The organism is Moorena sp. SIO3I8 (genome assembly GCF_010692325.1).
GTDB lineage: Bacteria > Cyanobacteriota > Cyanobacteriia > Cyanobacteriales > Coleofasciculaceae > Moorena.
Map to the genome: position 1 here is coordinate 1 of NZ_JAAHHW010000015.1, position 57,671 is coordinate 57,671.

General features: G+C 44.2%; 55 protein-coding genes and 2 tRNA genes (1 of these 57 running past the window's edge). 32 read left to right on the forward strand and 25 right to left on the reverse strand.

Annotated elements, in window-relative coordinates:
* Nucleotides 1-299, forward strand: a 299-nt coding sequence (locus tag F6K51_RS07945; protein WP_293019406.1) for a transposase, incomplete at its 5' end; no start/stop codon positions are given.
* A 166-nt stretch (nucleotides 300-465) separates the two neighbouring features.
* Here F6K51_RS07945 and F6K51_RS07950 read toward each other — a convergent pair.
* From F6K51_RS07950 to F6K51_RS07970, 5 genes are all read right to left on the reverse strand, one after another.
* A complete protein-coding gene (locus F6K51_RS07950; RefSeq protein WP_293019407.1) occupies nucleotides 466-948 on the reverse strand; it encodes a Uma2 family endonuclease in 483 nt (160 codons plus the stop codon).
* A gap of 249 nt (nucleotides 949-1,197) precedes the next feature.
* Entirely contained in the window at nucleotides 1,198-2,085 is an 888-nt protein-coding gene (locus F6K51_RS07955) for an ROK family protein (protein ID WP_293019409.1), read from the reverse strand.
* 97 nt (nucleotides 2,086-2,182) lie between these two features.
* Nucleotides 2,183-3,067: an ABC transporter permease gene (locus tag F6K51_RS07960; RefSeq protein ID WP_293019411.1), complete on the reverse strand. Its 885-nt coding sequence runs from the start codon at nucleotides 3,065-3,067 to the stop codon at nucleotides 2,183-2,185.
* A gap of 94 nt (nucleotides 3,068-3,161) precedes the next feature.
* The gene (trxB, locus tag F6K51_RS07965) at nucleotides 3,162-4,553 is read right to left on the reverse strand and encodes a thioredoxin-disulfide reductase (RefSeq protein WP_293019412.1); all 1,392 of its coding nucleotides are present in this window, start codon (nucleotides 4,551-4,553) and stop codon (nucleotides 3,162-3,164) included.
* Between the two features lie 173 nt (nucleotides 4,554-4,726).
* On the reverse strand, nucleotides 4,727-5,911 hold the full coding sequence (locus tag F6K51_RS07970) for a hypothetical protein (RefSeq protein ID WP_293019414.1): 1,185 nt from the start codon (nucleotides 5,909-5,911) through the stop codon (nucleotides 4,727-4,729).
* 775 nt (nucleotides 5,912-6,686) lie between these two features.
* Here F6K51_RS07970 and F6K51_RS07975 point away from each other — a divergent pair.
* On the forward strand, nucleotides 6,687-8,027 hold the full coding sequence (locus F6K51_RS07975) for a FecR domain-containing protein (RefSeq protein WP_293019416.1): 1,341 nt from the start codon (nucleotides 6,687-6,689) through the stop codon (nucleotides 8,025-8,027).
* 67 nt (nucleotides 8,028-8,094) lie between these two features.
* Here the strand turns inward: F6K51_RS07975 and F6K51_RS07980 are convergent, their stop codons facing one another.
* Nucleotides 8,095-9,204: a metallophosphoesterase gene (locus F6K51_RS07980; RefSeq protein ID WP_075905363.1), complete on the reverse strand. Its 1,110-nt coding sequence runs from the start codon at nucleotides 9,202-9,204 to the stop codon at nucleotides 8,095-8,097.
* Between the two features lie 366 nt (nucleotides 9,205-9,570).
* Between F6K51_RS07980 and trmB the strand changes: the two genes are divergently transcribed.
* From trmB to F6K51_RS08010, 6 genes are all read left to right on the forward strand, one after another.
* Complete coding sequence (gene trmB / locus F6K51_RS07985; RefSeq protein WP_293019419.1) at nucleotides 9,571-10,212, forward strand: tRNA (guanosine(46)-N7)-methyltransferase TrmB; 642 nt, start codon at nucleotides 9,571-9,573, stop codon at nucleotides 10,210-10,212.
* Nucleotides 10,213-10,338: 126 nt separating this feature from the next.
* Nucleotides 10,339-11,631 carry a hybrid sensor histidine kinase/response regulator gene (locus F6K51_RS07990; RefSeq protein ID WP_293019421.1) on the forward strand — a complete coding sequence of 431 codons (1,293 nt, stop codon included), beginning with the start codon at nucleotides 10,339-10,341 and terminating at the stop codon, nucleotides 11,629-11,631.
* Between the two features lie 66 nt (nucleotides 11,632-11,697).
* Entirely contained in the window at nucleotides 11,698-11,895 is a 198-nt protein-coding gene (rpmI, locus tag F6K51_RS07995) for a 50S ribosomal protein L35 (protein ID WP_071107370.1), read from the forward strand.
* 65 nt (nucleotides 11,896-11,960) lie between these two features.
* Nucleotides 11,961-12,314, forward strand: a complete 354-nt coding sequence (rplT, locus tag F6K51_RS08000) for a 50S ribosomal protein L20 (protein WP_008186586.1) — start codon at nucleotides 11,961-11,963, stop codon at nucleotides 12,312-12,314.
* Between the two features lie 362 nt (nucleotides 12,315-12,676).
* Nucleotides 12,677-13,489 (forward strand): transporter substrate-binding domain-containing protein, encoded by an 813-nt coding sequence (locus F6K51_RS08005; RefSeq protein ID WP_293019429.1) that lies wholly within the window; start codon nucleotides 12,677-12,679, stop codon nucleotides 13,487-13,489.
* On the forward strand, nucleotides 13,482-14,009 hold the full coding sequence (locus tag F6K51_RS08010) for a tetratricopeptide repeat protein (protein ID WP_293019431.1): 528 nt from the start codon (nucleotides 13,482-13,484) through the stop codon (nucleotides 14,007-14,009). Before F6K51_RS08005 ends, F6K51_RS08010 begins: the two co-directional genes overlap by 8 nt.
* Before the next feature lie 22 nt (nucleotides 14,010-14,031).
* Here F6K51_RS08010 and F6K51_RS08015 read toward each other — a convergent pair whose 3' ends face one another.
* On the reverse strand, nucleotides 14,032-14,730 hold the full coding sequence (locus F6K51_RS08015) for an acetoacetate decarboxylase family protein (RefSeq protein ID WP_293019433.1): 699 nt from the start codon (nucleotides 14,728-14,730) through the stop codon (nucleotides 14,032-14,034).
* A 152-nt stretch (nucleotides 14,731-14,882) separates the two neighbouring features.
* Between F6K51_RS08015 and F6K51_RS08020 the strand changes: the two genes are divergently transcribed.
* Nucleotides 14,883-15,776, forward strand: a complete 894-nt coding sequence (locus tag F6K51_RS08020; RefSeq protein ID WP_293019435.1) for an Rpn family recombination-promoting nuclease/putative transposase — start codon at nucleotides 14,883-14,885, stop codon at nucleotides 15,774-15,776.
* Nucleotides 15,777-15,892: 116 nt separating this feature from the next.
* On the opposite strand, the gene F6K51_RS08025 is transcribed toward F6K51_RS08020, so the two are convergent.
* The 3 genes from F6K51_RS08025 to F6K51_RS08035 are packed head-to-tail and all read right to left on the reverse strand — an operon-like array spanning nucleotide 15,893 to nucleotide 21,305.
* Entirely contained in the window at nucleotides 15,893-19,813 is a 3,921-nt protein-coding gene (locus tag F6K51_RS08025; RefSeq protein WP_293019437.1) for a WD40 repeat domain-containing protein, read from the reverse strand.
* Nucleotides 19,810-20,001 carry a hypothetical protein gene (locus F6K51_RS08030; protein ID WP_293019439.1) on the reverse strand — a complete coding sequence of 64 codons (192 nt, stop codon included), beginning with the start codon at nucleotides 19,999-20,001 and terminating at the stop codon, nucleotides 19,810-19,812. Before F6K51_RS08030 ends, F6K51_RS08025 begins: the two co-directional genes overlap by 4 nt.
* The gene (locus F6K51_RS08035; protein ID WP_293019440.1) at nucleotides 19,956-21,305 is read right to left on the reverse strand and encodes an ATP-binding protein; all 1,350 of its coding nucleotides are present in this window, start codon (nucleotides 21,303-21,305) and stop codon (nucleotides 19,956-19,958) included. The genes F6K51_RS08030 and F6K51_RS08035 overlap by 46 nt, the downstream gene beginning before the upstream one ends.
* 175 nt (nucleotides 21,306-21,480) lie before the next feature.
* Between F6K51_RS08035 and F6K51_RS08040 the strand changes: the two genes are divergently transcribed.
* From F6K51_RS08040 to F6K51_RS08055, 4 genes are read left to right on the forward strand one after another with little or no spacing between them, the layout of a single operon-like run.
* Complete coding sequence (locus tag F6K51_RS08040; RefSeq protein WP_293019442.1) at nucleotides 21,481-21,963, forward strand: hypothetical protein; 483 nt, start codon at nucleotides 21,481-21,483, stop codon at nucleotides 21,961-21,963.
* On the forward strand, nucleotides 21,960-22,376 hold the full coding sequence (locus F6K51_RS08045) for a PIN domain-containing protein (protein WP_293019444.1): 417 nt from the start codon (nucleotides 21,960-21,962) through the stop codon (nucleotides 22,374-22,376). Before F6K51_RS08040 ends, F6K51_RS08045 begins: the two co-directional genes overlap by 4 nt.
* Nucleotides 22,377-22,412: 36 nt before the next feature.
* On the forward strand, nucleotides 22,413-22,694 hold the full coding sequence (locus tag F6K51_RS08050; RefSeq protein ID WP_143727928.1) for a hypothetical protein: 282 nt from the start codon (nucleotides 22,413-22,415) through the stop codon (nucleotides 22,692-22,694).
* Nucleotides 22,642-23,451, forward strand: coding sequence for a creatininase family protein (locus F6K51_RS08055; RefSeq protein ID WP_293019445.1), 810 nt, complete (start codon nucleotides 22,642-22,644; stop codon nucleotides 23,449-23,451). Before F6K51_RS08050 ends, F6K51_RS08055 begins: the two co-directional genes overlap by 53 nt.
* On the opposite strand, the gene F6K51_RS08060 is transcribed toward F6K51_RS08055, so the two are convergent.
* On the reverse strand, nucleotides 23,424-23,582 hold the full coding sequence (locus F6K51_RS08060; RefSeq protein WP_293019446.1) for a hypothetical protein: 159 nt from the start codon (nucleotides 23,580-23,582) through the stop codon (nucleotides 23,424-23,426). The two genes, F6K51_RS08055 and F6K51_RS08060, sit on opposite strands and share 28 nt — an antisense overlap.
* A 97-nt stretch (nucleotides 23,583-23,679) precedes the next feature.
* Nucleotides 23,680-23,760 (reverse strand) — tRNA-Leu (locus F6K51_RS08065).
* A gap of 321 nt (nucleotides 23,761-24,081) precedes the next feature.
* Here F6K51_RS08065 and accC point away from each other — a divergent pair.
* Nucleotides 24,082-25,428, forward strand: a complete 1,347-nt coding sequence (gene accC / locus F6K51_RS08070) for an acetyl-CoA carboxylase biotin carboxylase subunit (protein ID WP_293019447.1) — start codon at nucleotides 24,082-24,084, stop codon at nucleotides 25,426-25,428.
* A 196-nt stretch (nucleotides 25,429-25,624) separates the two neighbouring features.
* Complete coding sequence (locus F6K51_RS08075; RefSeq protein ID WP_293019448.1) at nucleotides 25,625-26,182, forward strand: EF-hand domain-containing protein; 558 nt, start codon at nucleotides 25,625-25,627, stop codon at nucleotides 26,180-26,182.
* Between the two features lie 51 nt (nucleotides 26,183-26,233).
* Here F6K51_RS08075 and F6K51_RS08080 read toward each other — a convergent pair whose 3' ends face one another.
* A complete protein-coding gene (locus F6K51_RS08080) occupies nucleotides 26,234-26,518 on the reverse strand; it encodes a YggT family protein (RefSeq protein ID WP_008186608.1) in 285 nt (94 codons plus the stop codon).
* A gap of 546 nt (nucleotides 26,519-27,064) precedes the next feature.
* Here F6K51_RS08080 and F6K51_RS08085 point away from each other — a divergent pair.
* The 3 genes from F6K51_RS08085 to F6K51_RS08095 all read left to right on the forward strand — a co-directional run bounded on the left by F6K51_RS08085 (nucleotide 27,065) and on the right by F6K51_RS08095 (nucleotide 28,818).
* Nucleotides 27,065-27,184: a photosystem II reaction center X protein gene (locus F6K51_RS08085; protein ID WP_075905548.1), complete on the forward strand. Its 120-nt coding sequence runs from the start codon at nucleotides 27,065-27,067 to the stop codon at nucleotides 27,182-27,184.
* Nucleotides 27,185-27,379: 195 nt separating this feature from the next.
* Nucleotides 27,380-28,363, forward strand: a complete 984-nt coding sequence (locus F6K51_RS08090; RefSeq protein WP_293019449.1) for a Ycf66 family protein — start codon at nucleotides 27,380-27,382, stop codon at nucleotides 28,361-28,363.
* Nucleotides 28,364-28,650: 287 nt separating this feature from the next.
* Nucleotides 28,651-28,818, forward strand: coding sequence for a hypothetical protein (locus F6K51_RS08095; RefSeq protein ID WP_293019450.1), 168 nt, complete (start codon nucleotides 28,651-28,653; stop codon nucleotides 28,816-28,818).
* On the opposite strand, the gene F6K51_RS08100 is transcribed toward F6K51_RS08095, so the two are convergent.
* Complete coding sequence (locus F6K51_RS08100) at nucleotides 28,759-32,073, reverse strand: HEAT repeat domain-containing protein (RefSeq protein WP_293019451.1); 3,315 nt, start codon at nucleotides 32,071-32,073, stop codon at nucleotides 28,759-28,761. The two genes, F6K51_RS08095 and F6K51_RS08100, sit on opposite strands and share 60 nt — an antisense overlap.
* 32 nt (nucleotides 32,074-32,105) lie before the next feature.
* Nucleotides 32,106-32,378 (reverse strand): hypothetical protein, encoded by a 273-nt coding sequence (locus F6K51_RS08105; protein ID WP_293019452.1) that lies wholly within the window; start codon nucleotides 32,376-32,378, stop codon nucleotides 32,106-32,108.
* Nucleotides 32,379-32,661: 283 nt separating this feature from the next.
* Here F6K51_RS08105 and F6K51_RS08110 point away from each other — a divergent pair, with 283 nt between their 5' ends.
* Nucleotides 32,662-32,949 carry a hypothetical protein gene (locus tag F6K51_RS08110; protein WP_293019453.1) on the forward strand — a complete coding sequence of 96 codons (288 nt, stop codon included), beginning with the start codon at nucleotides 32,662-32,664 and terminating at the stop codon, nucleotides 32,947-32,949.
* A 243-nt stretch (nucleotides 32,950-33,192) separates the two neighbouring features.
* Here the strand turns inward: F6K51_RS08110 and F6K51_RS08115 are convergent, their stop codons facing one another.
* On the reverse strand, nucleotides 33,193-33,375 hold the full coding sequence (locus F6K51_RS08115; RefSeq protein ID WP_293019454.1) for a hypothetical protein: 183 nt from the start codon (nucleotides 33,373-33,375) through the stop codon (nucleotides 33,193-33,195).
* 291 nt (nucleotides 33,376-33,666) lie between these two features.
* Between F6K51_RS08115 and F6K51_RS08120 the strand changes: the two genes are divergently transcribed.
* A complete protein-coding gene (locus F6K51_RS08120) occupies nucleotides 33,667-34,086 on the forward strand; it encodes a helix-turn-helix domain-containing protein (RefSeq protein ID WP_293019455.1) in 420 nt (139 codons plus the stop codon).
* A 154-nt stretch (nucleotides 34,087-34,240) separates the two neighbouring features.
* On the opposite strand, the gene F6K51_RS08125 is transcribed toward F6K51_RS08120, so the two are convergent.
* The 3 genes from F6K51_RS08125 to F6K51_RS08135 all read right to left on the reverse strand — a co-directional run bounded on the left by F6K51_RS08125 (nucleotide 34,241) and on the right by F6K51_RS08135 (nucleotide 35,975).
* Nucleotides 34,241-34,738: a DUF928 domain-containing protein gene (locus F6K51_RS08125; protein WP_293019456.1), complete on the reverse strand. Its 498-nt coding sequence runs from the start codon at nucleotides 34,736-34,738 to the stop codon at nucleotides 34,241-34,243.
* 211 nt (nucleotides 34,739-34,949) lie between these two features.
* Nucleotides 34,950-35,738 (reverse strand): DUF4058 family protein, encoded by a 789-nt coding sequence (locus F6K51_RS08130; protein WP_293019457.1) that lies wholly within the window; start codon nucleotides 35,736-35,738, stop codon nucleotides 34,950-34,952.
* A 27-nt stretch (nucleotides 35,739-35,765) separates the two neighbouring features.
* Nucleotides 35,766-35,975 carry a hypothetical protein gene (locus F6K51_RS08135; RefSeq protein ID WP_293019458.1) on the reverse strand — a complete coding sequence of 70 codons (210 nt, stop codon included), beginning with the start codon at nucleotides 35,973-35,975 and terminating at the stop codon, nucleotides 35,766-35,768.
* 443 nt (nucleotides 35,976-36,418) lie between these two features.
* On the opposite strand from F6K51_RS08135, the gene F6K51_RS08140 reads away from it, so the two are divergent.
* Together F6K51_RS08140 and F6K51_RS08145 are read left to right on the forward strand one after the other, a co-directional pair.
* Nucleotides 36,419-37,747 carry a lysine 2,3-aminomutase gene (locus F6K51_RS08140; RefSeq protein WP_293019459.1) on the forward strand — a complete coding sequence of 443 codons (1,329 nt, stop codon included), beginning with the start codon at nucleotides 36,419-36,421 and terminating at the stop codon, nucleotides 37,745-37,747.
* Between the two features lie 100 nt (nucleotides 37,748-37,847).
* Nucleotides 37,848-38,423: a methyltransferase gene (locus tag F6K51_RS08145; RefSeq protein ID WP_293019460.1), complete on the forward strand. Its 576-nt coding sequence runs from the start codon at nucleotides 37,848-37,850 to the stop codon at nucleotides 38,421-38,423.
* Between the two features lie 257 nt (nucleotides 38,424-38,680).
* Here F6K51_RS08145 and F6K51_RS08150 read toward each other — a convergent pair whose 3' ends face one another.
* The gene (locus tag F6K51_RS08150) at nucleotides 38,681-44,254 is read right to left on the reverse strand and encodes a tetratricopeptide repeat protein (RefSeq protein ID WP_293019461.1); all 5,574 of its coding nucleotides are present in this window, start codon (nucleotides 44,252-44,254) and stop codon (nucleotides 38,681-38,683) included.
* Between the two features lie 882 nt (nucleotides 44,255-45,136).
* Between F6K51_RS08150 and F6K51_RS08155 the strand changes: the two genes are divergently transcribed.
* Together F6K51_RS08155 and F6K51_RS08160 are read left to right on the forward strand one after the other, a co-directional pair.
* Nucleotides 45,137-45,262 (forward strand): hypothetical protein, encoded by a 126-nt coding sequence (locus F6K51_RS08155; protein WP_293019462.1) that lies wholly within the window; start codon nucleotides 45,137-45,139, stop codon nucleotides 45,260-45,262.
* A gap of 829 nt (nucleotides 45,263-46,091) precedes the next feature.
* On the forward strand, nucleotides 46,092-47,432 hold the full coding sequence (locus tag F6K51_RS08160; RefSeq protein ID WP_293019463.1) for an FAD-binding oxidoreductase: 1,341 nt from the start codon (nucleotides 46,092-46,094) through the stop codon (nucleotides 47,430-47,432).
* A 96-nt stretch (nucleotides 47,433-47,528) separates the two neighbouring features.
* On the opposite strand, the gene F6K51_RS08165 is transcribed toward F6K51_RS08160, so the two are convergent.
* Both F6K51_RS08165 and F6K51_RS08170 read right to left on the reverse strand, forming a co-directional pair.
* A tRNA-Val gene (locus F6K51_RS08165) sits at nucleotides 47,529-47,602 on the reverse strand.
* Between the two features lie 42 nt (nucleotides 47,603-47,644).
* Nucleotides 47,645-47,806: a hypothetical protein gene (locus F6K51_RS08170; protein ID WP_293019464.1), complete on the reverse strand. Its 162-nt coding sequence runs from the start codon at nucleotides 47,804-47,806 to the stop codon at nucleotides 47,645-47,647.
* 27 nt (nucleotides 47,807-47,833) lie between these two features.
* Here F6K51_RS08170 and F6K51_RS08175 point away from each other — a divergent pair, with 27 nt between their 5' ends.
* From F6K51_RS08175 to F6K51_RS08190, 4 genes are all read left to right on the forward strand, one after another.
* On the forward strand, nucleotides 47,834-47,995 hold the full coding sequence (locus F6K51_RS08175) for a hypothetical protein (protein WP_293019465.1): 162 nt from the start codon (nucleotides 47,834-47,836) through the stop codon (nucleotides 47,993-47,995).
* 48 nt (nucleotides 47,996-48,043) lie between these two features.
* Complete coding sequence (locus F6K51_RS08180; protein ID WP_293019466.1) at nucleotides 48,044-48,547, forward strand: DNA recombination-mediator protein A; 504 nt, start codon at nucleotides 48,044-48,046, stop codon at nucleotides 48,545-48,547.
* A 43-nt stretch (nucleotides 48,548-48,590) separates the two neighbouring features.
* The gene (locus F6K51_RS08185) at nucleotides 48,591-49,010 is read left to right on the forward strand and encodes an MAPEG family protein (protein ID WP_293019467.1); all 420 of its coding nucleotides are present in this window, start codon (nucleotides 48,591-48,593) and stop codon (nucleotides 49,008-49,010) included.
* Nucleotides 49,011-49,403: 393 nt separating this feature from the next.
* Nucleotides 49,404-49,895 carry a YajQ family cyclic di-GMP-binding protein gene (locus F6K51_RS08190; protein WP_293019468.1) on the forward strand — a complete coding sequence of 164 codons (492 nt, stop codon included), beginning with the start codon at nucleotides 49,404-49,406 and terminating at the stop codon, nucleotides 49,893-49,895.
* Between the two features lie 314 nt (nucleotides 49,896-50,209).
* On the opposite strand, the gene hemL is transcribed toward F6K51_RS08190, so the two are convergent.
* Nucleotides 50,210-51,517 carry a glutamate-1-semialdehyde 2,1-aminomutase gene (gene hemL / locus F6K51_RS08195; protein ID WP_293019469.1) on the reverse strand — a complete coding sequence of 436 codons (1,308 nt, stop codon included), beginning with the start codon at nucleotides 51,515-51,517 and terminating at the stop codon, nucleotides 50,210-50,212.
* A gap of 304 nt (nucleotides 51,518-51,821) precedes the next feature.
* Here hemL and hisIE point away from each other — a divergent pair, with 304 nt between their 5' ends.
* The 3 genes from hisIE (at nucleotide 51,822) to F6K51_RS08210 (ending at nucleotide 54,488) form a co-directional block, all read left to right on the forward strand.
* Nucleotides 51,822-52,472, forward strand: coding sequence for a bifunctional phosphoribosyl-AMP cyclohydrolase/phosphoribosyl-ATP diphosphatase HisIE (hisIE, locus tag F6K51_RS08200; RefSeq protein WP_293019470.1), 651 nt, complete (start codon nucleotides 51,822-51,824; stop codon nucleotides 52,470-52,472).
* Between the two features lie 139 nt (nucleotides 52,473-52,611).
* Nucleotides 52,612-53,529: an Rpn family recombination-promoting nuclease/putative transposase gene (locus F6K51_RS08205; RefSeq protein ID WP_293019471.1), complete on the forward strand. Its 918-nt coding sequence runs from the start codon at nucleotides 52,612-52,614 to the stop codon at nucleotides 53,527-53,529.
* Between the two features lie 77 nt (nucleotides 53,530-53,606).
* A complete protein-coding gene (locus tag F6K51_RS08210) occupies nucleotides 53,607-54,488 on the forward strand; it encodes an Rpn family recombination-promoting nuclease/putative transposase (RefSeq protein WP_293019472.1) in 882 nt (293 codons plus the stop codon).
* A 201-nt stretch (nucleotides 54,489-54,689) separates the two neighbouring features.
* On the opposite strand, the gene F6K51_RS08215 is transcribed toward F6K51_RS08210, so the two are convergent.
* Together F6K51_RS08215 and F6K51_RS08220 are read right to left on the reverse strand one after the other, a co-directional pair.
* Nucleotides 54,690-55,508 (reverse strand): SDR family NAD(P)-dependent oxidoreductase, encoded by an 819-nt coding sequence (locus F6K51_RS08215; protein WP_293019473.1) that lies wholly within the window; start codon nucleotides 55,506-55,508, stop codon nucleotides 54,690-54,692.
* A 27-nt stretch (nucleotides 55,509-55,535) separates the two neighbouring features.
* Nucleotides 55,536-56,516 (reverse strand): SDR family NAD(P)-dependent oxidoreductase, encoded by a 981-nt coding sequence (locus tag F6K51_RS08220; protein WP_293019474.1) that lies wholly within the window; start codon nucleotides 56,514-56,516, stop codon nucleotides 55,536-55,538.
* Nucleotides 56,517-56,674: 158 nt separating this feature from the next.
* On the opposite strand from F6K51_RS08220, the gene F6K51_RS08225 reads away from it, so the two are divergent.
* Nucleotides 56,675-57,671: the 5' portion of an NAD(P)/FAD-dependent oxidoreductase gene (locus F6K51_RS08225; protein WP_293019475.1), read on the forward strand. It continues 446 nt past the right edge of the window; only the first 997 of its 1,443 coding nucleotides appear in the window; its start codon is at nucleotides 56,675-56,677; its stop codon lies beyond the right edge, outside the window.

The following is a 57,671-nucleotide window of genomic DNA, read 5'->3' on the forward strand; positions in this document are numbered from 1 at the left end:
CTTTGAAGCCAGATATTCCTTATGGATGGCAAGAAAAGTTAAAAAGAATAACTATTAATAGTTCCCAAAGCAAAAGAATTAATGTTCTCGGATTAATGGGATGTGAAAATCAATTAGATTACGAAATCCATCAGGGTTCAATTGATAGTGAAATCGTGATTAATTTTTTAGATAATTTTAGTAAAAAATTATCTAAATTAACTGTAGTAGTAATGGACCAAGCTTCAATACACACAAGCAATAAAATCCTAGAAAAATTAGAAGAATGGCAAGGTAATAATTTAGATATATTTTGGTAACCTACTTACTCACCCAAGCACAACTTAATTGAAATTTTCTGGAAATTTATTAAGTATGAGTGGATTGAAATTGAGGCTTACGAAAACTGGAAAAGCTTTCTTAAATATCTCAAAAAAGTGCTTGACAATTTTGGGGAAGAATATGTAATTAATTTTGTTTAGGTGCTTAAGGATAAAGTACCCAAAACCCTTGCTGATTACGTCTAAAACACTCTACTCCTATTGTCTCTGACTGGATTAGAACATACTCCTGCAAGGTTTTTAGCTTACGGTATTTAGCAAACTTATTGCCCCGGTCGTATGCCTCTGTAGAGGGTGAGAGCACTTCTACAATCAGACAGGGATACTGAATAAACTGGTTAGACTCTTGATCTCTGGAATCACAAGTTACTACTACATCTGGGTAGTGGTAGGAACGAACTGAAGATATTTTTACCTTCACATCTACCATATAGACCTCACAGCTACTGTCTTGTAGGTGAGTATTTAGATCACTAGCCAAATTTAAAGCAATCCGGTTGTGAGGTTTCGAGCCTCCGGTCATGGCGAAGACTTCCCCATCGCTATACTCGTAACGAATCTCCTGAGTCCGTTCCCACTCCAGGTATTCTTGGGAAGTCATCCGGTAACGCTGTGGACTGGCAATCATGGTTTTTTGGAATCAATAGGGTATGGGCAGACCTGGTGGTGCGTTACGGGGCGGGCTGTCCCAAAACTGGCTACTGAGAAAATTAGGGCAAGCCCGCCCCTAACACACCCTACGCACTAATTTATCCTTTCCATAAAACAACCTTCAACCTAAATTCTAAATTCTCCATTCTTAATTCTTAATTCTTAATTCTTAATTCTTAATTCTTCATTCTTAATTCTTAATTCTAAATTATTAATTCTAAATTCTTCATTTTACGTGTTTTTGCCAAGCCAATCGTGCTGCTCCCACCATTCCAGCTCGATTCCCTAATTCTGCTTTAAGTAACTCTAAACCAGTACGAGAGGAAGGCAAAACTCGTTGCTCTATTTCTGCTAGAGTTGTTGGCAAGAAAAACTCGGCACTAGCACTTATACCACCACCAATAATAATGGCTTCTGGTGTCAGTGGATAAATAAGACTAGTTAGCCCAATCCCTAATAAGCGTCCGTAATCTGCCCAAAATTCTAAGGCTTCCTGGTTTCCTTCTTGGGCTAATTTACCAAGTTCTGCTGGTTCTTTGCCACTGTTGCTTCGGATTGCCCTAATGGAAAGGTATTGCTCTAGAGAACCCCGATTACCACTATTACCCTCGGGACCATCGGGATATAGATTAATTAAGCCCAACTCCCCAGCAGACCCGAGATGACCTGTGAAGAGTTGACCATCGAAAATGATTGCCCCTCCTACCCCTGTGCCTAGGGTGAGTAGAATCAAATTCCGAAACCGACGACCAGCCCCTAACCAAGCTTCTCCTAAACCAGCACAGTTAGCATCATTAGCAACAACTGTGGGATAACCGACTTTGGCTTCTAACTGATCGGCTAGGGGAACATCGTGCCAATCCGTTAGGTTAATCGCAACTTTAGCAATTCTTCCAGCAACATCAGCAGGGCCAGGACATCCAACCCCGATACCAATTACTTCTTCCCTGGTATCGAGACGAGAGATTGCTGCTACTATTGCTTCGATCACCGCTGTTGGTGTTGCTGGTTGGGGTGTATCTACTGTTAGAGACTCCAATTCGGTTCCATCTTCACGGAAGCGTCCCAACTTAATCGCAGTGCCACCTAAATCAATGCCTATGGCTTGAGTCATTAGTCCTTAGTGATTTGTCATGAGTCATTTGTCCTTAGGCATTTTAAGGCAAAAGGCAAAAGGCAAGAGGCAAAAGGCAAGAGGGTTTTATTGAATTTCAATGTTTCTGACGAAATCGGGGATTAATCAACTCGCTTAATCCTTCTCCTACTAAGGACAATCCTACCACCATCAGTGTCATGGCTAAACCAGGGAAGAGCGCTGTCCACCAAATCCCAGTTGGTAAGGCATCGAGGGCTTGACGTAAGTCATGACCCCACTCTGGGGTTTGTTCTGGCAATCCTAATCCTAAAAATCCCAGTCCTCCCAAGATTAAAATCGCATCAGCGGCGTTGAGGGTAAATAGAACTGGTACACTTTGAATCACATTCAGAAATAGATAGCGCGATAATATCCTACCAGGGGAAGCCCCCAGGGCTTGAGCGGCTTCGATGAACAATTCAGTTTTGACGCTAGTGGTGTGATTCCGGACTACCCGATAGTATTGGGGGACATAGGAAATACTTAATGCGATCGCAGCATTGAAGACTCCTCTACCGACTACAAAGGCCAGAGTCACCGATAGCAGTAGTCCTGGCAAGGTATAGATCGTATCCATTAAAAACAGTAATACCCGATCGAGTTTGCCACCGAGATAACCACTGATTAACCCCAAAGGGACACCAATGATCAGGCTGAGGGTGGTAGCGAGAACGACTACTTTTAGAGCAGCTTGAGAGCCAAACCAGGTGCGAGAGAAAACATCATAACCCTGGCGAGAGGTACCAAACCAGTGATTCCAGCTCGGTGCTTCATGAATGGGATTACTGAGGGACTGGGTAGGGTCTTGTAGCCATCCCCAAGCTTGAAAGGTGGGAGCGAAAATGGCTACTACAATAAAGCACCCAGTAATCACTAGTCCTGCTACCATTAGTTTGATGGATAGACTAGGCCCTCTAGTAAAAGACAAAAAGCTGGGGAATGATTGTTTGGTTGAGGTCATCCTTCATCCTTGATACTGATAGCATTTATCATACTGATCAGGTAAACAATCTTGTGAACCTTTTGCCTTTTGCCTTTCGCCTTTTGCCTATCTCTTAAACAGTAGTTGGTAAATAGCGTTCAATGGCTTGACGATACTGACTCTTTTGCTTAATTCCTTTAAATTCCGCTAGGAACTCTTTGTCCTTAAATAACTGTACGGTAGGTGTTCCCACCACTTGAGCATTTTCAGCTATTTCTCTGTCTTGGTCAATATCGATCTCGACAAAGTGAATTTTGCCATTATACTCATCTACTACTTTATCCAGCATGGGCTTGAGAATTTTACAAGGACCACAACTGGGGGAAATATACTTGACCATGATTATGCGATCGCTTTCATGGAACAGTTTACGCAAGGCATAGCCCCCCAGATGGCGTGTTTCATTAATATCAAAGGTTTCCGCCGTCTCAGCTACTGGTTTTTCTTCAGTTTCTTCAGGTTTTTCAGCCGTTGGCTGTTCTGATGCCGGTTGTTGATGATACTCATGAATTAGGTTATTGGCAGATAGCCAGCGTTCTGCTAACATAGCCCCCATACAACCTGTTCCAGCCGCAGTGATAGCTTGACGGAACTCATGGTCTTGGACATCACCAACAGCATAGACTCCCTCGACACTGGTTTCCACCGAACCGGATTTAGTGACAATGTAACCGAGCTGATCTAACTCCAGTTGTCCTCTAAATAAGGATGTGTTAGGAGTGTGACCAATAGCGTAAAACATCCCCCGAACTGAAATATCCTTTTCCTCACCAGTTTCAGTATCCTGGACTCTTACGCCAGTCATCGAACCATTGTCTCCAAACACATCAACTGGCTGAGTATTCCAGTGAATAGTAATTTTGGGATTATTCAACACCCGGTCTTGCATGGTTTTGCTAGCTCGCATCTCATGCCGACGTACTAGCATATGAACATGGGAACCATACTTGGTCAAATATACAGCTTCCTCTGCCGCTGAGTCACCCCCCCCGACTACCGCCACTTCCTTACCACTGAAAAGGGGAGATGCACCATCACAGATGGCACAAGCTGAGATCCCATTACTCCAGTACTGAGCTTCGCTGGGTAAATGCAACCGTTTCGCTGTCGCCCCGGTAGCAATCACAATACTATGGGTTTTTACTTCCCGTTCCTCAGAGCGGACAGTAAAGGGACGCTGACTTAAGTCTACAACGATCACATCTTCGGTATAGCATTCAGTGCCCCAGCGTTCTGCTTGAGCCTTCATCCGTTCCATTAATTGAGGTCCGGTGATTCCCTCTGGGAAGCCAGGGAAGTTTTCTACTTCTGTAGTAGTCATCAGCTGTCCACCAGGGATTCCCCCAGCTTGAAAGCCTTCAAACATTAAGGGTTTCAGGTTAGCTCGTGCCCCATAAATCGCTGCTGTGTAACCGGCAGGACCAGAACCGATGATGACAAGATTTTCTACAGAGGAGTTGGACATCTGATAAACAAACTCATAACGACTACGTTTTCAGTATAACTGAGTATACCATATACAACTTAGCGAATGTTGTAAGACATTTAAATTGTGAATAGGGGCGCTTTGGAGGTAAGAATTCAGCTGACTGCTGACTGCTGACTGCTGACTGCTGAAAAGCGTACAACCTGACTTTATCAAAACAGAGGTACATTAAAACTCATACCTGTACCGAAAACTGTCCCATCAAAATTAATTCTGGAGTTGGAAGAAGAACCAAAGCTTTGTCCAGCATACAAATAAATTTGACTATTACTAGAAATCTTATAACTGACACGACCAATTAACTGATGATAGTTATCATACCGTTCCCTTTCGGTATAATCAGATAAGGCAAGTTGGTAACTAAGAGCTGCTTTAAATCGGGGATAGGGGTAATAGGCTAAAGATGCTCTGAAAACATTACTAATCTTAGAGCGTGTCTCTGGATCAGCAAAACGTAGGTTTAACTTATAGGACGTATCTAAGGCTAAGTCCTTTGCTAACCAATCCCGTCGGCTGAGTCTAAGATATACAGAATTATAATGAGCGAAGCGATCGCCTCCCTCTTGCTTGAATAACTGTTGATTGCTCCATCCTAACTCCCCATAGGTTCTTTTCAATAACTTCTGACGAACTCCTAGGTTAACTTTCAGTTGATTATAATCAAGTTGGGATCTATCTCCATAACGCACTATATTACCACTTACTGAGGTTATGAGCTTAGTGTCAGGTCCGAGGGATGGTACAGCTAATAGGGTTAGTCCTGGTCTCAACAGACCATCATCAACTGGATCGACTCCAGCGAAAATATTATCGCTTCTGAAATAACTGACTCTACCCTGTAAATATACTGTAGGTTTAGGGGGAGTCGGTGGTTTTTCTTGGAGCCGCAAACGGAGCACCCCCAGTTCCGGGTCTCCATCATTAGCGTTGGAATCTGAGTTTGAACTATTATCTCCAGAAGCAGGTTTACCTTGAGATATCTGTGACCTGTCAACTACCTCAGTTGAGCTAGAACTCGATGAATGCTCACTGACAACAAAGGAAGATAATAGTTCTCCACCACTCCCGATTTTCACCTGAGATAACTTAGGAGTACAATGCTGTTTTACCTGATCAGTATTAGCTTGGTGTTCTGTACCACTAAAAACTAAACTGACTGCTGGCTGATGGGAAATACTGTCTATGGGGTAACATCCAGACCAAGCGGGTTTACTGATGGTCAGTGTACTTAAGAAAATCAGATGTCCCAAAGTAGCTAAATAGGTTTTTTTAATCTGGTGCTGGGGAGGATGATCATCCTCAGAGTTGTCGTGATGTTTTTTATTTTTTGAAACCATATTTAATTAAAAAAAATATCGTTAAATTAATAACAAATTAAGATAATAAAAATTTTTTTTTAAAAAAAATAATAAAGTTCAATCATGATAGTTTAATACTCATTACTCTAGAATAGTCGTTGCTAAGCTGTGAGCGGTCTACAGGGTTTTTCCTAACAATGAGGTACACAGTATTTTTGGCCTGCTCCCTGCTCCGAGGCTCCCTTCCCCCCTTACTAAGGGGGGTTAGGGGGGATTTCTGCTCCCTGACTAAAAAATAGACAAGTTAAATGAGCAACAGCTTACCAAAATTGATCAATGCAGGTAGGGTATTTTTCTCCCAGCTAATAATTACTAACCACCAGCGGTGTTTTCAGGATTGACTAACCTGTATTTCATACTACTCTGAAGAAAAAATATCCTGACTTGACTTAGAGCCTACAGAATGTCGTATAGGAGAGTTTTGTACCTACTCTTCGAGAAGGCAACGCCAAAGCCCCGTAAGCTATCAGCTAATGCGCTACCTCCCAGCGTCGTTCGCACAGCGTGGCCAAACGCGCCCCGCGTGGCCTAAAGGCCAAGGCCAAAGCCTGTGCCACCCACGCTACTTGAGGTTCTGATCGGGAAAGTTCCAGGGTCTAAAGCGCGACTGCATCAAGAAAAGAGCTAAGCATTCGTTTAATCTCTGTTAAATCAGCTGATAGCACCTCAAGTAGCACCATCTGTAGCGCATTAGCTGAATGCTGACCTCTCAACTACCTGACAATACTGACCTTTGAGCTATTGGAGTTGCCCCGTGTTTCGCAAGACAGTCCTACTACTTTCCATCTCTCTATGGAGCGTTAATTCACTAATTTGTTCTAAACCAGTCAGTGCCGAAATTCCCTTAACTAGTGCTGTGCTACAGAAGCTACGTAACCGAGTGCGATTGATTCCTCAAAATCAGTCAGCTCGACCAGCCCGTCCATCTGATGCCATGACGATAGGAGATGCACTGGTAACAGCTCGCTCCTCCATGGCTCAACTGCGCTTCAATGATGGTTCCCTAGCCCGACAAGGAGAGTTAGCTGTCTTTCGATTTATACCTAGAAGTCGTACCTTTGAGCTATCTAATGGCACACTACTGCTGTTAATTCCTCCAGATCGGGGTAAAACTCGAGTGCGTACACCCAATGCCGTGGCTGGGATTAGGGGGTCAGCTCTGTTCATGCGATATATATCTGATACCAATACAACAATTGTTGGAGCTCTGACCAATAGCGGTATTGTGGTCTATAATCGCACTCGTTCTCAAGTTCAGGAATTAAAAGCTGGGCAGATCGTGGTTATAACCGAGGATCAAATTGAGCAGGTTTATGAATTTGACCTCAGAGAGTTTTATGAAACCAGTGAATTAGTCAAAGGGCTGAATTTGACCCAGACAGGACCGGCGGATAGTCCAGATCAAGCTTTGGATTTAGTGCGAGGGGAAATTGCAGATGCTCTAGAGGCGCAAGTTCCTATTATTGGCAACAACATAATTGTTAATCCTACTTTCATTCGTCTTCGGGGGAGTGAATCGGACGAGTTTCCCAGTGCTGATTTTAGTGTGATTGATGGTGGTGTTGATGTCTTCGATCAAGATGTGGGTTCTGAGAATTCCAATGCCGATATCACTGATCAGGTTAACCAGTTAGATATCAGGTCTACCTTGGAAACCGGTGAGTTTCTTAACACTGAGCAGGAGGATGAAACTGTTGAACTGGATCCCGAAGACGTTGACAAACCACTAGAGCCGGAACCAGAACCAGAACCAGAACCCGAGCCCGAGCCGGAACCGGAACCTGAGCCGGAACCAGAACCAGAACCAGAACCGGAACCGGAACCGGAACCGGAACCTGAGCCTGAGCCCGAGCCCGAGCCCGAGCCAGAACCGGAACCGGAGCCGGAGCGTGAGCGTGAACCGGAAATTCCTGTTCAGCTACCGGATCAAGGTCAAGGAGTAGAGGATGACTTCCCTGGTCAAGGTCAAGGAGTAGAGGATGGCTTCCCTGGTCAAGGTCAAGGAGTAGAGGATGGCTTCCCTGGTCAAGGTCAAGGAGTAGAGGATGGCTTCCCTGGTCAAGGTCAAGGAGTAGAGGATGGCTTCCCTGGTTGAGGAAATCCCTGAGCTTATCAGGTTAGTTGTAGTGCTTGAATTTATTCAAGAAAAGCCGTCTTAGTCATTAGTTTTTTGTCAGCAACAGAGTGGTCTGATTATCAATCAGAGCAGGTTTACCATCACTGGTATGGCAGCTAAATGACTCAAAATAGCGACGAACTGGGGTAGGAAACTCAGGAAAGTTGAATACAGCATCACCATCAGCAATATTAGCCCAGAAGTAGCGTAGACTCGGAGCAAGTTTCTGGGCATCTGGTAACGGTAAATTTAAGGGGGGAGAAGTCAGGAGTTTCACCATGAATGGATAAGAGCGATCGCTCATCCATTCTCTAGATATCTGGGGTAGGTTTTCCCAACCAGGGACTGACTCCACTCGATGAGATTCAATTTGTAACCATCTTTTTCCTTGATTATCGGTACACAACTGCAATATCCGGTAGGGGTGAGGATAGCTAACTAATGAACCTGTGGTGATTTCGTAGACTCCCTCTTGATAGGCGATATCCTGTACATGCAAGTGACCTGTAAAGAGTAGATTGACCCCAGCAGTTTTGAGAATATTGTGTAATATTGGACCATTTTCCAAGATATACCGATGTCCCAAGGAATGGTTAGCTTGATCGGGCAAATGCTCGATCACATTGTGATGCACCATCACCAGCACCAATTTATCCTGGCACTGGGAAAGCAATTGCTCAAGCCAGATCAGCTGTTGCTGATCAAGACGCCCTACCTGTTTACCACCGGTATCGAACTGGTTAGAATTTAACCCAATCAGCTGTACTCCAGGCAAAACTTCACAGGTATAGTACAACTGCTCGGGATTTTCATAACCAAATTGGCGATAGTAGTAAGGAAATTCCTTTAGTCCAATCGAGTGTTCATTGGGTAAGATATTGGGGACATCATGATTTCCAGGTACGACGTACACTGGAAAAGGCAACTGGCTCAATCGCTTTTGTAACCAGGCATGATTGTCTGGTTCACCATGCTGGGTTAAGTCTCCTGGTAGGAGGAGGAAATCCAAGGCTTTCTGCTCTAAATCCTCCAGAATCCTTTCTAGGACTGGAATACTAACTTCTACCAAATGAAACCGATTGGGATGATCCCAGATGGTTTGGGGTAACCCGATATGTAGGTCACTTACCACGGCAAAGCGAAAATTTAAACTCATAGCTAAAACTTTTCTTGATTAAACCCTAGATTAATTATTATTAAAATTATCGCTCATGACGTTTGCTGTTATACCATTACAACTCCTTGTTTAGGTTACATTTAACTGCTCACCTAAACAATAATGGATAATCTTTAATTTAGCCTTACATAATTAAGCTTTAGTCTATAAAAAATTTTAAAGATTACATTTAGGATAAATAGAGATGAGTCGGAATTGCGTTCATTGAGGTGCGACCCAAGGGCGCGAGGGATTGCTCGCGCCCTTGGAGGCGCGCACCTAGATCTGACATTTACAACTAGATTAGGGATATAACCCCTAATCCCTGATCCCCCATCCCCTGAGTAAAGTAAGGAGGTGCTAAGGTTGGCTAGAGTTCGAGTGCGACAACACGTTAATCCACTTAGCAAGCAATATCAGATGCCGGTGAGTCCTCCGGATTGGAATCAAGTTTATGCCCAAACGGCTCTTCCATTACATCTGGATATTGGCTGCGGGAGAGGGGAATTTTTATTGCAGATGGCAACACAACAACCCCACTGGAATTTTTTGGGGTTAGAAATTCGGGAACCATTGGTAAAACAAGCCAACAGTAAGGTGGTGGATTTAGGGTTGAGCAATCTCCTATTTTTGTTCTGTAATGCTAATAGTTCTATAGATTCACTCTTTAGCTCTTGGCACCCTGGTGCCTTGCAGCGCGTCACTATTCAATTTCCTGATCCTTGGTTCAAGAAGCGACAAGCCAAACGACGTATAGTGCAGCCCACCTTGGTTGATACTCTAGGGGCTTATTTGACCAGTGGAGGGGAGGTCTTTCTACAATCCGATGTGGAGGAAGTGGCAGTGGAAATGCGATCGCGTTTCGATGCTCATCCAGTCTTCTACCGGCCAGAGACTGCTTGGCTGCCAACCAACCCCCTGCCAGTGGCTACTGAACGGGAAATTTCCACCCTCGCTCGTGGTGAACCTGTGTACCGAATGTTGTTCTTTCGCCGTGATGATGTTTAAGGAATCGTGGAGTAGGAACACTGGTAGCCAAACCGCCTTCTGATTCAATCAGATCAGCGGGCTACTGGTCTGTATGCTCCTGCCCAATTTGCTTCTCCCCTATGGTTCGCTCTACCTAATTAAAGCATGAATAACCATCAAGCTGAGGCAACTCAGGCAGAAATTATGGTTGTGGATGACACACCAACCAATTTGCAGCTGCTATCTTCGATCCTGATTGAGCAAGGCTATCAGGTTAGGAGCATGATCGATGGACTACTTGCCTTGGAATCAGCATTGTGTGATCCACCGGATTTGATTTTACTCGACATTATAATGCCAAAGATCGATGGCTATGAGGTCTGTAAACAGCTGAAATCTAATCAAAAAACCCAGGGAGTTCCAGTAATCTTTATCAGTGCTTTGGATGAAACTTGGGACAAGGTGAAAGCCTTTGCTGTTGGTGGTGCTGACTATATCACCAAGCCATTCCAGGTTGAGGAAGTTTTAGCCCGTGTGGAGAATCAATTGACTCTGCACAAGCTACAAACACAACTGATTGAGCAAAATCAACTGCTGCAACAGGAAATTCGCGATCGCATTTCCGCTCAAGCTGCTTTAGAAGCCCTCAATCAAGAACTTGAAACCAGAATCCAAGCTCGCACAGTGGAACTAAGAGATTACTTAGAACAGCTACGGAACTTGGAATCGCAATTGCGTCAATCACTGGAGCGTGAAAAAGAAGTCAGTGACCTTAAATCTCGGATTATTTTTACCATATCCCATGAGTACCGTACACCTTTAATGACAATTCTATCCTCTGTGGAACTCCTAGAAAAGTACCGTCATAAATTTACTGATTCTCAGCAACTTAAACATTTTTGGCGGATCCAAGCTGCGGTCAAACATATGACTACCCTAGTCAATGATTTATTATTCATTAATCAAGCAGAATTCGATAAGTTAGAATTGAAACCAGTTGCTTTGAACTTAGTAACATTTTGTCAGGAGTTATTCTGCCCAATTAAATCAAGCCTTGGGGCTAAACATCGGCTAATATTTAGTAGTGAAAGAGACTGGGAGCCAATATTAGGAGACCCCAAAATCCTTCGACAAATTCTGACTAACATCATCTCCAATGCCATTAAATATTCTCCCGATGGTGGGACTATTTTAGTACAACTAAACGGAGATGAAGAGAAAGTCATATTACAGATAATTGATCAAGGTATTGGCATCCCTAAAGAAGACCAACCAAAATTGTTTGAGTCTTTTAGTCGTGCCAGTAATGTGGGTATAATCCCAGGAACAGGACTAGGGTTATCAATTGTCAAAAGTTGTGTAGACTCCCACGGTGGTAAGATTCACGTGGAAAGTGAAGTGGGTGTCGGAACAACCTTTACCATCACCTTGCCCAAGAATTTACCAGAAGAGGAATAAGCCGGTCACTTAATTACGCAGCAATTGGTATACAATAATAAATTGTGCCATTATTATAATCCGTCAATGCCTAAACTAAAAAGCCGCAAATCAGCTGCCAAGCGTTTTAGAGCTACTGGCAGTGGTAAAATAAGACGCCGCAAAGCGTTTAAAAATCACTTACTAGAACACAAGACCTCAGAAAGGAAGGGACGCTTGTCTAAGCTGAGCTTGGTAGACGAACGGGATGCGGATAATGTTCGCCTGATGTTGCCTTATATGTAAATCTTAACAGTAGACCATTACTGCTAACACTACTACTAAAGTAAACAAACTAGCTAGAATTAACCATGACACGGGTAAAACGCGGTAATGTCGCTCGTAAGCGGCGCAAAAAAATTCTCAAACTTGCTAAGGGGTTCAGAGGTTCCCACTCGAAACTCTTCCGCATTGCTAACCAACAAGTGATGAAAGCGCTGCGGAATGCCTATCGTGATCGCCGCAAGCGCAAGCGGGATTTTCGACGTCTGTGGATTACTCGCATTAACGCAGCAGCACGTCAAAATGGCATTAGCTACAGCCAGCTGATGGGTCAAATGAAAAAAGCCAATATCCAAATTAACCGCAAGATGTTGGCACAGCTGGCAGTGCTGGATCCAGATAGCTTTAACAAAGTGGTGGAATTAGCGGCTAAAGCTGAGTAAGCATATGCGCTACGCGCACCCTACGCGCGTCTGCGGTCAGCCTTCAGCTTTTGGCCAAACGCGCCCCGCGTGGCCATAGGCCAAGGCCAATCGCTGACGGCTGAATGCTTAGCAAGCTTAAAAACTTGGGTTTTGGGTAAATAGGTAATCCGTAAAGGATTAAGTTGTCGGGTGATAAAAAAACTTTGGTTATTTTGATTATTATAGATTATAATAGTTAGCTCACCCCTCTTCACTTAGTATCTTTAATTGGTATTTAATTGGTATTTAATTGGGTATTTCTTGTTCAGTTAAGTTCCTGAATTCACAGGGAATACCTTACCTTTTTACCAATTTCTTTACCAATTTTGATTCCCCAACCGATGCTTAAGCAAAAATTCTTCAACTTTGGTATGGTATTCGGATTGACGGCGATGTCTTTTTTGACACCGTTACGGGTTGGGAGTGCTCAACTTGAGGAAATAGAGCAGCGGGGTCAGTTGATTGTTGCTGTCAAAGATAATCTGCGCCCTTTGGGATATAGGGATGCCGATGGCAAGTTACAAGGATTGGAAATTGACTTAGCACGACGTCTAGCAGAAGAACTGTTAGGTAATTCTGATGCGGTGGTGTTGCAGCAGGTGGGAAATCTTGACCGACTTAAGGTGGTTTTGGACGGTGAAGTTGACCTGACAATTGCTAGAGTCACAGCCACAGCACCTCGCCGCCGATTAGTGGATTTTAGTATCCCCTACTACCTGGATGGCACGGGTTTGATTACTAAAGACCCCTTAATTACCAGATTGGGTGATCTCCATAGCAGAACCATAGCCATACTCAATCATTCTAGCACAATTGCCGTCGTGCAGTATGCTTTACCGGAATCTAGGGTGGTGGGAGTAGATTCCTACCAAGAAGCGCGATCGCTTTTAGAAAATGGTAGGGCTGATGCTTTTGCTGCCGATAAGAGCATTCTCAGTGGCTGGGTACAAGACTATCCTGAGTATCGGATGCTACCAGTGTGGCTCTCGGGTGAAGCCTTGTGTGTGGTGATGCCTAAGGGGTTACAATACACCAAGCTAAAGCAGCGCGTGAATAATGCGATCGCACGTTGGCAAGCAGATGGTTGGTTAGCTCAACGAGCAACTGTTTGGGGATTACCATTAAGAAGAAAAACTGTCAAGCCTTATGAATGATACACTGCCAACTATTTATCTCTCAGTTTTGCTAGTCCTACTTGCTGGTGTTACTGTCGCTGTGCTGCGCCAAGTTCTCAAAACTCGTAAAATTGAAACCACTCTCTCTCGGTTGGAAAAAAAGCTGCAAAAAGACCGGGGGACGGTTATAGAGTATTATGAATTGGGCAGTATTTATGCGGACAAGAAGCTCTTTGGTCAAGCTATCCTGCTATTTCAAAAAGCCTTGAAAGGGACTGATGCTGACGAAGAAAACCTTGCTCCTGTCTATAATGCTTTGGGTTTCGCCTATTGTGCCAAAGAACAGTATGATCTGGCTATTCGCCAGTACAAAGAAGCCTTGAAGCAAGAGCCTGGATATGTCACAGCCCTCAACAATCTCGGTCATGTTTATGAGCGCAAGCAATTAACTGCTCAAGCCTTAGAAGCTTATGATGAGGCGCTCAAGTATGAACCCAAGAATTCTACCGCTAAGCGTCGAGCAGAATCTCTCCGGAAACGCTTGGTTACACCAGCTTGAATAAAGTCAGAAGTATCAAGTATCAAGCATGAATTATCAAGGATGAATTTAGTTGTCCTACTACTTCTGGTACACCAGCGATTAAGCACAGCTTATCCATATCAAGGGTTAACCATGGTTGCTTGAGCCCTAGATTGGCAAAGGGACTCTCAGGTGGGACCTCTAACTGGCTACCCACTAAGCCTAAGCGGGATTTAAAATCACCGTTGAAGTAGAGAATATTGCCTGAGAGGGTGCTTAAGACATTGTCATTTAGAGGGACTTGCCAGCCAAACTTAGCGTGATTGTAGCTGAAGCGGCACAGGGTATTCTCTCCTTGACGGACGGTGACCCGATGTTGATATCTGGTAGGGCGTTCGCGTAGCGTGACCTTTGGTCGTTCGCATTTTTCCCAGGTGAACTCAGCTATCTCTTTTGGTAATCCCCAAATTTCTCGACCACCTGCGACAGAATCGTGGTTATCGACGTAGATGTGGGAAATCCAGCCGCCAGTTTTGCGGGAATAGCGCACTCTGCCAGCAACTACAATTAATTCACTGTATTCTAGGACTGACCCTGAGCCGTACAGGGATAGATACACCCCACCTAGAGTCTTTCCTGGCCAGAGGGAGACGATGTCAAATTCTGGGGGAATTAGCGATCGCACTCGCTCAATATCAATCAGCTGCAAGGTTTGGATGGCGTAGCCTTGTAGTGTCCAGGGTGGGTTTGGGTAAGTCATCGGAACATCCTCTAGGTAAAATGCTTAATCCGTTGATTTTTGTGAAAGGAATCCAAGATTATGCCGATTATGATAAAAATTACCAATTTAGTCAATTAGTAAAATTTACATATAATCGAGATAATCGAGAACAGTAGCACCAGCACAAGACAATGCCAGATACACATATTCGCTTTGATTGGGCAATCAAAAAACTGCTGCGGAATAAAGCTAACTTTGGTGTTTTGGAAGGGTTTATAAGTGAGTTGTTGCATTTTGATATTACCATCAAAACCCTTCTGGAAAGCGAAGCTAATCAAGAGACCCTCGATGATAAAACCAACCGAGTTGATATTCTCGCTGAAACCACGGATGGCGAGCTGATCCTGATTGAAGTACAAAACAATCCTCAACACGATTATTTCCACCGTATGCTCTACGGTGCCTCTAAGTTAGTCACCGAATACTTAGACAAAGGTCAAGAGTACGGTCAAATTAAAAAAGTCTACTCAATCAATATAGTCTACTTTAACCTGGGAATGGGAGATGACTATATTTATTCCTATCGGGGAGAGTTCATTGGGGCTAATCTCGGGGATATCCTGCAACCGACAAAAACTCAGGAATTTAAATTTCACATCAATAAAGTAGCAGATATCTTCCCAGAATACTACCTGCTGAAAGTAAGGAATTTTAAGGATTTAGCGAAAAACCCCTTAGATGAATGGATTTATTTTCTGAAAAACAGCGACATCAAAGCGGAATTTTCTGCCAAAGGAATAGCCGAAGCCAAGGAGGCGCTACGAGTTAATAATTTATCAGAACAAGAACGAGTAGCTTATGAGCGTTATATCAACAACAAGCGTGACGAAGCCAGTATCCTGAGTACCCAAGAGCTTGAGACCAAATGGCAAGTGGAACAGGCAGAAATTCGAGGTATTGAACAAGGGATAAAACAAGAAAAAATAGCGATCGCCCGTTCCTGCCGGGAACAAGGTTTAGATGTGGAGACTATTATGAAAATTACCCAACTTTCTCGGGAAGAGATTGAATCAATTAAGAATTAAGAATTAAGAATTAAGAATTGAGAATTGAGAATTGAGAATTAAGAATTGAGAATTTGTAATTCTACATTTTGCCTTCTACATTCTACATTCTACATTCTACATTCTACATTCTACATTCATTCTTCCAGTAAGCCATCACAAAACGCCTTCAGTTCCGAATTAACAGAACTATACCTTAAATCACTACGTAAGTAAGCGCAACCCCTAGCTAAGAGTCCATCCAGGGTGTCCACCCGCCACAGCTTGATGGTATCCTCGTCTATGGTAGCCAGTTGCGACCCATATGGGTGGAACACTAGGCGAGTCCCCTCGAATTGGGCAATTTGCCGACCCCTTAAATCCCACAGGCGCACGGTACGGTCAACTCCAGCGCTAGCCAGCAGCTGACCATCCCGGCTAAATTCCACCTGGTCAACCCAACCTTGATGACCTTTCAATGCCTGGATTTGCCCAGTTTTGACATCCCACAGGCGCACGCTACGGTCAACTCCAGCGCTAGCAAGGAGTTGACCATCCCGGCTCAATGCCACCTGCCTAACCCAACCCTGATGATCTTTCAATGCTTGGACTTGGCCAGTGTTGACTTTCCACAATATCACCATTCCGTCAACTCCAGCGCTAGCGAGGAGTTGACCATCCCAGCTAAATTCCACCTGGTAAACTCTACCCTGATGCCCCTTCAATTCCTGGACTTGGCCAGTGTTGACATTCCACAACCTGACAATTCCGTCAACTCCAGCGCTAGCCAGCAGCTGACCATCCCAGCTCAATGCCACCTGCCAAACCCAACCCTGATGCCCCTTCAATTCATGGAGTTGCCCAGTGTTAAGGTTCCACAATCTCACGCTTCCGTCAAATCCAGCACTAGCCAGCAGCTGACCATCCCGGCTCAATGCCACCTGCCTAACCTTACCCTGATGCCCCTTCAATGGTTGGACTTGCCTAGTTTTGAGATCCCATAACCTCACCATTCCGTCCTCTCCAAGGCTAGCGAGGAGCTGACCATCTCGGCTAAATTCCACCTGCCTAACCTTACCCCGATACCCCTTAAATTGTTGAAATTGTTGGACTTGCCCAGTGTTGAGATACCACAACCTCACCATTCCCTCAACTTCAGCAGTAAGCAGCCGCTGACCATCCCGGCTGAATTGCAACTGCCTAACCCTACCCTGATAATTCCCAAGTCTAGGTTCCTGAATCTGGTCAAGAATTCGTTGTAAAGCCAGTAAAGGATTAGCAGCAGGATAGTCTTTCAAGGGAGTATTTTTCGTGACCATTGCTTTCAATGCTTTCCCGGTCTCCATAGCTGCTAGTAAGGCATCAAACGGGCTATACTGAAATTGGCTAAGATGTTCAACTCCTGCTCGTTCTAGTTTTAGTCCTTCTTGCTTCCCTTGATCTAAAATCCGCTTTTCTTCCTCAACTTTCTTCCGAATCGGACTTACTAAATAATCATGAACCAACTGATAGCCATCTTCCGTTCCTGGTTGAATCTGAAACACTAAACCAGAGCCTACTAGAATCTCCAAAATCAGGCTGAGCTCCTCTGGGGGTAAAGTTAATACACTAGCTAATTCAGTTTCAGTTCTTATGGGTCGAAGCTGCTTGTCATCGGTCAAGAGAAACAACAATTTCCAGGTAGTTTCTCGGTATTTCGGTCCACAATCCGTAACCACAGCCTCCAGATAACGATCAACTAATTTGGCCTTATCGCTCCCTTGCTGATACTGCTTCAAGGTCACAATTGCCTCGGTTTCTAATTGCGCTCCCACCACCTGCAATTCAATCGGACGCACTCCTTCATTTTCTGCTGCTAAATCTTCCACCAATTGCTCAATTAACTCTGGTTCTAAGGAAAATTTAGCCTGATCCGTTAACTGTTTAATCACCGCTGTCGCCTGGCGCTGATCAAAATTACCTAAGTAATAGAGGACATCCTTGCTGAGAATATCATTATTGACGACATCTAAACTAATCAGGCGGTCATTACACTCTAATAAATAATAGATATAATCTTCCCGCAAGGCCAGAATCACCTTCACTGCCTCAAGGTTTAGACAGTCCTTTAAGAATTGATAAAAAACTCGCCGTTGCTGTGGCTGAGGATACTGAAAGAAAAATTCTTCAAACTGGTCGAAAATTAGAACCGTCAGTCGATTAGTGTCAGCCTTGTCTCCCAGCTGGTGGAGAATTTTGTCCAGAATTTCCTTCCCCTCTCCCCCCTGGTCTGTTCTAATTATCGTTTCAGCCAACCTATGCTCCCACCGGTTATAAACGGTCAGCAACACTGGCTCGACATCCCGAGCGGCAATACTGTCTTGCTGTAATCTAGGAATTAAACCAAACTGAAGTAGAAAACTTTTACCCACGCCGGAGGAGCCATAAATTACCGTTAGTTTGTGGTCTTTGCGACCAATACGCTCAACTAAGTCATTAATCGCTTGCTCTCGACCAGAGGCAGCAATTTGATCAGCTACAATCATCGGCTTTTCGTTTACCGTTGCCTGAGTATCCCTGATTCGTTCCTTGAGGGACAATCGACTAGCGCCCACAAATGCCCGAAACCGGAACTGATACTCGATTGATTGCTGATATGCTTTAACTGAGAAGGCTTTTTGATACTCCCCTTGGTCAAAGTAGAGCTGTCGCAATTCTCTGAGAATTTTAATATATTGATAGGGATTCAAGTTAGGATTGGTGTGGTCTTTGGCAAGCTCAAGATGGGCAATTCCATTTTGGGGTTGACCGAGATGCTTGTAGGCTCTGGCTAAGGATAAGCGATACCAACCTTGATGAAGTCCCCACGCCCAGTCCAACTGCTCGAGAGTCAGGTCACCAGGGCGTTGCACAGAATGCTGGGCATCGGTAAGGATGTCCAGTGCTTTAGTGGCCAATTTCTTGACCCGAGGCCATTGGGAGCGAGCAATGGCGACTTGTGCCGCTAGAAAGCCGTAATCATGGGCAAGCCAGACCGGGTTGGGATATTTTTGATGGAGGGTTAAGGCTTTTTTAGCTAACTGATATAACTCATGCCATAGCCCTAGTCTTTGTAGAATTTCCCCCAAGGGATTGATAAACTTAGCTACTAAGTCGAAACGCTTGGCTTGATCAAAGGCTTTATGCGATCGCAAAAAATAGTCTCTAGCCCTTAGGCAATGTTCCTTACCCTGATTCCGGTCTTGATCAGCATAGGTACGCCACCATTGCCCCATATAGAAGAGAACACATCCGTATCGGATTAGATGTTCGGGGTCGGAAGAAGGGTAAACTCCCAGGAGATCTTCCCATAGCTTTAAACTTCGTTGATAATGCTTCTTAGACTGCTTGAGATTATGGGGAATTCCTCGACCTAGGATAAATTCCACACTGGCTTCTAAGTCTGGCGTTAATGCTACCTGCCGATGTTGCAAGTCTTGCCAAGCTTGGCCTAAGTCCGCCACCTGCTGGTTACTGATATTCTGTCCATGGTGAAGACCCCCAGCGGCTCCAGCAGCTAAGACTTGAGCAAACCCAAGATCAGTAACCTGTTGGATAAATTCGATTACGTTAGCGGTAGAGATTTGAAAGTCCAGGGTTGAACCGGTTCCCCAACTGGCCAAATCCCTGGCGGAGCGCAGGAATTGGGAATATACTCGGTCATCTACCCAAAATAAAACCGGGACATGGAACTGTTTGCGAAACTCTTCCCGGACTCGATTGGCTAATCTCAGCAGTTGCTCAAGGTCTCTGACCACCTCAAAGCCATACACCATAATCCCTTGGGGCGGTTGTTGTCCCAGTTGGGATTGAATCTTGCTGTATATAGTCCTGTAGAGCTGGGTCACCTCGGGAGTTAACCCAATCGGTAAAATCTCTACCGAACAAACCTCTGCCAGCTGTTGAATCAACTGGTCTCGCCACTGGGTATAATTACAATGGGCAAAGATTAAGGAAAATTCCTGTTCACTGGCTCCCATTTCCATTGCCCAAGCCAGCTGCTTCAATAGCTGTTGATGATTAGCTTGTTGGTGATGATCCTCTGGCTTACTATTAGTCATTGAGTTATGGCAATCGGTGTCATGGTGTTTCCAAATTCAACAGACCAATAATTACCAATATCAATCTCAAAGCGCATTCTTGCTAACCCAATTGCCAATTCCCGATTCCCGATTCCCGATTCCCGATTCCCGATTCCCTCTCCTACAACTTGCCCGTTTCTACCAAAATCGGATTGACTGTAAACCAAGACCCTTGAGTGTCATAGTATTCATACACAAATAGACTACGCACCAGTACTCGATAATGGTCGTCACCACTTACTTCTTGGTTCTGATGCACCTGACGCAATAATTTCCACTCCTCTTCATCAATCGCTAATCGGATTTTATTGCAGCGACTACCAATAACCTGGTCTAACCCTGCCCGGGATAGGGGTAACTTGCCCTCCAGCATAATCCAATCCCGAACCATTGCCAGTAACTCCCGCACATGACCACCACTGCTAGAACAGAGTTTGTCAAGGGTTTCCGGTGCATCAAACACTTCCGCAATCCCCTGCAACCGTTGCGCTGGTGCTAGCTTAGGGAAAGCTCTAGCCATTACCATGGCTCTGAGCTGCGCCATTCCTTCCTGACACTCCTTACCATTCCGTTGCGTCACTGGCACCATGGGCAACACCTTCGGCTCAACCCCGAAACGATTGGTAAGCCGAACGATATCATTACAGAATCGTAGCCCTAGGGGCATGGTATAAATCACATGACAGTTGAGTTGGCGCAACTGTTCTCCCCGGTCCACAAATAAATATTCCGGTTGTGGTCTCCCCCAAGACTTCGGCACAATTTCCACCCGGTCAAGGTTATCCACAATCACCACTAGTCCCCGTTTTCCCTGGTGTTGGAGTTGAGCGATCGCAGGCTCAATCAACTCGGTATTAATTACATCAATAATGGTTTTGGTACGAGGTTCGATATAATCCCGCAACCGATTACGCAAGGTTGGGCTATTTTTAGCTCTCGTGGTAATCTTGGCAATCCCTGCCGATAAGGAATACTCTCCCTGTTTTTCCTTGACCCCAAACTCACCAACCTTGGGAATCTTAACCTCAACCCCAGTTACATCGGAACCCAACAATGTGGTAATTTCCTGTAGGAAAGCTTTAAAGCCTTTTAGTTGTAAGTTAACCTGGCTAGCTTCCAAACTTTCACTGACCTGGCGAGCAATAACCAATAAAATATCCCCCACATCCACATCATTCATCTCCAAGTCTTGATCCGACTCGAAGTAAACCACATGAAAGTTTTCTGCTAGCAACTCAGCCTTGAGTCGAGATAATTCCGTAGACTTCCCACAACCAATATGTCCGGTAAATAATTGACAGGTGGGCTGGTCTTCCGAGAATAGAGTAATTTGCGCTTTCAGTTGCTGAATCAGTGCTCCCCCTCGGACGGAAGAAAAATCGATATAGAGCTTCTGGTCTTCTGCCTGGGTGAGATCGAGGGTTTTGCTTGGGTTAGTGGCTTTGTAAAACTGGGTGAAATTTAGAGTCATCCGGTGTAGGGTGTGGGGTGTGGGGTGTGGGGTGTGGGGTGTCAGATCATCAAGGGTTCAAGACTGTATATGTATCATAAGTAATGCTGCGATTTCTAATTCGTTTTTGGGTACACTAATAGGTAATTTTTGTCTATAGTAATCCATTGCACTAAGGGTAGGCTAATTTAAGCAAGTGCGATCGCATCAGCCTCTGAACCTGGTGATTGAGCCTCTGAGCCTGATCAGCCAAAGTGATCCCACTAGCTTAATGACTTGGAGGATAAAATTTATGGCAAGCCTTAATCTCAAAGAAGAAGCACGTAGATTAATTGATAAATTACCAGAAGATTTTAGCTGGGCAGACCTAATACAGGAAATTCACCTCCGCCAAGATGTTAAAACTCAACCGGCTGACAGCACAGAAGCTCGAAAGATACCTGTATTAACAGCTATCTTCGATGGTGAGGTTTTACGCTTAGACAGAACTGTTAATCTCGAACCGGGCAAGCGCTATGCAATTGCTATTGAGACAGAAGTGAAAACAGTTACTAGCCAAAATGCCTGGGATGTGTTAGAAGAATTTGCTGGAACAGTTGAAGCACCATCAGACTGGGCTATTGAACATGACCATTATTTGTATGGTACGCCTAAGTCTAATCTTGAGGATGAGCTATGACTGGGGAGCGGTTGTTCTTGGACACGGCTTTTATCCAAGCTTTGTTAAATAAACGCGACCAATACCATCACAAAGCACTGGAACTACTGCCTAGAGTAAAAAATGCTAAGGAGGTATGGGTTACTGAAGCCGTGCTAACAGAAGTTGGTAATGCTTTGAGTGCGGTTAATCGCGTGATAGCAGTTCAGTTTATTCAACAGTGTTACCAGACAGAAAATATGTATGTTGTTAGTGTAGATACACCACTTTTACAACGTGCCTTGCAACTATATTATGCTCGTTCCGATAAAACTTGGGGTCTAACTGACTGTATTTCCTTTGCTGTTATGAAAGAACAAGGTTTAACAGATGCTTTAACTACAGATAAGCACTTTGTCCAAGCTGGTTATCGAGCTTTGATGCTTGATAAATAAAAAACTATAGCACTAAGGGTAGGCTAATTTAGGCAAGTGCGATCGCATCAGCCTCTGAACCTGGTGATTGAGCCTCTGAATCTCGTGAACGAGTCTCTGAATCTCGTGAACGAGTCTCTGAACCTAATCAGCCACTTGTGTAAAGTAATCTATAGCCTTTCTCATCCTGATCAGGTATATTTAATTTTCTTACTCCTATTCCCTGTTACCTGCTGCCTACTCCCTACTCCCTGCTCCCTGCTCCCTGTTCCCTCTCCCCAGTCTTATGCACAATTTCATTCCTCCAGAACGCTTTTTCCCTTATCTGACCTGGACTGATATCGAACAGATGCCAGACAAAGAAAATGTTGTGATTATTCAGCCGGTCGCTTCCATTGAGCAGCATGGCCCCCATTTACCCCTGATTGTAGATGCGGCGATTGGGGTGGGAGTCTTGGGCAAAGCCTTAGGCTGCTTAGACCGAGAAATCCCGGCTTATGCTTTGCCTCCCCTTTATTACGGTAAATCCAATGAGCATTGGCATTTTCCTGGCACCATTACCCTTAGTGCTCAAACCTTGCTAGCGGTGCTGATGGAAATGGCTGATAGTATCTATCGGTGTGGGTTTCGGAAGTTAGTACTGATGAATTCCCATGGCGGACAACCCCAAGTGATGGAAATTGCAGCACGGGATATTCACCAGAAGCATGAAGACTTTATGGTCTTCCCCTTGTTTACCTGGGGCGTGCCTAACATGGCCAAGGAATTAGCCACCCAGAAAGAATTAGAATTAGGGATTCATGGGGGGGATTTAGAAACTAGTCTCATGCTCTGTCTACTCCCCGGTCAAGTGAAAATGGATCGGGCAGTAAAGGAATATCCCCAGGGATTGCCCGAGGATAGTCTATTGAGTATGGAAGGACAATTGTCCTTTGCTTGGCTGACCAAGGGGTTGACTCAGAGTGGAGTACTCGGGGATGCCACAGCAGCAACTGAGGAAAAAGGCGATCGCTTATTAGCCTCTCTTTGTGATGGTTGGGTAAACGTGATTCGGGATATCTATCGGTTTCAGCAGCCTGATGTAACGAAGAGGTGATGGCTGGCGGGAATCGGGAATCGGGAGTCGGGAATCGGGAATCGGGAATCGGGGAGTGTGGGGAGAGGGGGAGGTGTGGGAGGTGTGGGAATAGGCAAGAGGCAAGAGGCAATGGTGCGCCCTTGTCCCATAGTGCTGCATCGCTTTTATGATACTGTTTTCGTCAATTTTTATGCCCTGAGCCGAAGCTCTCCGTTGCGAAGTTGCCCACAACTTCAGGCTGATCAATGCGGATGGCGAGACTCGAACTCGCATGGCTTTCGCCACACGCCCCTCAAGCGTGCGTGTCTACCATTCCACCACATCCGCTAATAACTCATTTCGTAGGATAACATACAACAGGACGAAGCTGCAAAGCCTAGCTCAAAAAATGCTGTCAAAATTGAAGGGAGTAGGGAGTAGGGAGTAGGGAGTAGGGTAAGAGTTTGTTTAGTCTGGGTCTCGGAGGTGGGTAGGGGGGGAATGGGGAAAAATCCTGTCTACCTCACTCGTGATGACAATTGCGATAGTTTATAAACTATGTTCCTCCCCACACTTCCCACACTTCCCACACTTCCCACCCTCCCCACACCTCCCCATCAATCTTAGTTTTAAATCTCAAATAAAAACCCTATATAGCCAAGCTATTCTATGAAATTTTCAAAGATCTTAATTGCCAATCGTGGGGAAATTGCCTTACGGATTATCCGAACCTGTGAGGAGATGGGGATTCCCACCGTTGCAGTTCACTCCACCATTGACCAACACGCTCTTAATGTCCAACTCGCAGATGAAGCGGTTTGTATCGGGGACCCCCCCAGCAACAAAAGTTATTTAAATATACCTAATATTATTGCTGCAGCCCTCACTCGCAACGCCACTGCCATTCATCCAGGCTATGGTTTCCTATCAGAAAATGCCCGTTTTGCTGAAATCTGTGCTGATCATCAGATTTCTTTCATCGGCCCTACCCCAGAAGCGATCCGAGCCATGGGGGATAAATCTACGGCCAAAGAAACCATGCAACGAGCTGGTGTGCCCACAGTGCCCGGAAGTGATGGATTAGTCAGCTCTGAGCTTGAAGCTCATGCGATCGCATGTCAAATTGGGTATCCTGTGATGATTAAAGCCACTGCTGGTGGTGGAGGAAGGGGTATGCGCCTGGTACAGGATGACAGCCAATTGATTAAACTCTTCCAAGCTGCTCAAGGAGAAGCCCAAGCTGCCTTTGGTAATGGCGGGGTATATATTGAAAAATTTATTCAACGCCCTCGCCATATCGAGATTCAAATTTTAGCTGATAGTCACGGCAATGTAATCCACTTGGGTGAGCGAGACTGCTCGATCCAACGCCGTCACCAAAAGCTACTGGAAGAAGCCCCTAGCCCAGTGCTTGACCCAGAATTGCGGGAAAAGATGGGTAATGCTGCGGTAATGGCCGCTAAGTCCATCAATTACGTTGGAGTTGGCACAGTAGAGTTTCTCTTAGATGCCTCTGGTGAGTTCTACTTTATGGAAATGAACACCCGAATTCAGGTAGAACACCCAGTCACCGAGATGATCACCGGTCTAGACTTGATCGCCGAACAAATTAAAATTGCTCAAGGGGAGAAACTAAGCCTTACCCAAGACCAAATTACTCTCAAAGGTCACGCCATCGAATGTCGGATTAATGCCGAAGACCCAGACCACGCTTTCCGTCCCCAACCAGGACGAATTAGTGCTTACCTACCACCAGGAGGACCATGGGTGCGCATGGATTCCCATGTTTACCCCGATTACGAAATCCCCCCCTATTACGACTCTCTGATTGGCAAATTAATCGTTTGGGGTCCCACCCGTGATGCTGCCATTCAGCGCATGAAACGAGCCTTAAGGGAGTGTGCCATTACCGGAGTCACCACCACCCTGACTTTCCATCAAAAAATCCTAGAGACACAAGCCTTTCTTGAGGGTCAAGTCTATACCAATTTTGTCGAGAAGGAGATGATGAACTGAACCGCAGCTATGCTGAAGGCAGAGAGCAGAATTAAGCTGTTGTGCATTTAAATTCCACAACAGCTTAGTCAACTAGTCAAGCAGCATAAAATTATTAAAATTTTTGTTAAATAAAGTTTAAATTAAATTCAAATAAATTAATTATCTTATAAAATATCCCTTGTCAAAATTTTGATTTTACTAGGGAAGTATAAAAATGTTGAGTGAAGTATTGAACAAAAAACACACCAAGAATTTTTGGGTATACGATGCAGATAAGAATGGATATGTGGAAAAAGCCGACTTAGAGCAATGCGCTCGTAATCTGGCTTTGCTACGAGGTTGGAAAGCTGGAATGCCAGAATTTGAAGATATTAGTGCCAAATATGCGGCAATTTGGCAGAAATTATTCCAGCCTGCCGATATCAATGGTGACGGAAAAGTAGAATTGGAAGAGTATCTGAAGGTGGCCGACAAATCGATTGCTAATTTTCCTAATTCAGCAGAACTTCAAGAAGCTCATAGTGCTAAAGCAAACATTATCTTCAGTATCTTGGATAGCAATGGTAATGGTACAATTAGTCTGGCGGAATACAAACAATTTTGTAAAGCAGTACAGCTCGACGAAGATATTGCTGAAGTAGCTTTTGCCAAGTTAGATCAAAATGGAGATGGAGTGATATCTAGTGATGAATACTTAGAAAGAAGTAAGGAATTTCATACAAGTGATGACCCTAATGCACCTGGTAACTGGCTTTACGGCTCCTATGAATAATTGGAATGTAACCTTCAACCTTCAACCTTCAACCAAACAACCTTCAACCTTCTAAATCATCATCCTCAGGATTCCCTGCTGACCTAAAAGAATTTCCCGCAGCAGGCTGAAAATCCCTACCCAAATAATTGGGCTAATATCAACCCCACCAATGGGAGGCACAATTTTGCGCATTGGCACTAAAAACGGTTCCGTTGGCCAGGCTACTAGATTAAATGGCAAGCGATTTAGGTCTACCTGAGGATACCAGGTCAGAACAATGCGAAAGATAAACAAGAAGATCATTAGTCCTAGTAACGGACCAAGAGTCCAGATAGCAATCGTAGCAGCAGTCATGGCTTATTTATTCTAATGATCACAAATGTATTGCCGGTGCCACCGTCAGCGGTCAGCGGTCAGTGGTCAGTGGTCAGCGGTCAGCTTATTTTATTTAAAAGCACCTCAAGTACAGTGGCACAGGCTTCTAGCCTGTGAGCCCTAGCGGATTAGCTGATAACTGATACGCGACACGCTGATAACTGATAGCTGAATGCTTACCTGCCGCCTTAGGTGGCTAGGTGGCTTACCAGTGTCCTTGTGATTGTAGTTAATTTAATTTAAAGTTTCTCAATAATAGTATCATGTTCTTGTAAGCATTCAGCTATCAGCCGTGAGCCTTTGGCTCACGCTACTTGAGGTGCCGTCAGCTAATCAACGGGTAGTAAACCAGCTGGGGGGTGCTGGTACGGCTGGTTTAAAATCCCTGCTGGTTTTACTCATCCGACCCCGTGCAGTTATGGCTCCTGCTAGCACCTCAAGTAGCGTGGGCGTAGCGCATAAGCTGATAGCTGAATGCTGAATGCTTAATCAAAAACAAGGTTTACAAATTAACTAGGAGTTTTTATGACACCTTCATTAGCCAACTTTTTGTGGAGTTTACTTTGGGGTACTGCCATTGTGGTTATTCCTGCCACTGTGGCACTAATCGTCTTTAGCCAGAGCGATAAGATCAAAAGATCATAACAAAATCTCTACTATCTATGCCTTAAACGAACTAAGGCGGAGCTTTGATAGCAGGAAATTGAGTGGGTTCACAACCCGCTCAATTTTTGTATTCAGAATCTCTCCTGATCCAGGAGTAAAATGGTTGTTCTCCAGTTACAGTAGAGTGTAAGACCAAGAACTCGCTACCATAAGACTGGCCATAGGAGAGTAGCAATGGTAAATTTTGGGTTTAATTCAGCTAGCCTTTTGGGCATATTATTAATGCTTGCCGGAGCAGGACTCTATTTCCTGCGCTCGGTTCGTCCAGAACTAGCCAGAGACCATGATATCTTTTTCACTGTGGTCGGGGTAGTTTGTGGCTTTATTCTGGTGACTCAGGGATGGCGACTCGATCCGATTTTGCAGTTGAGTCAGCTGTTGTTGAGCGGTACAGCAATATTTTTTGCTGTGGAAAGTCTGCGGTTACGGGGCGTTGCCACTAAAAAAGCCCGGGAAGATGCTGGGTTTGAAGACCGTCAGCGACCAGTTAGCCGTAACTATTACCGGGAAGAACCACAAGAGGCTAATGTTTATGATGAATACGATGAACTAGAGCCGGTAGAGCAGCGATACTCCAACCCTCGCTTGCGGCCCACAGCAGATTCCAGGGAAAGGCGCACAGACCGTTATGAAGTAGAAACCCGTCGTTCAAGGAGTCGAGGGAGTTTAGAGGAATCGAGGCTAGAAGAGCGATCGCGTAAACGCCGCCCTCGTTCTAATGGTCAGTTTTCAGAACGACCTAGAGAGACCTGGCAGGCTCAGTTAGATAGTGATTGGGAAGACAGACCATCTCGTAGTAGACGTTCTCGTCCTTCGGAACAATCTGTGGAACGACCTGTAGAACGATCTGTAGACACTTGGGAGGCTAAGTTAGATCGGGATCTAGACAGAGATCTAGACAGAGATCTAGACAGGGATAGGGAAGACAGACCCGTTCGCCGTAACCGTTCTCGTCGTGAATCTACAGAAAACTATGACTCAGGAAACTATGACTCAGAAAACTATGACTCACAGATAGCCTCAAGGGAAAGAAAGCGTCGTACCACCCCAAGGGAAGAAACATCCTCTAACTACTCAGACCAAAGTGATTATGTGGATTACAAACCCATCGACCTGTCTGAAGAAGATGATGAGCCGTTAGGACCTTTTGAGTACTAATAAAACTAGCTATCAGCTATCAGTGATCAGCTATTAGCCATTAGCTATCAGTGATCAGCAATCAGCAATCAGCAATCAGCAATCAGCAATCAGCTTATGCGCTACGCGCACGCTACGCGAACAGCAATCAGGTATTAGTTATCAGTTATCTGCTAAAGGCTGAGAGCTGAGGGCTAAAGGCTGAGGGCTGAGGGCTGACCACTGACCGCTGACTGCTGACCCCTTAGCCCCCTATGGTATCAAAACAGCGAGGTATTCGGAACAGAAGTTGCTAGACCCTAGGTCTTGTGTTGGATCTAGCTGATGGGATTGACCTTTGGTCACGCTACGCGATCGCATTCAACAAAAACTATCCTCTTGATCCATTACACTCCCGATTCCCGATTCCCGATTCCCTACTCCCTACCTACCACCAAATCCCACAACGCATCAATACCTCTACCCACATACTCTGAATCCTGGTGTTGTTCAATCCATTCAATCACAGTAGGGAGAACATGATTAGATGTTTTGCCCAATTTGCCCAAGGCATAGGCTGCGTTCCTACGCACAAAAGACTCATCATCCATAAGCTGTGCTATTAGGGTGCTGACTACGGTTTCTGAGCTGTTGCCCAAGCTGCCCAAGGCTTTGGCTGCCATCATACGCACATCAGAATTCTCATCCTGAAGTCCTGCTATGAGGGCGTTGATTACAGTTTCTGAGCTGTTGCCCAATTTGTCCAAGGAACTGGCTGCACTCCCACGCACGAAATAATGATCATCCATGAGCCGTGCTAGGAGGGCGTTGACTACAGTTTCTGAGTTGTTGCCCAAATTGCCCAACACTTGGGCTGCACTCCCACGCACAACAGAATCATCATCCTGAAGCAGTGCTAGGAGGGGGTTGACTACAGTTTCTGAGTTGTTGCCCAAATTGACCAAGGCTTCGGCTACCATCCAACGCACATCAGAATTCTCATCCTTGAGCCCTGCTATTAGGGTGTTGATTACAGTTTCTGAGCTGTTACCCAATTGGCCCAAGGCATTAGCTGCACTCCCACGCACAGAATCATCATCCTGAAGCAGTGCTAGGAGGGCGTTGATTAAAGTTTCTGAGCTGTTACCCAATTTGACCAAGGCATCGGCTGCCTCTCCACGTACATCAGAATTATCATCCATGAGTCGTGCTAGGAGGGCGTTGATTACAGTTTCTGAGTTGTTTTCCAAATAGCCCAAGGCATAGGCTGCACTCCCACGCGCAGCAGAATTATCATCCATGAGCCTTGCTAGGAGGGCGTTGATTAAAGTTTCTGAGCTGTTGCCCAATTTGCCCAAGGCTTCCGCTGCCGTCCAACGCACAACAGACTTATCATCCATGAGCCTTGCTAGGAGCGCATTAACTACAATTTCTGAGCTGTTGCCCAATTTGCCCAAGGCTTCCACTGCCTTCTCACGCACAACAGAATCATCATCCTTTAGGGGTGTCAACAATATTGTAATTACCTGATCTTTTTCCCCTAACTCGTGTCGATACTTCAGCAATCGTGTCTCATGAATTAAATTTGTTCGCTCCTTCAACATCTCTAGAGCTTGTGTCTCAAAATCCGTTTCATACAAACTACAAATTATCTGATCAACCTGTTCGTAAACCCTCTCGCCAACCCGCTCCTCACTACTCACCTCCAACTCAACCAACCCCTCTAAAATTTCTTGCACCAACTCACTATCAGTACTCCGTAAATTTTTCGGGTCTTCTGCCAAACAATTACCAGCAAACAACAAATCCCGATGTAACCACTGCTCATAGTTACTCTTATTATTCAAAACTGCCCGAATTGCCTTCGCCGCATTTTTCGGTTTTTGTTGCGCTATCAGCAATAATAACACTTCGCGCCAGTGGGAGTCATGTAAATGCTCCCGAATCTGATTCAATACAATCTCGAAATCATACTCATTCTCGGCTTTATAGTTAATTTCCTGAGCACACAAATATTCCTGAAATGTCTTATGGACAAAACCATAACAATCTTGCCCTTGTTCATTCAATAAACCAGTGCGCTTCTGGATCAACTCTACAAACCGTTTTGCCTCTTGCTTAGCTTTATACAAATCCACCTGCTTCAAGGTTTTAATCTGCTCAGCCAATTGCTTAATCAACTCATCTTTGTCAATTAACGTGCCACTGTCGTTATCTTCAGCATCTCCCTGAGTATGAATCCAATACGCCAACCATTCCATCAATCGGCGCAAATCATCCAAACTCAAATAGCTCAACCACTTATCACTACTTAATTCTTTATTAGCATCCCAAGAGGTTAACAAGGTTTCCACTGCTTTGTCATAAAGCTTATACCGTTCCTTGGGCAATACCGCTTGATACCGATGAATTAATGCAATAATTGTCAACAATAACGGATTCCGTGCCAATAGCTTAATCCGGTCATTATCATCCAGAGCCTTTCGTAAACTCTCCTTGCGCCTTTGAGCTTCTGCTTGGTCTTGAAAGCGACTGTTATACCAGTTATCAATAAACGCGGAAATCTTGCTATCATCAAAGGGTTCAATTTGATAGTGGGGAAATTCCTCAGTGCGGAAAAAATCCCGGCGATAACCAGCCGGTCTAGAGGTAATAATAGCGCGATTTCTGTCAAACTGTCCCAAAAAATTCTCGATGCGCCTGACTACATTATTGCGTTTAGCCTCTTCTGCTACTTCATCCAAACCATCCAGCAATATCAACGCCCTACCATCAGACAACCAATGCTCAAAAAATCCCACTGGTAACCGTTGCACTGACATGGTGTTTTCCGCAAACCCACGAGCATAGTCGATCAGGTTTTTATCGAGATTTATCCCAAAATCTCGCATCCTAATTAAAATCGGTAACCAGTCCGTATCACGATCTAATCCTAAAAGCTCAGGCTTGCTCTCAGCCAAGATTACTGCAAAATAACTCATCAAGGTGGTTTTTCCTGAACCAGGCGCACCCAATATCACCACTCGTCTCGACTGACTTTGGCTCAATAGCTGCTGAGCTAAGAATTTCCTACCAGTCGTCTTTCTTGACAGCGCCCTTTCCAGTTTTTCCTGACTTTCTCCTGCTAACAACTCCCGCTCCCAAGGGCGAGCAGTTGATACCTCTTCCACCACATCGGGCATTACAAAAATTTGAGCTAACTTCTCCGATTTCTCTACTTCTTGCCCAGGCACAGCAATGCCAGCAAATTTAACATCATCAAACCAGTTAGCTAACTGCTCACAATAATCCTGTTTAGCTACCTGAAATTTTATATAAGTAACTGTATGCTGAAAATAAGCATTAACAAATGTCTCTATCCAATGCTTGAGGCTATCTTGATTTAGTTTAATGTTATTCGTTTCTGCGTCTTGTAGAAATACCCTGATTAAAATCTCCCGATCAGGCTGCCCTTGATTAATTAATGGTTTCTGTAATTCTGCTAAAACTGCTGCATTAGTAAAATAGCCCCCCAAAAAATTTTTAACTCCATTCAATCCATCCGGGGGAGCGTGAAAAAATAATAGCTGGCTCGGTTCCAGTTGTTTTTCCCATTCCTTAACTGCGTCTTCTCCCGCTTTGATTGCCTTCTCTACATCACTTTTAGTCAGAGCTTTAACTATACGCTTCCCTGCTTCTCCCGCAACAGTACCTAACAAAGGTGACGCTATTTTCGATAGTTCCAAACCAGCTAAAAAGGAGAATGGTTCCATAATTTATAGGTAATTATGTTCGATTAGCTTAATTATAGCAATTTAGGGAGTAGGGAGCAGGGAGCAGGGAGTAGGGAGTAGGGAGTAGGGAATCGGGAATCGGGAATCGGGAATCGGGAATCGGGAAAAAATCCTGTGCAGCTCACTACTATTATGATAAACGATAGAATTTCTAATTTAGAATCCCTGAAAAAATGCGATGCTCTGATTAGGGAGCAGGGAGCAGGGAGCAGGGAGCAGGGAGCAGGGAGCAGGGAGCAGGGAGCAGGGAGCAGGGAATCGGGAAAAAATCCTAGGTAGCTCACTACTATTATGATAAACGTTCTAATTCCTAATTCATAATCCCTAAAAAAATGCATTGAGTTAAAGTCCCCCAGAATTGGGGTATTTAGGGGGCTTGCAATTCTCGCTAGTGAGGTCAATTCATCTGAAAACGACTGTAAATACTATCCGATCATGCTCGAAATTAAATGCTATCCCAGGATTAACCTTTTAAATATAAATGCGATCGCTAATCCAAAATTAAGCAAAAAACAAACAAAAAATAATAAAGTATTGACAAAAAGTTTAATTTAGTTTAACATATAAATGTCACCAAAAACAACAGCAAAACAACTTATGGACATCGAAAACTTTCTCCCAAATTTTGAGTATAACCCCAACAATCCTAATCTCCCTGAATTATTTGGCCAACCCCAGCCAGGACGGGAGCAAATCAAACATATATTGATCGGTTCTCCCAAAACCGTCCGGGTAACAATCTATAATCTTTATAGCCGTGGCTACGCCCAAGTTCATGAGTGGAGCACTCCTCAACCTATCGGAAATTCTGGTGAGGTCATCAGTATATTGATTCGACATCTGTTGGTAGATTAAGATAGCAACTTGCCAGGGATGCCAATCCCTGTCTTGATGCAGTCGCTCATGGGGGAAACCCCCAAGACCGCGCTGCATCGCTGGCGACAGGTCAAAACTTAGGATAAAGTACGAATTCTGAAGTCTAAAACATAAGTTTGTATGTTGTTGATTGGGATAATTTTCTAATAAATTGGTGAACACATAGTCAAGAACCCTAGGGCTCTTGACTATTACAAAAAATAATTCGGTCAAGGATTGGAATTAACCAGAACTTGACCGAATTTTTTTATTGTGATGAGGGAACAGGGAACAGGGAACAGGGAGTAGGGAGTAGGGAATCGGGAATCGGGAATCGGGAATCGGGAATCGGGAATCGGGAATCGGGAATCGGGAATCGGGAATCGGGCAGTAACGCACCACTGGGTCAAGCAGCTTTAATGACATGCACTCACATCACCCACAGCACCCATAGTGGTAATGCAATAGTTTTTCTAACTCTCCACGTTAACCACTCATATCACCCCTGGTGTTAATGCAATAGTTTTTCTATCCGACCACCCTCATAACCCTCATTGCCCTTACAACCCCTGACGTTAATGCAATAGTTTTTCTGGCTGACCACCCTCATAACCCTTATAACACTCATGATGCTTTCGATACTTCTCACCCACCCCTTGCATCTTTTAAAAAATCGTGTTAAAGTAACAATATCGTCAACACAATGGTTTTACCGCCATGATGATTTCTACCGCACAAGCCGCTGAATTACTAGGTATCTCTGCCACTCGCGTCCGTTTCCTGTTGAGCAAGGGCAGAGTCAAAGGTGCTTATAAGGTCGGTAGAACTTGGGTAATTCCCTTATTTGATGGCATGCCAGTGGTCACCCCTGGTACTCGCGGACCAAAGCGGAATTGGTCAAAGCGCACAAATTACACTAAGGCCGTCATCCACGTGAATCAAAAAGTCATTCGCCAAAATCACAACACTGGCGAACGCAATCCGGTGATTACCGTAAAACGAGGCTCTAAAAACACTTACGGTCATACTGTCGAAGTCAATGGCCCCTGTCGGGTGATGTATCGCCCAGATGAGCCTCTACATTGTGGAGCACGGGTATGGATTGAGACAATTTCTGACTTTAAGGTGATCGCCTAAGCTGTTGTGCATTTGACTTAGACTCAGTTATAAAAAAGTAAGCATTAATGATAGCTGATAGCTGATACGCGACACGCTGATAGCTGAAAAACCATCAAACCCTATCCCCCTGTTCCCTACTCCCTACTCCCTGCTCCCTTGTAGTTAAACCAAACTACTCCCGACAGATCAAGCTTGCCTGGGTAATTTCTTCCAATTCAACCGCTTTCAACAATCGGGACCAAGCCTCAGCAAACGTAGCATTTTGTAGATTACTACAACGAAGTTTAGCTGCTTGATTCAAGGCATCATACCAAATGCCATTTTCAGCATAAACTGTCATTAGCTTCTGCTGTGAGTTTGTTGTATCTAATGGATGCTTAAACTCTGGCAATTCAACCCGTTTCAACAGTCCTCTAATAAACAAAACCGAGTCATCGTAAAACGAGTCTGGGGAATTACAATCAACGATCAGATACCAGCGATACCACTTACCAACCTTTAAGGAGTAGGGAATAGGTATGCTAAACACACCAGACCGACTTGGCAAAGTAACAGGGAGATATTTTGGAGCAAGCTTGGTGTTAGTTTTTGAATCCTGCAAGGAAAATTCCCCAGAAAGCCCCCTCTCAACAGGTTCAGATNCAGCTAGTAAGGTAATTTGGCATTTCACAACCCAAGATGCACGAATTAAATTGAAGCATCAATATCGCTGTTTTTGAAGATGTTGAATCCGACAATTCTAATGCATCAAATTAAGCTTGCCACGCCAGTAGGGTGCGTTAGGGGCGGGCTCGCCCTAATTTTCCACTTCGAGCGCCAGTATTAGAATAGCCCGCCCCGTAACGCACCACCAAGTAGAATGCTGATGACTATGAGAATTGCTAGATACCAGTTTTCAACAATTCCTGAGCCCATATCCGATTTTTATCTGAAAAAGCTGGTACTGGCTCTTGGTCATAATCGAGTTGGTAATCATAACCCCCTCGTTCATAAACACTATTAATTATAGCTTGTAAATCTACTATCGGTTCAGAATCTTCTGGACGTAACGGTAGGGAAAAAGTTGGTAGTTGCTCTGGAAGATTACAGGTATATAACTCGGCTCGTGGGCGACGCTCTTCTCGACTAACCAAAACCCGATAATCGCTCTCGATAGTGTTATATAATAGTGGCATTGGTTTCCAGCCTCTGAGCAAATCGATCTCTACTAAATTGGTCAAGCTTCCTAACACCCGTTGGCGTTTTTTCAGGTAAGTTTCTCTCCCTTCACCAGAGCGCTTATTAACTGGAGATAAAACTTCGATAGCGGTTACCACAGCACCAGTATTCATATCTCTTACTTCCAAATACCCTTGTTTGATTTCTTCAGGCATAGGAACCATTACTGTGACTGGTTTTGTGGTTGGTGGCGCAACAGCAACGTTAGAGCTGGAAGAATCTTCAGTATTTGGTTGACGTTTAACAGTAACATCAGGAATCCTAACTAATAAGACGTTATCTTCGTTAGTTTTATTAACCTGATAAATGCGCTTTTCAATAGCTACTTTATACTTCGGACGTACCTGAGGAATTAAACACTCAGCAATTAAACTAATCAACCAATGATGTACTTCTGGCCATAAATCCGGATGCTCTAAATACGGATCCATACCGGGAAAGATTGACGGCATCCCTTAACCTCCCATCAGCTCTGTCTTCTAGGATAGCAGGTTAGCAGGATAGCAAGTTAGCAGGTTAGCAGGTTGTTCGCTTTTTAAGCTAGTAAGATCCAAGTTTTTGGGTTTTAGGGAGCAGGGACTAAGGCCGTAGGCCACGCTTTGGGCCAAGCCCACGCTGCGCAAACGCCAACAGAGCTTCGGAGCACTGAATTCAGAAGAGGAAAGAGGTAAAAAACTTGTGTACCTCATTAGGGCAAAAACCGCTATAGCTATGGTTTTTACCTACTTGAAATTATGCTGAATTTTCTGGCCACAGATCCCATTAAAGGATAGGATTCAGCAATTCCACATTGACAGTGGTAACAATACTATTCTAGTATTATTCTTGGTCTGTCTACTAGGATAGCTATCTGCTAGCTTTCCACTTGCACTGCCTCACTGACTCATTCTCTGTAACCACAGAATATCCAGGGTTAAGGGGGCAAGATTTCAATAAGATTGATCCTTGAAAACCCTTTGTGAGTTTTTTGTGAATGTCCTACCTTTCCCCCTGGTTGGTGTTTTTCGGAAATAATTACCGCACTACACAAGTAAAAATGATTGGGACATGTATGGAGTTTAACCTCTTTATCCTGACCGGCCTGAGGTGACTAAAAATCAATAATATCCATTCCTATTCGGCGATGAAAGCGATGAAAACTAAATCTCAAAAACTCAAATTCTACTCAGTAAACGATCTTAAGTCACTGTCCCAGTTAGCCTGTATATCATCTGAAACCCGCTTAGCAATGCAAGCTGTTGCTAAAGTGCTACCTTTTCGAGCAAATAACTACATTGTTGAAGAACTTATTGATTGGAAAAACATACCTGATGATCCAATTTTTCGCTTAACGTTTCCCCAGCCAGACATGTTATACTCAAGGGATTTGAATACCATGGTTCAACTCCTAAAAGACAATGTTCCAGAAAAAATTATGCGACAAACTGCCAATGAAATTCGTCTTCGACTTAATCCCCATCCCGCAGGACAAAAGCAATACAACGTCCCGTCGTTTGAAGGTGAACCTTTACAGGGAGTACAACACAAATATCAACAAACAGTTTTGATTTTTCCCACAGCAGGTCAACACTGCCATGCCTATTGTACATTCTGTTTCCGTTGGCCACAATTTGTCGGATTAAATGATCTTAAATTTGCGACTCGCGAATCGGGTCATTTTCAAGATTATCTACGAGAACACAAAGAAGTCACTGATGTATTGCTTACTGGTGGTGATCCGATGACCATGAAAGCACGACAGCTGGCTTTATATATCGAACCTTTATTAGAAGGGGAATTTGACCACATTCAAACTATTCGCATTGGAACCAAATCACTTTCTTATTGGCCCTACCGATATGTCACTGATGAAGATGCTGATGATTTGTTGCGTTTATTTGAAAAAGTAGTGCAACAGGGTAAGCATCTAGCAATCATGGCTCACTACGAACACTGGCGAGAACTAGATACACAAATCGCTCAAAAAGCAATCCAACGCATTCGAACAACGGGAGGGGAAATTCGAACCCAAGCTCCTGTTGTTCGCCACATCAATGATAGAGCCCATGCTTGGGTAAAAATGTGGCAAATGCAGGTACGCTTAGGCTGTATTCCCTACTATATGTTTGTCGAACGACAAACAGGAGCTAAAGACTATTTTGAAATTCCTTTAGTTAAGGTGTGGGAAATTTATCGTCAAGCTATACAACAAGTGTCCGGACTAGGGCGAACTGCTCGTGGTCCGGTAATGTCTGCCTTACCCGGAAAAGTCAAAATTGAAGGTATTAGCGAAATTCAAGGGCAGAAAGTGTTTGTTTTGTCTTTTTTACAAGCTCGTAACCCTGAGTGGTGCAATCGACCTTTCTTTGCCAGTTTTGATGCTGAAGCAACCTGGTTAGGAGATTTGAAGCCTGCTTTTGGTGAATCGAAATTTTTCTATGAAAGCGAGCTAGAAGAAATTTTGACCCGCAAGATGTTGTGAGGCGATTAACACAAGTCAGCTAGGGGCTTTAAGCGATCGCACCCACAACCTAACCAAAAGTGATCATTTATTCCATTTCATTGAGCTAAAGATTTTCAAAATGATTAAGCAAGAAGACGTTGTTATTATTATCAAAGACGGGAAAAGTTTACAGTATAATCCCAAAGATTATCTGAATTTCCATCAGGAACTTTCCTCAAAAGACCGAGAAATTAGGATCCTGTACCAAAATGAACCCGTTTTTGATGTTGTCGTTCCGAAAGGGGTGTTTAATCCCTACGGTGGAATTGCTGCTCAAGCGTTTATGAGTGGTGTTTTGAGTGGTATTCTTGATGTCCAAGGAAAGGGGGTGCTAGATCTTGGATGCGGTGCGGGATTAATTGGCTTTTGCTGTATTTTGAAACAAAGTCAAAAGGTCTTATTTTCCGATCTTCATCCCAACATCGGGGAAATTAACAATCATCCACTGATGCGAAGTCAAGATCAGGTGAAGGTGCAGGATTTATGTGCAGGAGAAGCCGAGGAAACTTACGATACTGTCTTTATGTGTTTTCCCAGTCGTTCAATCGAGCGCCCCATCGATCCTGAATCTTACGAAATGGGAATTTTAAGGAATGACGATATCGTATTCAGAGCTATTAGTGACGTGGGCAAAGTATTAGCACCATCAGGATAATTTGTTTTCTTCTATCGCGTTTTCAATGACCAGTTTCCTTTGTATCTGGAAGTGACATCCCATTTAGCTAAATACTTCGATTTGAGCACCCTTAAATTACTGTGGTATGTAGGAGAAGCTTCAGGACACGGTTTATTGTTGTCTGTTAAAAAATCTGCATAGTAAATATGGCGTAGGGTGGGACAATCTGTCCGATTGTAACGGGCAAGATGCCCGTTCCACCCACCGGGTCTTAAAAGCCTTGTTGTTACTATTCCCTATAATCCATTCCCAATTAAAATAAACGGTGCCCAATAAAAGGGATGTTCAAACTTACTGGTAATTAAAGCAATTTGAGCTTGTCGGAGGGCTTCCGCTTTAGTAACCTTCCCCTGTTTCAAGACCTGATAAAATTTAGTCATCAAGGCTTGGGTACCTTCGTCATTCACTGACCACAGGGATGCGATCGCAGCATCGGCACCAGCATTTTGCATCAGATAACCAAAACCCAGGATTTCTTTGCCATCCCCCAATTCTCCCCCTAAGCCGGTTTGACAGGCACTGAGCACTACTAAATCTACATTAGACAAATTCCATTTTTCTTCTACCTGGCTGAGGGTAACGTGACTGCCATCACCAAACAGAATAAAGGAATCTTGTTTAGTTTTGTCGAACAGAGCGTGGGTTGCTAGATGCACTACGGAATAGTCATTCATCTGATAAATGGTATCCCCGTGAAACTCTTTATCGATCAATGTCTTAGTGTTGGGAAAGGTTTCTGCCAGACGCTCTACTTCCGGTTGGGCATACTGTAAGGGATCAAAGTTATGTCGTTTATCCCCGATCGGAATAGTATGAGCTTTGGTGACCGCTGCCGCAAACACGTCTAACTGTGGTGTCGGTTGATTGTCTAGGGATGTTAGGCTCAGAGCAGTAATCTGATTAACTCTCAACCGCTCAATTAGCCATTGCTCGCCATCATACAACGCCCCTAGGGGAATATAGCGCAATTTGCCATCGGGTGCATATATTATAGTTTTGGCATTAGCCTTGGCTAAGTCAGCTTCAATCGGTTTAATTAGCCACTCGTACAATTGCTCGGCGGGAGTTCTGGCATTACGAGCCGGATTTGCCAGGAGTCTGCGGAAGTTTTGAATCGCTCTTTCCAGGTCTTTTTGTTTTACCTTAACCGTGCGCCGAATCGGGGGAGCATAAGGAGTGACTAGGACTAATTCCAAACGGTCTTCTAATACTAGGGGATAGAGAATAACCGCATCTTGTTCCAATTGCTGGAGTTGCTCTTGCAATCGTTTAGCATACTTCTTTAAGTCTAAGTTTTCTGCTTCTGTAGTTTCCCTCAATTTTGCCAAGCGAGCTTCTACTTCTGGACTCTTCAGGAAATTTTGAAAGTCTTTGGTGAGCTGGGCTTGATTTTTCCTAAGTTGAATGATTCGCTGTTGCTGGCTTTGGGTGCGCTTATCCCTAACAATAGTTTCTAGTTCACTGAGTTCTTGACCCAGGGCAATGGCTTGGTCGATAATCGGTTGGGTACCTTTGATGATTTCCTGTTCTTCAGTCAGTTCTGTAATGCCATCAACGGTGTTATCATCCCCTCGCACATTACTGAGGTAATCCTGCAACTCCTGGACTTTCAGTAAATCGAGCACCCGTAGGGCTTCTAAGTTGCGATTTTGTTGGGTCAATAAATCAGCCAAGCGGCGATAGTCTTGGGCAACAGTATTGGTAAAGGATTGTTGTTGTTCAATGGGCAGAACTTTTAAGTCTTTGCGGATTCCTTCTCGGACATTAACGGATTGTTTGAAGAAAGTAATCGCTAATTCCGATTGGTTTTGGGTATCATACAACTTACCGATACCAGCCAGAATTTGCCCTTCCCTTAAGCGAGTGCCAAGAGTTCTGGAAAGGGCTAAGGCTTGTTGATAAGCTGCTAAAGCCTGGGGATACTTTTCTAGGTTAGTGTAAACTATTCCCATATGGTACAAGGTAGAGCTAATCCCAGCTTTGAACCCAATTGTTTGATTAATTTCTAAGGCTTGTTGATGATAGTCTAGAGCTTTAGTATACTCTCCGAGTTTTTCATAAACTCTTCCGATCCGATTCAGGGCTATAGCTTCATATAGGCGATGACCAATCTGTTGAGAAATAGCCAAGGATTGCTGATATAATTGGAGAGACTTCGGATATTGTTTTTGTTTTTGGTAAACTTCTCCGATGTTAGTTAGGGTTTGCACAATCCCTTCCTTCGCCCCAATTTTGGTAAAAATTGGATTAGCTTGGTTGAAGTAGTCCAAGGCTTGGGGATAATCTCCCAAATCCAGATAATTTCCCCCTATAGAGTTATAGGTGGTGCCAATACCAGCCTGGTCACCAATCTCTTGACGAATGGCTAGGGCTTTTTGATTATATTCTAGGGCTTTGGGATACTTTCCCCAGTGACTGTAAACTATTCCGATGTTGCTCAGGGTAGCAGCTTCCCCTAAACGGTAGCCAATGTCTTGAAAAATAGCTAGAGATTGCTGTAAGTATTCTAAACCTCGGTCATACTCCCCTTGGTTACTATAAATTGTTCCGATATTGTGGAGAGTCTCACCAACTCCTCCCTTGTTACCAATGTCTTGACTAATTTTTAGAGATTGCTGATGATAGTTTAAGGATTTGGCATAGTCTCCCCAGCTACTGTAAACGCTTCCGATGCTGACCAAAGTAATAGCTTCCCCTGAACGGTGTCCAATGTCTTGAACAATAGTTAGAGATTGCTGGAAGTATTCTAATGCTTGAGCATGCTCACCCTGACTATTGTAAACTGAACCAATATTATTGAGGGTAGTAGCTTCCCCTAAGCGATCGCCTATTTCTTGAGAAATAGCTAGAGATTGCTGGTGGTATTCTAATGCTCGGTCATACTCACCCTGACTGCTGTAAACTGACCCAATATTACTGAGGGTACTAGCTTCCTGGGAGGGTACGCCTAGGTCTTGAGAAATAGCTAGAGATTGCTCGTAGTATTCTTTTGCTTGAGCATACTTACCCCAAGCATAGTAAATAAACCCAATATTATTGAGGGTAACAGCTTCCTGGGAACGCTCGCCTAAATCTTGAAAAATAGCTAAAGCTTGTTGGAAGTATTCTTTGGCTTGCTCATACTCACCCCGAGCATTGTAAACTCCCCCAATATTATTGAGGGTAGTACTTTCCCTTGAGCGCTCGCCTAGGTCTTTTAGAATTACTAAAGCTTGCTGGAAGTATTCTTTGGCTCGGTCATACTCACCCTGACTGCTGTAAACTTCTCCAATATTATTAAGGGTATTGGCTTCATTGGAACGATCGCCTAGGTCTTGAGAAATAGCTAGAGATTGCTGGTAGTATTCTTTGGCTCGGTCATACTCACCCCGAGCATAGTAAATCACCCCAATATTATTGAGGGTAATACCTTCCCTTGAGCGCTCGCCAATTTCTTGAGAAATAGCTAGAGATTGCTGGTAGTATTCATTGGCTCGGTCATACTCACCCTGACTATCGTAAACTGAGCCAATATTATTAAGGGTATTGGCTTCCCCTGAGCGATCACCTAGGTCTTTTAAAATCACTAAAGCTTGCTGGAAGTATTCATTGGCTCGGTCATACTCACCCTGACTCTTGTAAACTGACCCAATATTATTGAGGTTAGTAGCAACCTTATGACGACTGTGATCGCCCAACTCTTGGTTAATCGCTAAAGCTTGCTGATAGTAGTCTAGAGCTTGGCTATACTTCCCTTGGTTGTCATATATCAATCCAATGTTGTTGAGTTGAGCCGCAATTCCGATGGAGTCGTTTAACCTTTTGCTAATGGTTAAGGATTGCTGGAAGTAATCTAGGGCTTGGTTGTACTTTCCCCAATTGCTGTAAACTTGCCCAATATTATTGAGGAGGGTTCCAGTATTTTTCTGGTCATCAATGTCTTGAGAAATAACCAAACCTTGCTGGTAGGAATCTAGGGCTTGGTCATATTTACCCTGAGATTCGTAAACTTGCCCAATAAAAATCAGAGCGATTATTTTTTGAGAGCGGTCTTGGATTTTTCGGGCAAGGGCTAGGAGTTGCTGATAAGAGTCTAGGGCTTGCTCGTAGTTCCCTTGCCTGATTTGAGCTAGTCCAAGCCTTCCTAGGATAGTTGCTTCAACCGAGGTATTGTCAAGTTTGCGGAAAATCTCTAAGGCTTGTTGGTAGTAGTCTATGGCTTGGTCATGGTTGCCCAATGCATAATAAGCGTTCCCAATCCCCCAAAGATTTGCACCTTCTCCTGTGGGATTTTTAATTTTTTTGGAAATGGCTAAGGCTTGTTGATAATAGTCTATGGTTTGCTGATACTTTCCCTGTTTAACGGAAACATCTCCAAGATTAGTAAGGGTAATCCATTCCTGAACTTGATTTTCGAGTTCGCGGTGAATAGCTAAAGCTTGCTGATAATAGTCAATGGCTTGGTCATACTGTTGCTGTTTATCGTAAACTAAGCCAATATTATTGAGCGCAATTCCTTCCAGCTTACCCTTACCGAGTTGGCGATGAATAGCTAAAACTTTCTGATAATAGTCAAGGGCTTGGTCATACTGTTCTTGGTTCCGGTAAAGGTAAGCAATATTACCAAGGGTAGTGCTTTCCGCAACCTGATTGTTAACTTCCCGGTGAATAGCTAAAGCTTGCTGATAATAGTTGAGGGCTTGGTCATACTGTTTCTGGTTATAGTAAACTAAGCCAATATTATTGAGCACAACTCCTTCCAGCTTACGCTTACCCAATTCTCGCCGAATCGCTAAGCATTCCTGGTAAACCTCTAGGGCTTTGAGATACTCCCCTTTCTGGTTGTAAATCCCTCCAATCCAAAATAGAATATTCTGTTCTAATCCCCGAAAACCAGTTGGTTTAGTAATGGCTAATGCCAACTCCAGGGTTTCCAGCCCTTTATCCAATTCTCCTTGATTGTTATACAGTATTCCCTTCAAGGTCAGGGCTACACCTTCTCGTAATTGATAACCCTCTTCTCGACTCAGGGCATGAGCTTGCTCCAGAAACTCCGAAGCTTGGTTCAATTTCCCTGACCTGATGTAAGCTGAGCCGATCCAATTCAGAGCGTAGGCTTGATAGTAGCCTGCTAGAATGCGATCGCGAAGCGTGGCCAAAGGCCAATCGCGTAGCGGCTCTTTCAGAGCATCGCTTTTCGGAGTCTCACCTACTTCTTTGATAATACTCAGACCTTGCTCTAACCTATCAAAGGCTTTGTCATACTCTCCTTGGGAGGAGTAAACTGAGCCAAGATTAACCAGTGCATAACCAATCCCAAGCTGATTACCTACCTCTTGGTTAATAGTTAGGGCTTGCTCCAACAACTCCAGAGCTTTAGGATACTCTTCGAGACTTGAATAAACTGTTCCGATCTGGGTCAGGGTTTCCCCTTCTTCCTTTCGCTCCCCTAGACTTTGACGGATTTTCAGAGCTTGGTGCAATGCTTCCAGGGCTTTGGTGTGTTGAGATAATAGATTGTAAACCTGTCCAAGGCCATTGAGAGCTTTAGCTTTACCGGAAGAGTTTTCCAATTCCCGATAAATCGTCAATACTTGTTGATAACTCTCCTTGGCTTGAGGCAACTGACCTTTAACAAACTCTAACCTTGCCCGATCCAATAACTGCTCCGCTTGAGTGGCTTGGTCTAGAGTCGTTTGTGCCACTGCTGGAGCAACTCCCAGAGTTTCCGGGGCTAGGATCGGTGAGAGCAGGCAGAGTAAGCTAGCACTAGCTAGCTTGAGACAGAATACAGGAATAGTAGAGTAAGTACCCATCGACAAATCAGCCACTTGGTAGTTTCTTACTATATATCCTTAGGTGGTGCTACTTTTATGCAAATTTTACTAAGGAAATTTTAAATTGGGTGAGGGAGTAGGGAGTAGGGAGTAGGGAGTAGGGAGTAGGGAGTAGGGAGTGGACGAAAAATTGCTGTGGGAATTAAAGGGTTCGACTCCCCTTCAGTCATTGAAGTCTCTGGTTAACGGTCAACGGTCAACAGTTAACAACAAACCAGACCAGGTAATGACGTCTAACACACGAGTACCCATTTACCGCTAACTAGTACTAGTTTTTCGCTAACTAGTACTAGTTTATCACATACCAGTACTCGTTTCTCGTTAACTAGTACTGGTGTATAACAAATGGGTACTGGTGTATAACAAATGGGTACTAGTTTGTTATATATTAGTACTCGTTTTCGTTAACTAGTACTGGTGTATAACAAACTAGTACTAGTTTTTCGTTAAACTGTACTAGTTTATCACTTAACAGTACTCGTTTCTCAGTAACTAGTACTTGTTGCTAACATACTAGTACTAATGTATCAAAAACAGGAACCTGTTTGTTCTAAACGAGTACTATTTTCTCACATGCCAGTACTGGTTTGCTGTTTTATCGGTGCTATAGCGGAAATTCAATTAACTTATATGGAGAAGGGCATAGGTAGGGTGAGTTAGGGGCGGACTTGCCCTTATTGTTAGCTTCGTAGCCAGGGTTGAGATAGTCCGCCCCGTAACGCACCACCTATTTTCTCACATGCCAGTACTGGTTTGCTGTTTTATCGGTGCTATAGCGGAAATTCAATTAACTTATATGGAGAAGGGCATAGGTAGGGTGAGTTATACCGAGTTGCATTCAAAGAGAGTAGATTAGTTGGATAGGGAGATGGGGAGATGGGGAGATTGGGAGATGGGGAGATGGGGAGATGGGGAGATTGGGAGATTGGCGGAAGAGAAAGTTGTACCTTTGACCGCAACTTAGTATTAGGGGCGGACTTCCCCTTATTGTTCGCTTCGTAGCCAGGGTTGAGATAGTCCGCCCCGTAACGCACCACCGGGTCAAACTGAATTTTAACAGGATGGATGTTCAATCTTGTAAATTTTCCACATCAGCTAAATCTTGTAACCTTCCTGATGCTTGTTTATTTTTTATAAGATTGTCTAAATCAATAAAATTAACCGATATATCGTCAATGATTACCTCGATTTTAGCCTGATAACAGGTTTCAAAATCCTCAGCGGTCAGCGGTCAGCGGTCAGCGGTCAGCTTAAAATAAACCTCGTTGGTGTAGCGTGCGCATCGTGCAAACTGGAGAATTTAATATAGAGAGATTTTAGTTAGTTTAAAGTTTGGGTAAAAGTGAGATTCACCCCCCTGTTCCCTGTTCCCATATCCGCTGTTCCCTTTGCTATTTGGTATAGCGAGGATGACCATGTACAGCTACTGCATAACCACCAATTACTAAATACTTTACTTGATTATCGTTTAATAATTGTATAAACTCTTTGAAGTCTTGGTTGAGCATTGTTGTATTGATAGTGGTGGTATTGCTGACGGATTATTTCTAGGGCTTATAAGCGTTTTTTGTAGGACTGTTTTCGCCAGTAGCTAAAATCGCTTTTTTGTTGCTTTATTTTGAGTTTATTAACTACTTTTTCCATGATTTTAGTGATTGTTAAAAATTACCAATTAGTTTAAACTATAAAAATTACCACCTCGGCTTAAAAATCCCTAGTAGAACATAATATCCTACAGTGGATTTCAATCCGCGCCCCAAACCTCCCACACTGACCACGCTTTCCATATTTACCACACTTTACTCTCTCTACCACACTTGCCACACCCGTGATGACAACCCCACAAGCTATTGACTGGAATTCCCTAGCCTCGGAACTTACCGGAATAGAAATTATTGATGACCCAACCCAAGTCGCTAAATTATCCCTAGACTACTACCACTTCAGTCCGGTACTGGAATCCCAGCTTAAAGATAAACGGGGGAACATCGTAGTTCGTCCCACTACGGTGGCGGAAGTCCTGGAAATAGCTAGGGTTTGCGTTAAGTACAAAGCTCCCCTAACCGTAAGAGGCTCAGGGACTGGTAATTATGGTCAGTGTATCCCCCTCAACGGTGGTCTGATTCTCGATACTACTCGCCTCAATCAGATTAACTGGATAAAACCGGGTTTAGCCTCTGTTCAGCCAGGGGTCAAGCTAGCAGCCTTTGACAAAGAAGCTCATAAAATTGGCTGGGAATTGCGCATGGCTCCCTCTACCTATCGCACCGCTACTATTGGTGGGTTTATTGGTGGCGGGAGTGGCGGCATTGGTTCCATTACTTATGGAGTATTACGCGATCGCGGAAATATTCATGCTCTCCAAGTCGTCACCCTCGAAGACCAGCCCCGTGTGATCGAATTACGGTCAGATCAGTTGCAGAAGGTGAATCACGCCTATGGCACCAATGGCATTATCACTGAATTAGAAATACCCCTAGGACCAGTCTATCCTTGGGCTGAAGTAATCGTAGTCTTTAATGACTTTATGACTGCTGCTAGATTTGGTCAAGCCTTAGGTGATGCGGATGGCTTGATTAAGAAACTGATTAGCATTCACGCTTGGCCAATTCCATCCTACTTTGCCGCTCTCAGCAACTACCTTCCGGAAGCTAAGCACTGTGCCTTGCTGATGATAGCGGAATCTTCCCTAGAGCCATTCCAGGATTTAGTTCGGGAGTATGGTGGAGAGGTCACTTACCAGAAGACTGCCCTAGAAGCGAGTAAGGGAGTCAGCCTAGCAGAGTTCACCTGGAATCATACCACCTTACACGCCCGTAGTGTTGATCCCAGCCTCACCTATTTACAAACCTCATTTGTGAATCTGGAACAGGTGGAGCATTTTTATCAGCACTTTGGGGATGAAGTGATCATGCATTTAGAATTCATGCGAGTAGCAGGACAACTCATACCAGTGGGACTACAAATCGTTCGGTATAGTTCCGAAGACCGTTTAAATGAGATTATTCGCTATCACGAAGAGTATGGCGCTATGATTGCTAATCCCCACACCTACATCTTGGAAGATGGGGGTATGAAAACCGTTGATATGGAACAGTTGCGGTTTAAGGAAATAGTTGATCCCTATGGATTGATGAATCCTGGTAAAATGCGAGCCTGGGAGCATCGGTAGAGTAAGGAGTGTGGGGAGATGGGGAGATAGGGAGATGGGGAGATGGGGAGATAGGGAGTAGGCAAAAATAGGGAAGTGTGGGGAGTTAAAGAAATATGGACACAACTGGACTCGAACCAGTGACCCCCACGATGTCAACGTGGTGCTCTAACCAACTGAGCTATGCGTCCAAACCATTCATTATGATAGCACATATTTAGAATATAGCAATTTTAAACCCTATAGCAAAGGGAGCAGGGAGCAGGGAGCAGGGAGCAGGGAGCAGGGAGCAGGGAGCAGGGAGCAGGGAGCAGGGAGCAGGGAGCAGGGAGCAGGGAGCAGGGAGCAAAAGATTTCCTAAGCTTTGCTTCGACTGCTATAGCAATTCTCAGCAACCTTTGAGGGAAATTGCTATTGCTAGCATGCCTATTGCTAGCATGCCTATTGCTAGCATGCCTATTGCTAGCATGCCTATTGCTAGCATGCCTATTGCCTCTTGCCTCTTGCTAGCATGCCTATTCCCTATTCCCTATTCCCTATTCCCTTTCCTTCAAATTCTTTTGAAGGAGGACATGACAGATTAGTTCTGCTAAAATATCCTGGTCGTTCAGCCTTTACCAGCATCTTTATCTTTGAGTCAACCAATAGAGACCGCCAGTATCGATACATTAGCCCAGGAACTCGCAGCCATACAGCAAACTGGTTCTAAGCGAATTGCCTTGTTGGGTTCACGTCACGTTCCGATCACCCATCAGAATCTAATTGAGATGATGAGCTATGCCTTAGTGCAAGCCGGTAATCGTCTGATTACCTCTGGTGCCACTGGAACCAACTTAGCTGCCATTCGAGGTGCTATGCGAGCCGATCCGTCCTTGCTAACGGTAATTTTGCCCCAAAGTCTTCAGCGACAGCCACTGGAATCCCGAAATTACTTGGAGAAGGTAATGCATTTGGTGGAAAACCCCCAAAATGATACCTTGTCTCTCGCTGAAGCTAGTGCCTTGTGTAATGCCGAAATTATTGCCCGGTGTCAGCAGTTAATTTGTTTCGCATTCCATGATAGCCGTACCCTCCTGAACACCTGTAAGGAGGCAGAACAGCAAAGTAAGGTTGTTACTCTGTTCTATTTTGATTAGTTGTGATTAATTGTAATTAATTTTGATTAGTGTGAGCTAGACTATGCATCTATCCGGTTCGGGAATTTTACTTTACTGTATTGTGGGGGCAACGGTTTTAATATATCTACCGTATCTGGTAGTTGCCTACAGCCGTTTCAAACTAGGCTATGACCAAAGTGCCCCTCGCGCCATGTTTGATCAGCTACCGCCCTATGCCCAACGAGCGACTTGGGCACATCAGAACTCCTTTGAAACGTTTATTGTATTTAGCGCAGCAGCGTTGATGGCCTATATAACGGGTCAGAATTCAACCCTCGCCATCGGGTGTGCGATCGCATTTGTAATTGCCCGAGTCTTCTACTCGGTGTTTTACATTCTCGATATTCCCTTGGGGCGATCGCTGATGTTTGGCATCGGCTCTCTTTCCACTGGTACTCTGTTTGTTCTGAGTCTAATATCATGTCGGGATAATTACCCTTAATAAAAATCTCCCCATCTCCCCATCTCCCCATCTCCCCATCTCCCCATCTCCCCATCTCCCCATCTCCCCATCTCCCCATCTCCCCATCTCCCCACCCTCCCTCTAATTATGGGTATTCAACCTGACTTGATATAAGCAGCGTCAGTGGCTAGACCAGATCAAGTCCACTTGCTTCGGGCCTTGATAGTTTTGGTTGTTGGTCATTTGTCTTGAGAGCCACCAGGTTGAGCCACCTCCCCAAGACTTATGGGCTTATTCAAGACTGATGCTACCGGGCTTGATATCAATAGGTTTAAAAATTTTGTATAGGGTGCAACAAATTTCCATTTTGGTTTTAAGCTGTTAGATAGTGAGTCACTATTGCTCACGGCCTACCGCTGACCGTTATTAATTATGGCTAGTACCTATTCTTTTGATATTGTTAGTGACTTTGATCGACAAGAGTTGGTCAATGCTGTGGATCAAACTATTCGTGAAATCAAAAGTCGTTACGACCTCAAAGATACTAAAACCACTGTTGAATTAGGAGAAGAATCTATCACCATCAATACTGATAGTGAATTCACCCTAGATGCTGTGCATACTGTTATTCGTACCAAAGCCGCGAAACGGGAACTTTCGCAAAAAATCTTCGACTATGGTAAAGTAGAATCAGCTAGTGGTAATCGTGTCCGCCAAGAAATCACGCTAAAAAAAGGCATTAGCCAAGAATATAGTAAAAAAATCACCAAATTGATTCGAGATGAATTTAAAAAAGTACAAGCCTCGATTCAAGGTGATTCAGTTAGAGTATCTAGCAAATCTAAGGATGACTTACAAGATATCATCCAGCGGTTGAAGCAAGAAGATTTGCCGATTGCTTTGCAATTTACTAACTATCGCTAAGTAAGCATTCAGCCTTCAGCTATCAGCCGTCAGTCGTCAGCCGTCAGCCGTGAGCTAAAAGCTCACGCTACTTGAGGTGCCGTCAGCTTATTTTATTCAAAAGCACATCAAGGTGGCACAGGCTTCTAGCCTGTGACACATAAGCTGATAGCTGATAGCTGATAGCTGATAGCTGATAGCTGATAGCTGATAGCTGATAGCTGATAGCTGATAGCTGATAGCTGATAGCTGATAGCTGATAGCTGATAGCTGATAGCTGATAACTGATAGCTGATAACTGATAGCTGATAGCTAAATGCTTACACTCTAGACTACTATGGCTTGATCCCAGAGATGACTTCCTTAGCTGCTGCTAATGTGCGGTCAATATCCTCCTCGGTGTGAGCTAGGGAAGTAAATCCTGCTTCAAATTGTGAGGGGGCTAGGTAAATCCCACGCTCTAACATGCCCCGATGGAAAGCAGTGAATTTGGATGAATCAGAGGTTTTGGCATCATCGAAGTTGTGAACAGGAACACCAGTAAAGAACATGCCAAACATAGCGCTGATGTAACCACCAGTAGTTGCATGACCAGCATCTTTAGCAATTTGCAGTAATCCCTCGGAGAGCTTTTTAGTAATACTATCTAGCTGTTCATAGGTACCCGGTTTCTTCAGTAACTCCAGGGTTTTAATGCCTGCTGTCATGGCTAGAGGATTCCCAGAAAGGGTTCCGGCTTGATACATTGGCCCTGCTGGTGCCACCATCGACATGATATCCTTTCGTCCGCCATAGGCTCCCACGGGCAAACCACCACCGATAATTTTACCTAGGGTAGTCAGGTCAGGAGTGATGCCAAATTTCTCCTGAGCACCACCGTAGGCAATCCGGAAGCCAGTCATCACTTCATCAAACACCAGTAGAGCGCCATGGTTTTGAGTCAGTTCCCGCAAGCCTTCAAGAAAACCAGGCACAGGAGTGATGAAACCAGAATTTCCTACCACCGGTTCTAGGATGACCCCACCAATCTCATTGGGATATTGCTCAAATAAAGCTTTAACGGCGTCCAGGTCATTATAGGTAGCGGTTAACGTATTAGCAGTGGCCGACTTAGGAACACCAGGGGAATCCGGTAAACCTAGAGTAGCGACTCCAGAACCAGCTTGTACCAGCAGCATATCGGCGTGACCATGGTAGCAGCCAGAAAATTTGATAATTTTGTCCCGTCCTGTGAAGGCACGCATCAGTCGCAGCACTGCCATACAGGCTTCGGTGCCAGAATTAACAAACCGCACCATTTCAATACTAGGAACGGCGTCAATCACCATTTGTGCTAGCACGTTCTCTAGGGCAGAGGGAGCGCCAAAACTGGTACCCTTGTCTAGAGCCTGGTGCAATGCCCCAATAACGTCCGGATGAGCATGACCGCAAATGGCTGGTCCCCAGGTACCTACATAGTCAATGTACTGGTTGCCATCTACATCCCAGATGTATGCTCCTTCAACTCGGTCAAATACAATCGGTTCTCCCCCTACTGATTTAAAGGCTCTGACTGGGGAGCTTACCCCTCCTGGCATTAGGTTCTTGGCGGCGCTGAAAATTTCTTGTGATTTAGTGGTTTTAAACGACGTAGTGCTAACCAAAATAGTCTCCTAATATTAATAGTGTACGAGTGAGTTGAAAATAAGGGAAAAGGCGATCACCCCATTACCCCCCTTAAACAGGACAACAGGGAACTTCGGATCAGGTAACTTCGGCTTAGGGGCAATACTGGACAAGAGACTATTATCCTATGGAGGCTGATCCGTTTTGAATTTGTAAAGAAAGAATCCAGATTTACTGATCAATATTTAGTGATCAATTGGATGTCAGGTGTGGTATCTTGTAGGGTGTATCTCATTAAAGCTGTTTGACCGGCTGGGTGTTTCAATCTGTTGCCCTAAAACTATGTCAGCATCTGAACCGACTTCCATTAGCCAAGCTATACCAGTTGACCAAATTCGCTACAACGATCAAGGACTAGTGCCAGCCATTGTCCAAGATTACCTAGATGGTACGGTACTAATGATGGCTTGGATGAATCGGGAGTCATTGCAAAAAACCCTCGATACAGGAGAAACCTGGTTTTGGAGTCGCTCTCGTCAGGAATTGTGGCACAAGGGTGCTACATCTGGGCATTTACAAAAGATAAAATCTATCCGCTACGACTGTGACAGTGATGCTTTACTGGTGACGGCGGAACAAATTGGTGATATTGCCTGCCATACCGGTGAGCGTAGCTGTTTCCATCGAGTGGGGGCTAAGAAAGTAGACCCTCCAGCAGATACCTTGTCTCAGTTGTTTGAGATAATTTGCGATCGCCGTGACCATCCCGTAGAAGGGTCCTATACCTGTAAGTTGTTTAAGGGTGGGGATAATAAGATTCTTAAAAAAATTGGGGAAGAAGCGGCAGAAGTGGTAATGGCGTGTAAGGATGATGACCCGGATGCGATCGCATCTGAAGTAGCGGACTTGCTCTACCACAGCCTAGTTGCTATGGCTTACCATCAGGTTGATGTACAGGATGTTTATCGCAAATTGCAACAGCGCCGTCGATAGTGTTGGTGATGGTGAAAAAGGTGATTGGTAATTGGAGCAGATTTTGATCATAGGGGGAAGCCAAAAGCATAATCGCGTACGCTTTTTTTAACCAAATCCGGTAAACTTGGCCAGGTACTGTTAATCACAGATAACTACCTTGGCTTACGATAATATCTGTAAATATCTCGCCGAAAACTACCCAGCTGATTTGGTCAGGTGGCTTCATGGTATTGAAGTTACTGAAATCTCGGTGCTCAAAACTGAGTTAAATACCGAACCGATTTACGCCGATTCCTTGACACTGTTGCAAACGGCTAACCAAATCTTGCAATGGGAATTTCAAACCCTACCAGCTTCCAAGCCATCCCTACCATTGCGGATGCTCAAGTATTGGGTCAGACTCAGAGAAAAGTATAACTGTCCTGTTGAACAGGTCGTGATATTTCTGAAGTTCACCACCTCATCTAAAGTTTATACTAACCAGTTGCTGGAGAGTAACACTAGCCATCGCTATCGAGTAATTAGGATGTGGGAGCAAGACCCTGAGCTATTTTTGGCCAATCCTGCCTTATTGCCCTTTGCTCCTCTGGCATTCAGTGAGTCTCCTACAAGATTATTAGAGCAAGTGGCGGCAGCAGTAGATAGGATTGAAGAACCACTAGCTTTTAGTAACATATCCGCTTGTACCCAGTTACTAGCTGGTTTGCGGTTCGACCAAAGGTTGATCACAGAATTATTTCCGGAGGAAGTGATGCAAGAGTCTGTAATTTATCAGAAGATAATTCAAAAAGGACATCAACTGGGTTTACTCGAAGGAAAACGGGAAGGTTTACTCGAAGGGAAACGTGAAGGTTTACTCGAAGGGAAACGGGAAGGTTTACTCGAAGGAAAACAAGAGGAAGGGTACTCAATCGTTATACGTCAACTGACCCGTCGGTTTGGGAGTGTTGACGATCAGCTACAACAGGGGATTAAAAAGCTTTCTGTTGTTCAATTGGAGGAGTTGAGCGAGGCGCTGTTGGATTTTGAGACCGTCACAGATTTGACGGTATGGTTGGCATCCCATCAGCAATAAAAAATGCCTACGCTTTTTTTAACCAAATCCTGTAAACTGGCCCAGGTACTGTTAACCATAGATAACAAATAACTACCTTGGCTTACGATAATATCTGTAAATATCTCGCAGAAAACTACCCAGCTGATTTGGTTAGGTGGCTTCATGGTATTGAAGTTACTGAAATCTCGGTGCTCAAAACTGAGTTAAATACCGAACCGATTCACGCCGATTCCTTGACGCTGCTGCAAACCCCTAATCAAATCCTACAGTGGGAATTTCAAACCCTACCGGCTTCCAAGCCATCCCTACCATTGCGGATGCTCAAGTATTGGGTCAGACTCAGAGAAAAGTATAACTGTCCTGTTGAACAGGTCGTGATATTTCTGAAGTTCACCACCTCATCTAAAGTTTATACTAACCAGTTGCTGGAGAGTAACACTAGCCATCGCTATCGAGTAATTAGGATGTGGGAGCAAGACCCTGAGCTATTTTTGGCCAATCCTGCCTTATTGCCCTTTGCTCCTCTGGCATTCAGTGAGTCTCCTACAAGATTATTAGAGCAAGTGGCGGCAGCAGTAGATAGGATTGAAGAACCACTAGCTTTTAGTAACATATCCGCTTGTACCCAGTTACTAGCTGGTTTGCGGTTCGACCAAAGGTTGATCACAGAATTATTTCCGGAGGAAGTGATGCAAGAGTCTGTAATTTATCAGAAGATAATTCAAAAAGGACATCAACTGGGTTTACTCGAAGGAAAACGGGAAGGTTTACTCGAAGGGAAACGTGAAGGAAAACAAGAGGAAGGATACTCAATCGTTATACGTCAACTGACCCGTCGGTTTGGGAGTGTTGACGACCAGCTACAACAGGGGATTCAAAAGCTTTCTGTTGCTCAATTGGAGGAGTTGAGCGAGGCGCTGTTGGATTTTGAGACAGTCACAGATTTGACGGTATGGTTGGCATCCCATCAGCAATAAATCGGATGCCTACACATCCAAGCTCACTGGCATGCTCCCACACTTCCTACCTAGGTGCGCTCTTACCATTAATAATTAAATTCGCCACGGGTCGCACCTCTTGTAAGTGTGGGCTTCTCGCCAAAACCAGTCCTTGCTTGTGCCTATTCCCTACTGCCTGTTTCCTGTTCCCTGTGCCCTGTTCCCTTTGCTATATAAATGCTATAAATTAGCTATTTGCTTCCGATTGAACCGATTAAAAATCCAGTTTAATAATTGGGGAAAAAAACGTTTAATAACTGAGATAATTTTTGCCATTCCATCAGGAAAAACCTGAGGTTTATTATCAATGATTCCTTGAATCGTTTCGCCCATGACCTTAGCCGGATCAGTTACTAAAAATTCCGGCAACCCCTGATTTTCTTTGGCAAGGGTTCCATACTGTTCCGACTGGAGAATGGGAGTACGGCTGTAAAAGGGATAAACAGCTGTAACCTTCACGTTGTAAATTTTAACTTCATTTAAAAGCCCTTCGCTGAATCCTCGCAACCCGAATTTACTAGCAGCATAATGAGCCATGCCAGCGGGTGCCACCCAGCCAGCAGCAGAGGAAATGTTAACGATGTGACCTTGGCGACGCCTAATCATATCGGCGGCAAATAGAGAACTTAATCGCATTGGTGCCAGCAGATTTACCTGCATCAGCCTTTCCCATTTTTCCGCAGGCACTTCGTCCATGCGACCAAAAAGCCCAATGCCAGCATTGTTGATCAAAATATCGATTTCTATTCCCAGGTTTTTAACCTGCTGATAAAGGGTTTCGCATCCGTCACGTTCAGAAATATTAATTTCCAAAAGAGCAAGTATATCCCCAGTTTTAACCTCCCGTTGAATAGCTTCGGCACGCTCTTTAAGAAGAGTTTCATCAAGATCTGTGAGGATCAAACGGCTACCAGATTCTAATAATTGTCGAGTCAATTCCTGACCGAATCCACCGGCAGCACCGGTTATCAGTACAACAGCTCCATGGAGATTGCTCATCTAATTGTTCTCAATTTTTGCTCTGGGTTAAATTTTAGGAGATTGGAGTATTCCCCATAGTAATAAAAACCAGGGTAAATTAATGTTAGGTATCAGCGACGCATATTTTATTAATGGTGGCCAAAACATTGGAGCTATAAAACGTAGAGAGCGTAGTGATACCGGACGTAACCCGTCTTTATCGATAATTCCATAGTGATCAGCCAGTTCTGCAACAACTCGAACGCGGCCTGTAAAGTGCATTACAGTTGGGTCTGCAGCAAGGGCAGCAATAACGCGCCCTGTTAGTAAAGGAGTTTCCCAATTAAAGCCTTGAGAGATCACTCGGCTTTGCTGATTACCTGGTTTATCTTCTGCCATTTGCAAAGCCAAACTGGACATATGCTCGGTACCAACTATGCCTGGCCAAATCGAAAGGGATGCCACATTATATTGCTTGAGTTCAACAGCCATATCTGCAGCCAGTCGATCGCAAGCGGCTTTACCCGCTCCATAGGCGGCACCAAAGATGTAAGACATGCCGCCCCAAGATGAGATGGTGCAAATCAACCCCTGCTGACGCTGAATCATCAGTCGAGCTGCAAAAACACTGGCAATATAATGGCTGCGGAGACCGACATGATTGACAGCATCCCAAAGATTCTCAGGGCATTCCCAAAATGGTTTTTCGTATCCATCCTTCAATGCCTGCACTCCTGAAAACGCATTATTGACCAGCAGATCCAGTTGTCCCTTCTGCTCGTCTTGAATCCGTTCAAAAAGTAAGCGCACTTGTTGGTCGTCGCTATGATCTACCATTACCGGAATACAAATCCCACCAGCATCTTGCACAGCTGATTGGGTTTCCCTAAGACTACCGGAAACTCCCTCTGTGACATTGGAACTGTCGAGACTACGACCAGTAATATATACCGTAGCACCTGCCTCGCCAAGGCCAATCGCAATTCCTTTACCAATACCACGGCTGGCACCCGTGACCAAGGTGACTTTGCCTTTAAGGCTTTCCATAATTGCTTTTTTTGATATTGATATTAATTCATGTTAACATTTTTTTGACATTTTATGGTTGAGATTTTTATCTAAACGTCGATGATCGGTAAACGTAACTCTCGAACTAAACAATAAAACGAATAATCCCCTACAATTATACCATAAAAATAATCAAAATGCAAGTAGTTATTATTGGTGCAGGAATGTCTGGTATCTGCATGGGTATTAAACTTAAAAAAGCAAAAATACCTTTCATTATTTTAGAAAAATCCTCTCGACTTGGAGGGACTTGGCGGGATAATAACTACCCAGGATGTGCCTGTGACATTCCCGCTCATTTATATTGCTACTCTTTTGAAATGAAACATGATTGGGGTCAAGTTTATCCCTCTCAGGCAGAGATATTGAAATACTTAGAACAATGCACACGTAAATACAATATTTATCCCCATATCCGTTTTAATCAAGAGGTTATTAGTGCCCATTTCAATGCCCAAAATTGCCTCTGGTATGTTAACACAGCTGAGAATGAAACGATAACAGCTAAGATACTGATCAGTGCCTGGGGAGGTTTAAATTTACCAAAATTACCGAATTTGCCTAGCTTGGAAACCTTCAAAGGAGTCTCGTTTCACTCAGCTAGATGGAATCACACCTTTGATTTAACTGATAAAACTGTGGCAGTTGTAGGAACTGCAGCGAGTGCAGTTCAATTTCTACCAGAAGTTGCCAAAAAAGTAAAAAAACTATTCATTTTTCAAAGAACTCCTAACTGGATTACTAACCGAGACGATGGGACTTATTCAGCCCAGATGCAATGGTATTTTAATAATTTACCTATTCTGATGCAACTGCACCGTGGATTACTATACTTGCGTAATGACTTAATCAATTTTTCTCTATTCACTACTGGAAGTTTTATCGGTAAGTACCTGCGAAAACAATTGGAAAAACGCATACACCAGGAAATTGATGACTCCCGAGTACGGGATGCGGTGATGCCCAGCTATCAACCCGGTTGTAAACGAATTTTAATTAATAACGACTTTTATCAAACCCTGAACCGAAATAATGTAGAATTGATTACAGATAAGATAGAAAGCATAACTACTGATAGTCTGGTAACAGAACAAGGAAAAGACTATAAAGTTGATGCTATTATCTATGCTACAG

Coding starts and splice junctions, on each gene's coding strand:
- F6K51_RS07950 (WP_293019407.1), bottom strand. CDS start 948: ATGATTGCCAGTCCACAGCGTTACCGGATGACTTCCCAAGAATACCTG.
- F6K51_RS07955 (WP_293019409.1), bottom strand. CDS start 2,085: ATGACTCAAGCCATAGGCATTGATTTAGGTGGCACTGCGATTAAGTTG.
- F6K51_RS07960 (WP_293019411.1), bottom strand. CDS start 3,067: ATGACCTCAACCAAACAATCATTCCCCAGCTTTTTGTCTTTTACTAGA.
- trxB (WP_293019412.1), bottom strand. CDS start 4,553: ATGTCCAACTCCTCTGTAGAAAATCTTGTCATCATCGGTTCTGGTCCT.
- F6K51_RS07970 (WP_293019414.1), bottom strand. CDS start 5,911: ATGGTTTCAAAAAATAAAAAACATCACGACAACTCTGAGGATGATCAT.
- F6K51_RS07980 (WP_075905363.1), bottom strand. CDS start 9,204: ATGAGTTTAAATTTTCGCTTTGCCGTGGTAAGTGACCTACATATCGGG.
- F6K51_RS07990 (WP_293019421.1), top strand. CDS start 10,339: ATGAATAACCATCAAGCTGAGGCAACTCAGGCAGAAATTATGGTTGTG.
- rpmI (WP_071107370.1), top strand. CDS start 11,698: ATGCCTAAACTAAAAAGCCGCAAATCAGCTGCCAAGCGTTTTAGAGCT.
- rplT (WP_008186586.1), top strand. CDS start 11,961: ATGACACGGGTAAAACGCGGTAATGTCGCTCGTAAGCGGCGCAAAAAA.
- F6K51_RS08005 (WP_293019429.1), top strand. CDS start 12,677: ATGCTTAAGCAAAAATTCTTCAACTTTGGTATGGTATTCGGATTGACG.
- F6K51_RS08010 (WP_293019431.1), top strand. CDS start 13,482: ATGAATGATACACTGCCAACTATTTATCTCTCAGTTTTGCTAGTCCTA.
- F6K51_RS08015 (WP_293019433.1), bottom strand. CDS start 14,730: ATGACTTACCCAAACCCACCCTGGACACTACAAGGCTACGCCATCCAA.
- F6K51_RS08020 (WP_293019435.1), top strand. CDS start 14,883: ATGCCAGATACACATATTCGCTTTGATTGGGCAATCAAAAAACTGCTG.
- F6K51_RS08025 (WP_293019437.1), bottom strand. CDS start 19,813: ATGACTAATAGTAAGCCAGAGGATCATCACCAACAAGCTAATCATCAA.
- F6K51_RS08035 (WP_293019440.1), bottom strand. CDS start 21,305: ATGACTCTAAATTTCACCCAGTTTTACAAAGCCACTAACCCAAGCAAA.
- F6K51_RS08045 (WP_293019444.1), top strand. CDS start 21,960: ATGACTGGGGAGCGGTTGTTCTTGGACACGGCTTTTATCCAAGCTTTG.
- F6K51_RS08055 (WP_293019445.1), top strand. CDS start 22,642: ATGCACAATTTCATTCCTCCAGAACGCTTTTTCCCTTATCTGACCTGG.
- F6K51_RS08060 (WP_293019446.1), bottom strand. CDS start 23,582: ATGGGACAAGGGCGCACCATTGCCTCTTGCCTCTTGCCTATTCCCACA.
- accC (WP_293019447.1), top strand. CDS start 24,082: ATGAAATTTTCAAAGATCTTAATTGCCAATCGTGGGGAAATTGCCTTA.
- F6K51_RS08075 (WP_293019448.1), top strand. CDS start 25,625: ATGTTGAGTGAAGTATTGAACAAAAAACACACCAAGAATTTTTGGGTA.
- F6K51_RS08080 (WP_008186608.1), bottom strand. CDS start 26,518: ATGACTGCTGCTACGATTGCTATCTGGACTCTTGGTCCGTTACTAGGA.
- F6K51_RS08085 (WP_075905548.1), top strand. CDS start 27,065: ATGACACCTTCATTAGCCAACTTTTTGTGGAGTTTACTTTGGGGTACT.
- F6K51_RS08090 (WP_293019449.1), top strand. CDS start 27,380: ATGGTAAATTTTGGGTTTAATTCAGCTAGCCTTTTGGGCATATTATTA.
- F6K51_RS08100 (WP_293019451.1), bottom strand. CDS start 32,073: ATGGAACCATTCTCCTTTTTAGCTGGTTTGGAACTATCGAAAATAGCG.
- F6K51_RS08110 (WP_293019453.1), top strand. CDS start 32,662: ATGTCACCAAAAACAACAGCAAAACAACTTATGGACATCGAAAACTTT.
- F6K51_RS08115 (WP_293019454.1), bottom strand. CDS start 33,375: ATGTCATTAAAGCTGCTTGACCCAGTGGTGCGTTACTGCCCGATTCCC.
- F6K51_RS08120 (WP_293019455.1), top strand. CDS start 33,667: ATGATGATTTCTACCGCACAAGCCGCTGAATTACTAGGTATCTCTGCC.
- F6K51_RS08130 (WP_293019457.1), bottom strand. CDS start 35,738: ATGCCGTCAATCTTTCCCGGTATGGATCCGTATTTAGAGCATCCGGAT.
- F6K51_RS08135 (WP_293019458.1), bottom strand. CDS start 35,975: ATGAGGTACACAAGTTTTTTACCTCTTTCCTCTTCTGAATTCAGTGCT.
- F6K51_RS08140 (WP_293019459.1), top strand. CDS start 36,419: ATGAAAACTAAATCTCAAAAACTCAAATTCTACTCAGTAAACGATCTT.
- F6K51_RS08145 (WP_293019460.1), top strand. CDS start 37,848: ATGATTAAGCAAGAAGACGTTGTTATTATTATCAAAGACGGGAAAAGT.
- F6K51_RS08155 (WP_293019462.1), top strand. CDS start 45,137: ATGGGGAGATTGGGAGATGGGGAGATGGGGAGATGGGGAGATTGGGAG.
- F6K51_RS08160 (WP_293019463.1), top strand. CDS start 46,092: ATGACAACCCCACAAGCTATTGACTGGAATTCCCTAGCCTCGGAACTT.
- F6K51_RS08175 (WP_293019465.1), top strand. CDS start 47,834: ATGCCTATTGCTAGCATGCCTATTGCTAGCATGCCTATTGCTAGCATG.
- F6K51_RS08185 (WP_293019467.1), top strand. CDS start 48,591: ATGCATCTATCCGGTTCGGGAATTTTACTTTACTGTATTGTGGGGGCA.
- F6K51_RS08190 (WP_293019468.1), top strand. CDS start 49,404: ATGGCTAGTACCTATTCTTTTGATATTGTTAGTGACTTTGATCGACAA.
- hisIE (WP_293019470.1), top strand. CDS start 51,822: ATGTCAGCATCTGAACCGACTTCCATTAGCCAAGCTATACCAGTTGAC.
- F6K51_RS08215 (WP_293019473.1), bottom strand. CDS start 55,508: ATGAGCAATCTCCATGGAGCTGTTGTACTGATAACCGGTGCTGCCGGT.
- F6K51_RS08220 (WP_293019474.1), bottom strand. CDS start 56,516: ATGGAAAGCCTTAAAGGCAAAGTCACCTTGGTCACGGGTGCCAGCCGT.